This window comes from Pseudarthrobacter sp. C1 (genome assembly GCF_034720455.1).
Lineage (GTDB): Bacteria > Actinomycetota > Actinomycetes > Actinomycetales > Micrococcaceae > Arthrobacter.
In genome coordinates this window covers 113,501-169,585 of record NZ_JAYESK010000004.1, presented here as the reverse complement: position 1 = coordinate 169,585, position 56,085 = coordinate 113,501, and the positions used below count along the sequence as shown (strand labels likewise).

Annotated in this window: 55 protein-coding genes, 1 pseudogene and 1 riboswitch (2 of these 57 only partly in view); of the genes and pseudogenes, 31 read left to right on the top strand and 25 right to left on the bottom strand. The window is 66.5% G+C overall.

Features of this window, described 5'->3' with window-relative positions; genetic code table 11:
- Both U7114_RS08435 and U7114_RS08430 read right to left on the bottom strand, forming a co-directional pair.
- Positions 1-230, bottom strand: the 5' portion of a protein-coding gene (locus U7114_RS08435) for an NUDIX domain-containing protein (protein ID WP_157242038.1). 274 nt of this gene lie to the left of the window's left edge; 230 of the gene's 504 nt are visible here — the first part of the coding sequence; it begins with the start codon at positions 228-230; its stop codon lies beyond the left edge, outside the window.
- 55 nt (positions 231-285) lie between these two features.
- A complete protein-coding gene (locus tag U7114_RS08430) occupies positions 286-483 on the bottom strand; it encodes a DUF1918 domain-containing protein (RefSeq protein WP_104999751.1) in 198 nt (65 codons plus the stop codon).
- Between the two features lie 131 nt (positions 484-614).
- On the opposite strand from U7114_RS08430, the pseudogene U7114_RS08425 reads away from it, so the two are divergent.
- Positions 615-1,120: pseudogene (locus U7114_RS08425) on the top strand (metallophosphoesterase family protein).
- A 74-nt stretch (positions 1,121-1,194) separates the two neighbouring features.
- Here the strand turns inward: U7114_RS08425 and U7114_RS08420 are convergent.
- From U7114_RS08420 to U7114_RS08405, 4 genes are read right to left on the bottom strand one after another with little or no spacing between them, the layout of a single operon-like run.
- Positions 1,195-1,650 carry a DUF1810 domain-containing protein gene (locus U7114_RS08420; RefSeq protein ID WP_323057090.1) on the bottom strand — a complete coding sequence of 152 codons (456 nt, stop codon included), beginning with the start codon at positions 1,648-1,650 and terminating at the stop codon, positions 1,195-1,197.
- Positions 1,634-2,203: a DNA alkylation repair protein gene (locus U7114_RS08415; RefSeq protein ID WP_323057208.1), complete on the bottom strand. Its 570-nt coding sequence runs from the start codon at positions 2,201-2,203 to the stop codon at positions 1,634-1,636. The genes U7114_RS08420 and U7114_RS08415 overlap by 17 nt, the downstream gene beginning before the upstream one ends.
- Positions 2,200-2,559 (bottom strand): TraR/DksA family transcriptional regulator, encoded by a 360-nt coding sequence (locus U7114_RS08410; protein ID WP_323057089.1) that lies wholly within the window; start codon positions 2,557-2,559, stop codon positions 2,200-2,202. Before U7114_RS08410 ends, U7114_RS08415 begins: the two co-directional genes overlap by 4 nt.
- Positions 2,560-2,579: 20 nt before the next feature.
- Positions 2,580-3,920: a lytic transglycosylase domain-containing protein gene (locus U7114_RS08405; protein WP_323057088.1), complete on the bottom strand. Its 1,341-nt coding sequence runs from the start codon at positions 3,918-3,920 to the stop codon at positions 2,580-2,582.
- 239 nt (positions 3,921-4,159) lie between these two features.
- Positions 4,160-4,360, top strand: a riboswitch (cyclic di-AMP (ydaO/yuaA leader).
- Positions 4,361-4,363: 3 nt separating this feature from the next.
- Between U7114_RS08405 and U7114_RS08400 the strand changes: the two genes are divergently transcribed.
- Entirely contained in the window at positions 4,364-5,188 is an 825-nt protein-coding gene (locus U7114_RS08400; RefSeq protein WP_323057087.1) for a LysM peptidoglycan-binding domain-containing protein, read from the top strand.
- Positions 5,189-5,335: 147 nt separating this feature from the next.
- Here U7114_RS08400 and U7114_RS08395 read toward each other — a convergent pair whose 3' ends face one another.
- The 6 genes from U7114_RS08395 to U7114_RS08370 form a co-directional block, all read right to left on the bottom strand.
- Positions 5,336-6,811, bottom strand: a complete 1,476-nt coding sequence (locus U7114_RS08395) for a protein adenylyltransferase SelO (protein WP_321213653.1) — start codon at positions 6,809-6,811, stop codon at positions 5,336-5,338.
- Positions 6,808-7,839, bottom strand: coding sequence for a ribonuclease Z (locus tag U7114_RS08390; RefSeq protein ID WP_157243147.1), 1,032 nt, complete (start codon positions 7,837-7,839; stop codon positions 6,808-6,810). Before U7114_RS08390 ends, U7114_RS08395 begins: the two co-directional genes overlap by 4 nt.
- Before the next feature lie 67 nt (positions 7,840-7,906).
- A complete protein-coding gene (locus U7114_RS08385; protein ID WP_157242032.1) occupies positions 7,907-8,089 on the bottom strand; it encodes a hypothetical protein in 183 nt (60 codons plus the stop codon).
- A gap of 219 nt (positions 8,090-8,308) precedes the next feature.
- The gene (locus tag U7114_RS08380; protein WP_323057086.1) at positions 8,309-9,664 is read right to left on the bottom strand and encodes a phenylacetate--CoA ligase family protein; all 1,356 of its coding nucleotides are present in this window, start codon (positions 9,662-9,664) and stop codon (positions 8,309-8,311) included.
- 36 nt (positions 9,665-9,700) lie between these two features.
- Positions 9,701-9,958: an SHOCT domain-containing protein gene (locus U7114_RS08375; RefSeq protein ID WP_157242030.1), complete on the bottom strand. Its 258-nt coding sequence runs from the start codon at positions 9,956-9,958 to the stop codon at positions 9,701-9,703.
- Positions 9,959-10,082: 124 nt separating this feature from the next.
- Complete coding sequence (locus U7114_RS08370; RefSeq protein ID WP_321213655.1) at positions 10,083-10,514, bottom strand: hypothetical protein; 432 nt, start codon at positions 10,512-10,514, stop codon at positions 10,083-10,085.
- Between the two features lie 193 nt (positions 10,515-10,707).
- On the opposite strand from U7114_RS08370, the gene U7114_RS08365 reads away from it, so the two are divergent.
- The 6 genes from U7114_RS08365 (at position 10,708) to U7114_RS08340 (ending at position 18,122) form a co-directional block, all read left to right on the top strand.
- Positions 10,708-11,574, top strand: coding sequence for a universal stress protein (locus U7114_RS08365; RefSeq protein WP_321213656.1), 867 nt, complete (start codon positions 10,708-10,710; stop codon positions 11,572-11,574).
- Positions 11,575-11,641: 67 nt separating this feature from the next.
- A complete protein-coding gene (locus U7114_RS08360) occupies positions 11,642-13,246 on the top strand; it encodes a DUF4389 domain-containing protein (RefSeq protein ID WP_323057085.1) in 1,605 nt (534 codons plus the stop codon).
- Between the two features lie 118 nt (positions 13,247-13,364).
- On the top strand, positions 13,365-13,703 hold the full coding sequence (locus U7114_RS08355; RefSeq protein ID WP_157242026.1) for a hypothetical protein: 339 nt from the start codon (positions 13,365-13,367) through the stop codon (positions 13,701-13,703).
- A 117-nt stretch (positions 13,704-13,820) separates the two neighbouring features.
- On the top strand, positions 13,821-14,279 hold the full coding sequence (locus U7114_RS08350; protein WP_157242025.1) for a universal stress protein: 459 nt from the start codon (positions 13,821-13,823) through the stop codon (positions 14,277-14,279).
- 48 nt (positions 14,280-14,327) lie between these two features.
- Entirely contained in the window at positions 14,328-15,308 is a 981-nt protein-coding gene (locus U7114_RS08345) for a polysaccharide deacetylase family protein (protein WP_323057207.1), read from the top strand.
- An 18-nt stretch (positions 15,309-15,326) separates the two neighbouring features.
- Complete coding sequence (locus U7114_RS08340) at positions 15,327-18,122, top strand: HAD-IC family P-type ATPase (RefSeq protein WP_323057084.1); 2,796 nt, start codon at positions 15,327-15,329, stop codon at positions 18,120-18,122.
- Between the two features lie 41 nt (positions 18,123-18,163).
- On the opposite strand, the gene U7114_RS08335 is transcribed toward U7114_RS08340, so the two are convergent.
- On the bottom strand, positions 18,164-18,775 hold the full coding sequence (locus U7114_RS08335; protein ID WP_323057083.1) for a hypothetical protein: 612 nt from the start codon (positions 18,773-18,775) through the stop codon (positions 18,164-18,166).
- A 137-nt stretch (positions 18,776-18,912) separates the two neighbouring features.
- On the opposite strand from U7114_RS08335, the gene U7114_RS08330 reads away from it, so the two are divergent.
- Both U7114_RS08330 and U7114_RS08325 read left to right on the top strand, forming a co-directional pair.
- Positions 18,913-19,350 (top strand): VOC family protein, encoded by a 438-nt coding sequence (locus U7114_RS08330; RefSeq protein ID WP_323057082.1) that lies wholly within the window; start codon positions 18,913-18,915, stop codon positions 19,348-19,350.
- Positions 19,351-19,478: 128 nt separating this feature from the next.
- Positions 19,479-20,006, top strand: a complete 528-nt coding sequence (locus U7114_RS08325) for a hemerythrin domain-containing protein (protein WP_323057081.1) — start codon at positions 19,479-19,481, stop codon at positions 20,004-20,006.
- Between the two features lie 14 nt (positions 20,007-20,020).
- On the opposite strand, the gene U7114_RS08320 is transcribed toward U7114_RS08325, so the two are convergent.
- Complete coding sequence (locus U7114_RS08320; protein ID WP_157242022.1) at positions 20,021-20,488, bottom strand: universal stress protein; 468 nt, start codon at positions 20,486-20,488, stop codon at positions 20,021-20,023.
- A 275-nt stretch (positions 20,489-20,763) separates the two neighbouring features.
- Here U7114_RS08320 and U7114_RS08315 point away from each other — a divergent pair, with 275 nt between their 5' ends.
- Positions 20,764-21,438: a response regulator gene (locus U7114_RS08315; RefSeq protein ID WP_157242021.1), complete on the top strand. Its 675-nt coding sequence runs from the start codon at positions 20,764-20,766 to the stop codon at positions 21,436-21,438.
- Positions 21,439-21,483: 45 nt separating this feature from the next.
- On the opposite strand, the gene U7114_RS08310 is transcribed toward U7114_RS08315, so the two are convergent.
- Positions 21,484-23,139, bottom strand: coding sequence for a GAF domain-containing sensor histidine kinase (locus tag U7114_RS08310; RefSeq protein ID WP_323057206.1), 1,656 nt, complete (start codon positions 23,137-23,139; stop codon positions 21,484-21,486).
- Positions 23,140-23,417: 278 nt separating this feature from the next.
- Here U7114_RS08310 and U7114_RS08305 point away from each other — a divergent pair, with 278 nt between their 5' ends.
- The 5 genes from U7114_RS08305 (at position 23,418) to U7114_RS08285 (ending at position 28,902) form a co-directional block, all read left to right on the top strand.
- Complete coding sequence (locus tag U7114_RS08305; protein WP_157242020.1) at positions 23,418-23,879, top strand: pyridoxamine 5'-phosphate oxidase family protein; 462 nt, start codon at positions 23,418-23,420, stop codon at positions 23,877-23,879.
- A gap of 46 nt (positions 23,880-23,925) precedes the next feature.
- A complete protein-coding gene (locus U7114_RS08300) occupies positions 23,926-24,798 on the top strand; it encodes a universal stress protein (protein WP_157242019.1) in 873 nt (290 codons plus the stop codon).
- A 27-nt stretch (positions 24,799-24,825) separates the two neighbouring features.
- Positions 24,826-27,294, top strand: coding sequence for an HAD-IC family P-type ATPase (locus tag U7114_RS08295; RefSeq protein ID WP_323057205.1), 2,469 nt, complete (start codon positions 24,826-24,828; stop codon positions 27,292-27,294).
- A gap of 68 nt (positions 27,295-27,362) precedes the next feature.
- The gene (locus U7114_RS08290) at positions 27,363-28,418 is read left to right on the top strand and encodes a zinc-dependent alcohol dehydrogenase family protein (RefSeq protein ID WP_323057080.1); all 1,056 of its coding nucleotides are present in this window, start codon (positions 27,363-27,365) and stop codon (positions 28,416-28,418) included.
- A 61-nt stretch (positions 28,419-28,479) separates the two neighbouring features.
- On the top strand, positions 28,480-28,902 hold the full coding sequence (locus tag U7114_RS08285) for an Hsp20/alpha crystallin family protein (protein WP_157242018.1): 423 nt from the start codon (positions 28,480-28,482) through the stop codon (positions 28,900-28,902).
- A gap of 41 nt (positions 28,903-28,943) precedes the next feature.
- Here U7114_RS08285 and U7114_RS08280 read toward each other — a convergent pair whose 3' ends face one another.
- From U7114_RS08280 to U7114_RS08250, 7 genes are all read right to left on the bottom strand, one after another.
- A complete protein-coding gene (locus U7114_RS08280; protein WP_323057079.1) occupies positions 28,944-29,969 on the bottom strand; it encodes an ATP-dependent 6-phosphofructokinase in 1,026 nt (341 codons plus the stop codon).
- A complete protein-coding gene (locus U7114_RS08275) occupies positions 29,966-33,151 on the bottom strand; it encodes an HAD-IA family hydrolase (protein ID WP_323057078.1) in 3,186 nt (1,061 codons plus the stop codon). The genes U7114_RS08280 and U7114_RS08275 overlap by 4 nt, the downstream gene beginning before the upstream one ends.
- A gap of 42 nt (positions 33,152-33,193) precedes the next feature.
- On the bottom strand, positions 33,194-35,608 hold the full coding sequence (ppsA, locus tag U7114_RS08270; protein WP_323057077.1) for a phosphoenolpyruvate synthase: 2,415 nt from the start codon (positions 35,606-35,608) through the stop codon (positions 33,194-33,196).
- Between the two features lie 111 nt (positions 35,609-35,719).
- On the bottom strand, positions 35,720-38,275 hold the full coding sequence (locus U7114_RS08265; protein WP_323057076.1) for a cation-transporting P-type ATPase: 2,556 nt from the start codon (positions 38,273-38,275) through the stop codon (positions 35,720-35,722).
- Entirely contained in the window at positions 38,275-38,736 is a 462-nt protein-coding gene (locus U7114_RS08260; RefSeq protein WP_157242014.1) for a universal stress protein, read from the bottom strand. The genes U7114_RS08265 and U7114_RS08260 overlap by 1 nt, the downstream gene beginning before the upstream one ends.
- A gap of 67 nt (positions 38,737-38,803) precedes the next feature.
- A complete protein-coding gene (locus U7114_RS08255) occupies positions 38,804-40,783 on the bottom strand; it encodes a heavy metal translocating P-type ATPase (protein WP_323057075.1) in 1,980 nt (659 codons plus the stop codon).
- On the bottom strand, positions 40,755-41,237 hold the full coding sequence (locus tag U7114_RS08250; protein WP_157242012.1) for a pyridoxamine 5'-phosphate oxidase family protein: 483 nt from the start codon (positions 41,235-41,237) through the stop codon (positions 40,755-40,757). Before U7114_RS08250 ends, U7114_RS08255 begins: the two co-directional genes overlap by 29 nt.
- A 157-nt stretch (positions 41,238-41,394) precedes the next feature.
- On the opposite strand from U7114_RS08250, the gene U7114_RS08245 reads away from it, so the two are divergent.
- The 5 genes from U7114_RS08245 (at position 41,395) to U7114_RS08225 (ending at position 43,914) form a co-directional block, all read left to right on the top strand.
- Positions 41,395-41,859, top strand: a complete 465-nt coding sequence (locus U7114_RS08245; protein WP_323057074.1) for a flavodoxin family protein — start codon at positions 41,395-41,397, stop codon at positions 41,857-41,859.
- Between the two features lie 66 nt (positions 41,860-41,925).
- On the top strand, positions 41,926-42,396 hold the full coding sequence (locus tag U7114_RS08240; protein WP_157242010.1) for a pyridoxamine 5'-phosphate oxidase family protein: 471 nt from the start codon (positions 41,926-41,928) through the stop codon (positions 42,394-42,396).
- Between the two features lie 15 nt (positions 42,397-42,411).
- Positions 42,412-42,783 carry a DUF5655 domain-containing protein gene (locus tag U7114_RS08235; protein ID WP_323057073.1) on the top strand — a complete coding sequence of 124 codons (372 nt, stop codon included), beginning with the start codon at positions 42,412-42,414 and terminating at the stop codon, positions 42,781-42,783.
- Between the two features lie 74 nt (positions 42,784-42,857).
- A complete protein-coding gene (locus tag U7114_RS08230) occupies positions 42,858-43,328 on the top strand; it encodes a GyrI-like domain-containing protein (RefSeq protein ID WP_157242009.1) in 471 nt (156 codons plus the stop codon).
- 22 nt (positions 43,329-43,350) lie between these two features.
- On the top strand, positions 43,351-43,914 hold the full coding sequence (locus U7114_RS08225) for a flavodoxin domain-containing protein (RefSeq protein WP_157242008.1): 564 nt from the start codon (positions 43,351-43,353) through the stop codon (positions 43,912-43,914).
- A gap of 54 nt (positions 43,915-43,968) precedes the next feature.
- Here U7114_RS08225 and U7114_RS08220 read toward each other — a convergent pair whose 3' ends face one another.
- The 3 genes from U7114_RS08220 to U7114_RS08210 form a co-directional block, all read right to left on the bottom strand.
- Positions 43,969-44,478 (bottom strand): DUF1003 domain-containing protein, encoded by a 510-nt coding sequence (locus U7114_RS08220; RefSeq protein WP_157242007.1) that lies wholly within the window; start codon positions 44,476-44,478, stop codon positions 43,969-43,971.
- A gap of 113 nt (positions 44,479-44,591) precedes the next feature.
- Positions 44,592-46,037, bottom strand: coding sequence for a DUF5129 domain-containing protein (locus U7114_RS08215; protein WP_323057072.1), 1,446 nt, complete (start codon positions 46,035-46,037; stop codon positions 44,592-44,594).
- 57 nt (positions 46,038-46,094) lie between these two features.
- Positions 46,095-46,865: an SDR family NAD(P)-dependent oxidoreductase gene (locus U7114_RS08210; protein WP_157242006.1), complete on the bottom strand. Its 771-nt coding sequence runs from the start codon at positions 46,863-46,865 to the stop codon at positions 46,095-46,097.
- 151 nt (positions 46,866-47,016) lie between these two features.
- On the opposite strand from U7114_RS08210, the gene U7114_RS08205 reads away from it, so the two are divergent.
- From U7114_RS08205 to U7114_RS08160, 10 genes are all read left to right on the top strand, one after another.
- A complete protein-coding gene (locus U7114_RS08205) occupies positions 47,017-47,868 on the top strand; it encodes a universal stress protein (RefSeq protein WP_157242005.1) in 852 nt (283 codons plus the stop codon).
- 146 nt (positions 47,869-48,014) lie between these two features.
- On the top strand, positions 48,015-48,914 hold the full coding sequence (locus U7114_RS08200; RefSeq protein ID WP_323057071.1) for a CPBP family intramembrane glutamic endopeptidase: 900 nt from the start codon (positions 48,015-48,017) through the stop codon (positions 48,912-48,914).
- A 121-nt stretch (positions 48,915-49,035) separates the two neighbouring features.
- Entirely contained in the window at positions 49,036-49,566 is a 531-nt protein-coding gene (locus U7114_RS08195) for a hypothetical protein (RefSeq protein ID WP_321213678.1), read from the top strand.
- Positions 49,563-49,757, top strand: a complete 195-nt coding sequence (locus U7114_RS08190; RefSeq protein WP_157242003.1) for a hypothetical protein — start codon at positions 49,563-49,565, stop codon at positions 49,755-49,757. The genes U7114_RS08195 and U7114_RS08190 overlap by 4 nt, the downstream gene beginning before the upstream one ends.
- Positions 49,758-49,814: 57 nt before the next feature.
- Positions 49,815-50,687, top strand: coding sequence for an HNH endonuclease (locus tag U7114_RS08185; RefSeq protein ID WP_323057070.1), 873 nt, complete (start codon positions 49,815-49,817; stop codon positions 50,685-50,687).
- A 231-nt stretch (positions 50,688-50,918) separates the two neighbouring features.
- A complete protein-coding gene (locus U7114_RS08180) occupies positions 50,919-51,542 on the top strand; it encodes a hypothetical protein (RefSeq protein ID WP_323057069.1) in 624 nt (207 codons plus the stop codon).
- A 170-nt stretch (positions 51,543-51,712) separates the two neighbouring features.
- A complete protein-coding gene (locus U7114_RS08175; RefSeq protein WP_323057068.1) occupies positions 51,713-52,735 on the top strand; it encodes a LacI family DNA-binding transcriptional regulator in 1,023 nt (340 codons plus the stop codon).
- Between the two features lie 143 nt (positions 52,736-52,878).
- Positions 52,879-54,171: a sugar ABC transporter substrate-binding protein gene (locus U7114_RS08170; protein WP_323057067.1), complete on the top strand. Its 1,293-nt coding sequence runs from the start codon at positions 52,879-52,881 to the stop codon at positions 54,169-54,171.
- 129 nt (positions 54,172-54,300) lie between these two features.
- Positions 54,301-55,269 carry a sugar ABC transporter permease gene (locus tag U7114_RS08165; protein WP_321213684.1) on the top strand — a complete coding sequence of 323 codons (969 nt, stop codon included), beginning with the start codon at positions 54,301-54,303 and terminating at the stop codon, positions 55,267-55,269.
- Position 55,270: 1 nt separating this feature from the next.
- Positions 55,271-56,085: the 5' portion of a carbohydrate ABC transporter permease gene (locus U7114_RS08160; protein ID WP_104998153.1), read on the top strand. Its footprint extends 64 nt past the window's final position; the window shows 815 of its 879 coding nt (coding positions 1-815); it begins with the start codon at positions 55,271-55,273; its stop codon lies off the right edge, out of view.

Sequence of the window (56,085 nt, the reverse complement as noted above, 5' to 3'; positions counted from 1 at the left end):
CCATGATGGAGCGCCCCTCCGGGCAGGCCCCACGTCCCCCCGTTGTGGCTCCAGACAGCCCGGTGCTGCAGCAGCACGCCTTTGTCCGGATCGTACGCCAGCACTCCGGCTGCACCGAACCGCCCCCAGTAGCGGCCGCGGTCCCCTTCGACCCAGGCGTCGCCCGGGTCCCGGGGACCGGTGCGGACGGGCGGGGCTGAGGACGCAGTGGAAACCGAAAAGTGATCCATCGTTCCAGTCTGACAGGTGCCGTGGACGGGGTGCACCTGCCGTGCCGGATGTCAGTCAGGCCTGGTTCGCGTGGCCGCGTTCGACGGCGAAATCACCGCCGGGGTACATGATGGTTTCGTGTCCGTCATCAAAGCGGACGAGGTAGGGCGGCGTCCCGCCCTGGCCCCGCACCTCCAGGATCACCCCGTGCCGGTCTGTGGCCCCAACGGTCCTTCCATGGACGATGATGCGGTCGCCTTGCGTTGCCTCCATGGCAATCACCTCCCAGCCCAAGAGTACGACTGCCTACCCGGCGGGGAAAGGGCGAAGGAGAAAGTGCGGAGGGAAATGGAGTGCATGGCGGCGAGGTGGGGAAAGAGCCGTGCCATGGCAGGATTTTGACCATGCCGCTGCATCTTGTGCTGGTTGCCGATACCCATGTCCCGAAGCGCGCCCGGGCGCTCCCCGCACAGCTGTGGTCCGCCGTCGAAAGCGCCGACATGGTGTTGCACGCCGGGGACTGGGTTGACGCGTCCCTCTTGGCGGAGTTTGAACAGCGGAGCCGCTCGCTGCTGGGCGTCTACGGAAACAATGACGGGCCGCAGCTGCGCCGACGGTTGCCGGAAGTTGCCACGGCCACGCTCGAGGGAGTCAACTTTGCGATGGTCCACGAAACCGGCCAGGCAAAGGGACGTGAGGCCGCTGCGAAGCGCTGTACCCGGAGGCGGACGTCCTGGTCTTCGGGCATAGCCACATCCCGTGGGACACCACCACCCCGCGCGGCCTGCGCCTGCTGAACCCGGGTTCACCCACCGACCGCCGCCGGCAGCCGGCCTGCACTTACATGACCGCCGTCGTGGACGCCGGCCGGCTGGCCGACGTCCGCTTGGTGGAGGTTTCCCGCGGCTGACGGGAGGCGGGAAGGGACGGGGTCGACAGGGGCCGCGTACTGCTTGCGCCGGAACAGTAGACGTGCTTGGCTTTTCAGTCCTGGTCCTGCTCCGCGAGCAGGGCGTCGGTGGCCTCGTCCGGCTGGCCGTCAAAGAACTGGGCAAGGACGGTCTTGAACACTGTTTCGCCGGGCGCGGCGCGGAGGAACAGGGTCATGGACGAGTGCAGCTTCCTGGCATCGATGCCGCCCAGGATTTCCTCGGCAGTGCGCCCGGCGTGGTTGGTGAACGCCAGGGCGCACTCCAGGAGCCGCGGGCCCAGGACCTCGTGGTCCAGGTACGCCCGGGCTTCGGCCAGCGAAGTGATGGCGTATTTCCGCGAGGTAGGGCTTTGCCCAAGGCCGGCGAGCTGCGGAAAGATGAACCACATCCAGTGGCCGGCCTTGTTGCCGAGCTGAAGCTCAGCCAAGGCCTGCCCGAAGGTCCCGCCCTCGCCTGCGCCGCTGTCCTGGGCTGACACGAAGCGTTTCAGGTCATAGGGATCGTTCATAGCTGTCTCCTTTGTGGGGGGCCTCAGTGCCGGACTGCTGCCCAATGCAGGCCGCAGCCCTGCGCAGCCGCGCGTCCGGGTCCTGGCTCCACCTGGCAAGGACCACACCTGCGCGCTGCCGGTCGCGTCCTGCCAGTCCAGCCAATAGCGGCAACACTACGTCGGACAGCAGGGGGTCCACCAACTCGGGGCTTTCCGCGGAACGAAGGAAGCCCTCGATCCGGGTCAGGTCGGAGTGCAGCAGGAGGCCGGCCCTTGACTGCAGGAGCACCACGGCGGCCAGGCGGCGCTCAAAAACCGGCCTGCTGCCAGGTTTCGGCTGGCCCCACAGCCCGGACGCCAGCTGGAGCACGGCATCGTGGTCCAGCTCCTTGAACTTCCGCAGGGCGTCCCGGACCGTTCCCCGGACGGCGCCCACCGAAGAGCCGTAGGAGGACAGCACCCCGCCCAGCCGGGACTCGACGTCGTCCGCCCGGTACCAGGCGCCTTCATTCTGCAGGGTGCGGTCGATGAACGCCGCGGCGGCCGCCACACAGTCGGTCCCGCCGTTCATCGGCCACGTCCCGCGGCTGCGTGCCTGATGCAGAACGGTGTCCACGGCCTGGCCTCCAGCCTTCCCTCCGCGATAGGTTCTCCACAAACCGAACAGATGCCGTACGTGCCGGCAGCGATCCGGGCCAGGGCGGCCTCCACCTGGTCAAGGCCGGCGGTGCTTTGCTGCAGCAGGGCAGCTGCCTGGGACAGCTCGAAGGCAATGGTGGAACCCTCAGGATCGTGTTCGTCGTCGACGTTCGAATCCTGGCGCGCAGAGTTTGCCGAGGCAATGTCGGCGCGGAGCGCCGGGAGCAGTGCCACCTTCCGCTTCCGCTCCTCCTCGAGGAGGACGCGGAATCTTTCGAAATCAGGCATGGGAAAAGCCTAGCGCGGTGTCAGTACCAATTCCTGGCCACGGAGTGGTTCCACGCCGAGCAGGGGGAACCGTACCGTTCGCGGATATAGCCAAGGCCCCACTCGATCTGCGTCCGGTAGTTGGTCAGCCAATCGCTGCCGGCGCTGGAATACTTGCCCGGCGGCAGCGCCTGCGGGATGCCGTAGGCACCGGAGTACGGGTTGGTGGCCGTTGTCAGCCAGTTCGATTCCTTGGTCCAAAGCCGGGCAAGGCAGAGGAACTGGTCCGATCCCCAGCCATAGGCCCCCAGCCTGCCCGAGGCGTAGCTTTTGGCACCGGCAGGATCGTTGACCGCACCCGCAGGAGCAGAGGGAATTACGACGGCGGGCGGGCTGGGCGGCGCGGCAGGCGCCGGAGCGGGGACAGGCGGAGCAGGATCCGGCGGCGCAGGGTTGCCGGCCGGAGGATTTTCAGGTGCCGGATCGGCAGGAGCCGGACGCACGGGGGCGGGAGCAGCAGATGGCTGCGCCTTTGCCGCCGCGGCGGCTGCGGCAGCCCGTCGTCGTGCCTCTTCCCCGGCCGCGGCCCTTTTCGCCTCCTGCGCTGCTTCATAAGCGGCCAGAGCCGCCTGTCCACGCCGGAATTCACCCTCAACCGCCGCCGTCGTGCCCTTCAGGGACGCCAACTGCTCGGTCAGCTCCCGGCTGCGCTGCTGTTCTTCCGTAAGCTGGCGTGCCATGGCTTCCTGGGCCGATCGGGCCGCCGCAAGCTTTTCCGCCGCCTCGTCGGACAGCCGTTCACGCTCGGCCCGGGCGGCTTTCTCCTGATCGGCCAGCGAAGCCGTAACTTTCCCCGCGGCGGCTGCCTTGTCCACAAGGCCCGCCGTTTTGCCGCCCACCAGATGCACCACGTTGAGCCCGTGGACATTGTTGTTCCCGATCGCATCAAGGGCCACGAAGAACCCCATGTTCGTACCGCCCGTTTTGTAGGACTGGGCGGCCAGGGCTCCGATGCCCTTCCTGTGGCGGATGAGTTCGGCTTTGGCGGTCCCGGCCTGTTCCGCCAGCGACTCCACTCGGGCAGTGGATGCTGCCAACGCGGCATCAGCCGCTGCAGACTCAGCGGCTGACGCCACCGCCGCGTTGCCCAAGGCCTCCGACTGCGCCTGCAGCCCGTCCAACAGGCCTGCGATCATACCGATCTCTTTTTCCGTGCCGGCCTCGGTCAGCTTGGCCCGCTCCACGTCCTCCCACGAGGGGTAGCCACCAGGCGGAACGCCCTCGGCCGCGCCGGCCGGAGTCAGCCAGACGCTGCCGGCGAGGGCGGCGGCCAGCAGTGTCCCGGGCAGGCGGTGCCGGGCATTTAGAACGGAACGGGACATAGTTCGGAAGCTTACCGGCTTCAACCTTCACTTCAAGGATGAGGGGCCTGCATCGTTATACAGCAGAGACAAGCCATCGACTTTCCACGGTGAAAGCCTGAGCGTGCGCGCAGTGCCCGCGACCCAGAGTCGGTTCGTTTGCATAAACCGAGAGGAGAACCTCGCATGTTACCCAAACGTGACAATCGGCGCCGGGGCGGGTTATGGTCTTAAGGTGTCCCTCCCAGACGGGACATTCCCCTCAGCTTGCCGAGCCCTGCCGCTGAACCGGGAACCATCGCTATCCAGCTGGCAGGGACGGGGGAACCAAGTTTCCACGGCCTCTCAAGAGGCCTTGGGGTTAAGTCGCTGGCGCCTCCGTTCCTTTCGGAGTTGCTCCCGGCCGGGTATCTCCAGCCCGAACCCGACAGCTCACCCCGCAGGCATGGGAGAGGCGATCAACTGTGTCAAAAATTTCCACCACCGCCCGTCACCGCGCAACTCCGGCCCGCTCCATCGTCCTCGAAGGACTGGCTGTTTCGGCCAAGTCGCAGGCCAGGACCCTGGGCCGTCCGGCACTCGCCGTGGCAGCCGCATCCGGCATTGCTTTCGGCGTCGGCGCCCCGGCGCACGCCGGCGTGACCGGTCCGGACACCACCGAGACCACTAACGTCCAGGCCTCCGCCGCAGCAGTTGCAGCCCCCGCTGCGGCAGCCGGCACCGTCCACACGGTGGTAACCGGCGACACGCTGGGCGCCATCTCGTCCGCCTACGGCGTGGCCCTGGGCGATGTCCTGGCAGCCAACGGGCTTTCAATCTCCGCGGTTATCTACCCCGGCGACCAGATCCAGATCCCGGGTGCAGGCTACGCCCCGGCAGCTCCGGCCGCCGCACCCGCCCCGGCACCCGTCCAGACCGCCGCTGCCACGGCACCGGCGAACACGGGGATGAACTTGTCCTACGCCTCTGCCAGCACCGGCACGGGCACCGGAGCAGCAATTCTCGCCTCGGCTTACAGCCAGGTGGGCGTCGGCCAGGACTGCACCGCGATGGTGGAGAACGCCCTGCGTTCCGTTGGCCTGAGCGTCGGCGACCTGGCTCCCACCCAGTTCTTCCAGTACGGCACTGTTGTGGGTTCCCCCGCTCCCGGTGACCTCGTGATCACGGCCGGCCACGTGGGCGTTTACGCCGGCGACGGCCAGGTTGTCAGCGGCGGCGTGAACGGTTACAGCACCGAAGTCCACTCCATCAGCTGGCTGAGCGGCGCTTCCTTCGTCCGCGTAGCGTAACCAACGGCGACGGGGCAGTCCGCTCGCAGCGGGGCAGTCCCACCCTGTGGAAGGGGCTGGAAGGGGCGGCAGCCGGGTTTACCGGCTGCCGCCCCTTCCACGTTCTTAAGGGTCCTTGGGGCTCCCTTGGCTCCGCTGGAATTACGGCTAGGTGCCGCAGAAGGTCCGGTATTTGCCGAAGTCCTCCGGCGGTCCTTCCGTGTAGCGTTCCAGCCCCGGACGCTCCTGGAACGGGGACCGGACAACCTCAAGGAGGCGGTTAAACGGGTCAAGATCGCCCTCGGTGGCAGCGGCCAGTGCTTCCTCCACCAGGTGGTTCCTGGGGATGTACGCGGGGTTCACGCTGTCCATGAGTTCGGCGTCGGGCTTCAGCGCGGCCCAGCGTCCGGCCCAGGCATCGAAAGTCCCCAGGTCCGGCACCATGCCGCGGGCAGGCCTGGAGTTGCCCCGGGCGGCCTGTCCAAGGTTCCGGAAGAATTGCGTGTAGTCAACGGGTCCGTCCTTCAGCAGGCCGATCACGCCATCCACAAGGTCCGAGGCTTCGTCACGTTCCGGGCCTGCCGCAGGGCCGGCAGGCACGCCGAGCTTGGCCTTCATGCCCTCGAACCAGGCATCACTGTACCGGCCGCGGAACGTGCCTAGGGCCTCCACCGCGGGGCCGACAGCCTGTTCCTGGTCTTCGTTGAAGAGCGGCAGCATGGCCTCAGCGAGCCGGGCCAGGTTCCACTCGGCTACCACGGGCTGGTTCGCGTAGGCATAGCGGCCGCCTACATCGATGGAGCTATACACGGCGGCGGGATCAAACGCGTCCATGAATGCGCAGGGCCCGTAGTCGATGGTTTCCCCGGAGATGGTCATGTTGTCCGTGTTCATGACCCCGTGCACGAAGCCCACCAGCATCCACTTGGCCACGAGCTCCGCCTGGGCGGCGACCACTGCTTCAAACAGCGCCAGGTAGGGCTGTTCGGACCGGGCTGCAGCCGGATAGTGCCTGCTGATGGCGTGGTCCGCCAGCCGGCGCAGCAGGTCCATGTTCTCCGTGGCCCGGGCGTATTGGAAGCTGCCCACGCGGAGGTGGCTGCTGGCCACACGGGCCAGGACGGCGCCCGGCAGCATCGTGTCCCGGCGCACCGGCCGCCCGGTGGCTACGACGGCCAGGGCCCGCGTGGTGGGAATGTTCAGGGCGTGCATGGCCTCGCTCACAAGGTACTCCCGCAGCATCGGGCCGATGACGGCCCGGCCGTCGCCCGCGCGGGCGAAAGGTGTACGGCCGGAACCCTTCAGGTGCACATCCCGCAAGCGCCCGCCGTCGGCAACTATTTCGCCCAGCAGCAGCGCGCGGCCGTCGCCGAGCAGCGGTGAGTAGCCACCGAACTGGTGCCCGGCGTACGCCTGGGCTACGGGGGTCGCACCCGGGGGGAGGTAGTTGCCCAGCAGGAGGCGCACGCCTTCCGGCGTCCGCAGGTAGTCGGGTGCCAGCCCCAGCTCGGTCGCCAGCGCGTCGTTAAGGACCAAGAGTTCAGGCTCCGGCGCTTCCTCCGCCTGCCACGGAACGGCCAGCTCCGCCAGTTCACGGGCAAAGCGGCCCTCGAAGACGACAGTTGATTCTGCTGCAGCAGTCATGGGTTAACCCTATCGCCGTCGCTTGTCCGGCCGTTGATGAGCTCATCGGTGACCTCCCCGGCTCGAGGAATGGCATGGCCTGGCAGAGCGGTCCGTTCAGGTGCAGTGGACCGTTCCGGTGCCGTGACGCCATGCCCCGGCCAGCGGCGCCGCCGGGGCATGGGGACGCGTTGCAGGTCCTGCGCGGCGATGACGTCAGTATCCGCCGCACGGGCCCTGGCCTGGACCGCGAGCGGCGCGGCGTCCTCGCCGTACCGTGAGGAGAAGTGCGTCAGCACGAGGGTTCGGGCGGCTGCCCCCGCTGCCAGTTCCCCTGCCTGCCCGGCGGTGAGGTGACGGTACTGGCGCGCCAGCCCGCCGTCGTCATCGCTGAAGGTGGACTCCGCAACGAGGAGGTCGACGCCGTCGGCCAGCTCCTCGGCGCCCTCGCAGGGCGCCGTGTCCATTACGAAAGCGAAGCGCTGGCCGGGCCGCGGAATGCTGACATCATCGAGGCGGACGCCCGCAAGGCTGCCTTCATGCTGCAGGCGCCCGATCGCGGGGCCCGATATTCCTGCCGCGGCAAGGCGTTCAGGCAGCAGCGTGCGGCCGTCCGGTTCCACCAGCCGGTAGCCGTAGGTCTCAATGCGGTGCTTCAGCGGCCGGACGTCAAGGCCTTCGGCCACCGTCCCGCTTCCGCCGTGGGGGCGAAGCCTGAGGTCGATTCCCGGTGAACTGACAGACACGAGGGCGCGCACCACGTCTTCCCCGGATAACGGGTAGTGAAGATGGATAGGGTGCGCCACCCCGTCCAGGGCCATCCGCGACAACACCCCCGGCAGACCAAAACAATGGTCTCCGTGGACGTGGGTGAGGCAAATGCGGGTTATCTGGCTCGCCGGGATCCCCGCGTGGATCATTTGGCGCTGCGTGCCCTCGCCCGGGTCAAAGAGGAAACCTTCCCCGTCCCAGCGGAGCAGGTAGCCGTTGTGGTTCCTGGTCCGGGTGGGGACCTGGGAGGCCGTACCGAGGATGGTGAGGTCGCGCATGGCGGTGGGTGCCAAAAAGCAGGCTCCGGAGGAGTCCGGGACCTGCTTTTGTGGTTGCCGGGTCGGCTTAGCGCCGCCGGAGCATTCCCATGATTTTGCCGGTCACGCCACCGGTCCGGGCTCCTGCGGGGCCCGTCGTGCCAGGTGCCCGGCCCGTGGCATTCAGTCCGGTCCGGCGCGTTGTTCCGGCGGTCCCGGTCCTGCCGGAGAATCGTCCAGCGGCATTCCTGATCATGCTTCCCAAGTTCATGTGAAACTCCTTCAGTATTGATCCTGCCAACCGATATTCATCAGCCTGCTTATGATTTTAGCGTAGTTCGGCTGCAACTAGGGGAAGCAGCAGAAGTTCCCCCTGCATTTGGCCCGATAAGCGCAGGAGCCCCGATCCGTTCTGCTGGCTGGCCGACGTCCGGTAAGGGACACCATTGCCGAACATTTCACCGGAAGCGTCCAGGTCCGTTCCGACGGCTCACGGCCTGAGCCGGCGGACGAAGGGCGCCTTGCCCAACGGTGCCCGCTCCAGCTGGTCCACCACGGACACAGAGACCGGGGTTCGCGCGACGCCGGCTGCTGCGAGGGCTTCGGCCACCGAAGCCTGGATGCCTGCTGTTGTGCTTCCCGCCGTCAGTCCTGCAACGAGGACCCGCAGTCCCGTGGGTTCCTGGACCACCTGCCAGCCGGCGGCGGCTGCCTGGTCCAGGACGTGGTGGAACACGATGGGGTGGACGCTGACAAGGCCTGCCCTGCCTGGCAGCTCAAGCACGTCCTCCAACCTGCCTTCGATATCCTCCATGCGGATGAACGAGCGGCCACAGGGGCATCCGCGCTGCCCCAACGTCACGCTGTCCGACAGCTCATAGCGAATCAGCGGCAAAGTCCGCGAGAACAGGACGGTGACCAAAAGCTTCGCGCCCGTTGACCCGGGCGGTACCGGGACGCCCTCCTTGTCCACTGGTTCGACAATGAGCAGGTCCTCGTAGACATGCCGGTTCCGGTAGACGCACGGTGAAGCGATGCCGGCCGTCTCAGTGGCGGCGTAGACATCGAACGGTGCACTCCCCCAGGCCCTTTCCAATTCCCGGGCAGCGGGCGGGGTGAGCACCTCCGAGGCCGACATCACTGCCTGCGGCGAAATTTTCAGGCGCCCGGCCAGCTGTTCGGCCGCCAGGGGCAAAAGCGCGGAAGCGTAACCCACCAGGACCCGGGGCTGGAACCCGTTCAGCGCCGCCACTGTTTCATGCATGGGTGCGGTCACGTCCAGCCGGAGCGTGGGGACAAGCCCCGAACGCAGCGAAGCGCCAACCACGGCGGACTGGTGGGTGGGGACGCGCGAGCTTACCAGCGCCATTTTAAGCGGCCGGCCGAGGCCGGCCGCTATTCCAGCCCAGTCATTAGCGCGGGCATAGGAAGCCAGCACATGTGCCCATTCCGGCCGGCTCCACACGAAGGTTCCGCGTGGACCGGCGGTCCCGGCTGTCGCCGCAGCCCACCAGCGCCCCCTCCACGGCAAGCCGGGATCACCGTCCTCGGCGGCGAGGGTCCGGAGACGTTGTTCCAGGTCGGCCAGGCTCAGGTCGCGCGTAGTAAGGACCTCGTCGAAGTGGCCCATGAGGTCGGCCTTGGTCACGGGCGGCAACTGGGCAAGGGGAGCCCCGTAGAGCCCTGCATGGCGGCGCCGGTAGAACTCAGACCCGGCATAGGCGGCCGTCCGCAGTCTCTGCAGGGCACGTTCCTGGTGGGCAGCAATCCGGACAGGGCTCCAGCGGTCCCGCCGCTTCAAGGCAGCCCGAAGAACGAGCACCCGGGCTATGAGCCGCACATCCATGCGATCCGGCCTTGGAAGAGCCGGCGCGGCGGCGCGTCAGGCCCCGCGGGCGCGGCGGAGGGCGGAGAGGCGGGCCGAGTATTCCGTCTCGTCTATTTCACCGCGGGCAAACCGCTCGGCCAGCAGTTGCTCCGCACTGCCGAGACTGTGGCCTCCGCCGTCCCTGCGGTTGCCGCCTGACATCGAGCGGGCAAAAACCACGATGGCGACGATGATTGCACCCCAAAAGAGGATGAAGCTCACCACCATCAGGATGTAGCCCCAGGCGCCCATGTTCCCGTCCCACCACATCATCCCTGCATCCTCACCTCGCGGAGCCCCGCCACTGCTCCCTGTTCGATGATCCATCCGGCCCGTGTGCGGTGCCAGAGTCTTTCGTCCCCAGGATGAATGGCCAGGTCAGGACAGCCGCGGCCCCTCAGCGCTCCAGATCGTCGGGTTCGAACTCACTTAGAGGGGAGCCGCCAAAGCTTTCCGTGTCGTCACTGCCCTCAGCCCCTGGTCCGTTCGGATTCCCGCCGAAATCCACATCGGCAACGGCCTCCTCCAAGGTGGGCGTTACGGGACCGTCCTGGGCTTCATCCGCTGCGTAACCTGCCTGGGCTGATCCTTCACGGAATGCCTGGTCGCTGATGAAGTCCTCTTCTTCCCCGGAGACCGCCTCGTCCTGGAGCAGCGGATCGTCCTGCCAGCGGTCCGGATTGTTTTCGGCCGCTCCCGGATAGCCGTCCGGTTCGCCCTTCACCGGGTCAAGTTCAAATGATGCAGCCGCGCCGGGGGTCTCATCAAGGAGCACGTCGTCATCCCGGACAACCTCAAGGCCGTCGTCAGGGAGGTTCTGTTCCGTCATGGTGATGCCTTTCTCTTGAACAGCCAATGTCTCTTGGACAGGCAAAGCGAACAATAGTAAGCATACTGATGAAATAGGGACGGCGCTAACTTCCCCCCGGCACGACTTGCCGTGACCTTTGGCCCTATATCTCCCGGGGGCACAGCGCCAGTCTTGAACTGGACCCGCCCGAGAAGAAACAGGAAGCCCGGCCATGACAACTCGCAAACCAATCGCAGTCGCCACCAACGACTCCCCCCAGAGCCAGGCTGCCGTGCTCTGGGCTGCCCGCCGGGCCGAACGTTCCGGCCTGCCACTGGTGATCCTCCACGTCGTGGACGACCGGTGGGCGGCTGATCCGTATCCGTGGATCGGCGTTCTCGAGGAGGCGGGCGACAAGCTCCTGCAGACTGCCGCCGGCCGTATCCGGGGGGCCTTCCCCATCAGCGTTACCACCCGGCTTCTTACCGGAAGCGTGGGAGGCTCGCTGGCGAAGTATTCCGGCAGGGCATCCATGGTGGTTGTGGGCTCAGGCACGGGCCACCTCGGCGGAACCCTTGCAGACCGGGCGCTGCAGGTTGCGGCTTCTTCAAAGGTTCCCGTTGCGGTGGTAGGTACACAGGAGCTTGAAGGCCGGTCCGGCGTGGTGGTGGGAGTCGACGGCTCCAGGGAGGCAACCCAGGCTGTGGCCTTCGCCGCAGCCGAGGCTGACCGTGAGGGGGACGACCTCACTGTGGTCTATGCCATCAACGCGCCCGACCGAGTTACGGATGCGGGCCTGCTGACCACCAGCCTGGCCGACCTTGTTACCGAGGAAGAACGCATCGTCCTGTCCGAAACAGTGGCCGGTCTCAACGAGGACTATCCGAGCCTGACGGTGCATCGCGTGCTGGAGACCGAAAGGGGACCGGTGGAATCGTTGGTTGATGCTGCCTCCGGGGCCAGGATGCTCGTGGTGGGCAGCCGCGGAAGAGGCGGAATCAAACGGCTTCTGCTCGGTTCCACAGCCTACGGCGTCCTCAAGCACCTGCCGTGCCCTACCGTGATCACCCGGATCCAGGCAATCAAGAACACACCCTAGGAAGCCCTGGCAGCTGCCCACTCCCCCGCACACACCTGTCCCATTCCCTACGTTCCGGGCCGGCACCATGAAAAAGACTGCTGCAGTAATCATGCTTATCCTCGGGATCCTGATCTCAATCGTCGGGGCCACCATCCTGGCCGGAGGTGCCGTGGCGTCCGTAGTGGGGACCGCCCACGGCGACGGATACCTCACCACCCGCACGGAACGCCTCTCCGTTGGATCCCACGCCCTGACCTCGCCCAGGCTCGACGCGATAGGCGGGGGCGTACCGCCCCGCCTTCCCTTCGACGTCGGTACGCTCAGGCTGCGCGCCTCTTCCCTGGACCCCGGCAAGGAGATCTTCGTGGGCGTCGCCCCGCAGGCCGACGTCGAGCGATATCTTTCGGGCGTGCATCACTCGGAGCTGATTAAAGTCGACAGCCGGCCCTTCCGGGCCGAATACCGCGACATCCCGGGCACCGGCACCCCCGCACCCCCGGGAGAGCAAACGTTCTGGAGCACCTCTGCCTCCGGGGCCGGCCAGCAGGATCTCACGTGGGACCTTGCCGCAGGCAATTGGGCGATAGTCATCATGAATGCCGATGCCAGCCCCGGGGTCAATGCCGAAGTGCAGGCCGGTTTCCGCTCCGACCTGATCCGGCCCGCGGCAACGGGGCTGCTGGTGGGAGGCGCCGTTGCGCTGGCAATCGGGATTCCGTTGCTGATCCTGGGAGCCGTCGGACTCGGCCGGCACACGGGGCCGCACTCCGGCGGGCCGGCCGCGCCACCACCCGGCTACGGACCGCCCCCCGGATACGCACCACCCCCCGGCTATGGACCGGTCCCCGGATATGCACCACCACCCGGATACGCAGGCGGAGCACCGGGAGCGGAAGGCACCCCAGGAGGTCCCGGTTATCCGGGCTCACCGGGAACTCCGCCCCTGCAACAGCCCGGCCAAGGCGACCGGGCCGACCGCGCACCCTACCCGGCCCGGCTCTTCGGCGACCTTGACCCGGCCTTGTCGCGAGCAATGTGGCTGGTGAAGTGGTTCCTTGCCATCCCGCATTTCATCGTGCTGTTCTTCCTCTGGTTTGCGTTCGTCGTAACCACCATCGCGGCGTGGTTCGCCATCCTGTTCACCGGGCGCTATCCCCGGCCCCTGTTTGACTTCAACGTCGGCGTCCTGCGCTGGAACTGGCGAGTGGCTTTCTACGCCTACGCCGCTGCAGGAACGGACCTCTACCCGCCGTTCACCCTGGCACGCACCAACTATCCTGCCGATTTCGAGGTGGACTACCCGGAACGCCTCTCCCGGGGGCTGGTCCTGGTCAAGTCGTGGCTGCTTGCGATCCCGCACCTGCTCATCGTCGCAGCCTTCTCCGGCACCCCCTGGACCTGGCAGGCGGAGACCGATGATTTGGGAACCACCTACCAACGGAGCACAGGCCTGTCGCTGCTGGGCCTGCTGGTCCTGGTTGCAGTAGTGGCCCTGCTCTTCACCGGCCGCTACCAGCGCCCGCTGTTCGACCTGATACTCGGCATCAACCGATGGATCTACCGCGTCCTGGCCTATGCGGCCCTGATGCGGGACGAGTACCCTCCGTTCCGGCTGGACCAGGGCGCCCGTGAGGTACCGCCGCCCCCTGGCGGGACCGCCGTACCAGGAGCCACCCCGCCCCTTGAGTGAGGGCCCGCCTTGATGCTGCCGGAGCGTCCTGCCGACTGCCGGTCAGCCTCTATTACTGGCTGCAAGCCCGCCCTAAACTGGTTCTGCAATCAGCGGCTGCGGACAAGAGGAGAAGGCCATGGCGGTCATCGAGCAGGTGCGCGAAGGAATGCACGTCGTAGCGTCGGACGGGAAGAAAATCGGCAAGGTCGACGACCTGAAAATGGGTGATCCGGAGGCTGTGACCTCTGACGGCCAAACAGACCCTGAAACGGGAGGCCTCGTCAATACGGCGGTCGATGGGTTTGCCGCGACGTCCAGGTTGCCCCACCACACCGCAGAGAGGCTGCTGCGGATCGGCTATGTCAAAGTCGACAGGTCCGGCTTGTTGGCTGGTCATGCCTACTTCGCATCGGATGAGTTGGACCGGGTCGAGGGCGATACGCTGTGGCTGAAGGAGGGCCGGCACACCGACTAGCCTGGCCCTTCCCACCCCTCGGCACTGCCGCCTGCAGTGACTTTCGGCCCTACCTTTGCGGGAGCCCGCCGGGACACTATTGCCAGTGTGGCCGCACGCGCCGCATGAGGAGCTGAGATGAATACTTCCGGAGCGCCGTTCGCACGGATACTGGTGGGGGTCGACGGATCGGAGGCTTCCATTGAAGCCCTGCGGCAGGCCCAGCGGCTGGCGGTGCCCCTCGGGGCGAAGGTCCTGGCCAACGCCTACTGGGATTATCCGCAGGTCTACACAGGCTACGTGATGATGGGCATTGAGGGCTTCGAGGAACGCGCCGGGGAAATCCTGGCTGAGGCGGTCAAGACCGCCTTCGGTGACGAAACGCCGTCGAACGTCATTTCCACGCTGGTCCGCGGCCATCCCCGGGAATCACTGATCGAAGCCAGCCGCGACGCGGACATGGTCGTGGTGGGGAGGCGCGGCCACGGCGGCTTTGGCGGGCTGTTGCTTGGCTCAGTCAGTTCCGCCCTGGTGGCCCACGCCCATTGTCCCGTGCTGGTGGTCCACACACCGGAAACCCACACGGCCTCGTCCTAGGCAGGGCAGCTTGGGCCGGCGCACAGCAGGTACAGACCGTTGACAACAATGCGGCAGGGCGGACGACGGCGGGTGGCGGCCGTGGCGGCCGCCCTCGCCCTGCTGGCCCTCGCCATAGTCCTGGCCCTCTTGCTAAGGGCGCCGGGAAGCCCGCCGGCGGCAGGGCCGTCAGGCTCTGCGAGCCCCTCCGCAACCCCGGTGGCGTCAAGCCCCAGCCCCGATGCATCCAGCGCCGTTCCCTCGGCGTCGCAGCCTGCGGAAGCCTCGACAGAACCACCCGAGGCCGGCCAAAATCCCGTCCAGCCGCCGGTTACCGTACCTCCCGTCCCTGTTCCCCCGCCGTCGGAGCCCGTTGCCACCCCTGGCCCGGTTCCGCCCGCAGCTCCCTTTCCGGCCTCGCTCCGTGACCAGGACCTCACGGTCATCCCTCGCGCCGGGCAGGTCGTGGCGCTGACTTTCGACGCGGGAGCCAACGCTGCGGGGCTGCCGAAAATCCTCTCCACCCTGTCCGCAAAAGGGGTTGCCGCCACGTTCTTCCTGACCGGGAACTGGGCAGACACCAATCCCGGAGGGGTGGGGCAGATTGTTTCCGCGGGGCACCGGGTGGCCAACCACTCCATGACCCATCCTGGTTTCACCGGCCTCGACGGTACCGGGATTGCGCAGCAGGTGCGCGGAGCGGAACAGGCCATCCTGGCCGCCGGCGCCGACCCCACGCCGCTGTTCCGCTTTCCCTTCGGGGAACGCGATGCCCGGACCATTGCCGCTGTCAACGACCTGGGCTATGTTGCAGTCCGCTGGACTGTGGACACCCTGGGCTGGAAAGGCACCAGCGGCGGGATCAACACGCAGATCGTTGCCGACCGCACACTGGCGGGCCTGCAGCCGGGCGAAATTGTCCTGATGCACATCGGCTCCAATCCCAACGACGGCACTACCCTGGACGCCGATGCCCTGCCGCAGATCATCGACCGGATCAGCGCCGCGGGGTATGGCTTCGTCACCCTCGACGCGCTGCTGGCCCCGTAGGCAAGGAGGGGCAGACCCATGGCTAAGCCCCGGCAGGCAGGACCCGGAGGCAGAAAATCCGGTCCGGCCGCGAACGATATGCCTGATCCGGCCCACCACGGCCTTCCCCTGCACGAGGTGGTCCTCCTGCTTGGGACAGACCACGTGCGGGGCCTCGCTTCCGCGGAGGTGGCCCGCCGGCAGGAACAGTTCGGTGCCAATGTCCTGCCGCGCTCACGGGGTGCGGGAATTCTCCGGAAACTGGCGCGGCAGTTCAACAACCCGCTGGTTTACGTCCTGTTGGCCGCGGCCGCCGTCACTCTCGCCCTGGGCGAGTACCTGGACTCGGGCGTCATCCTCGCCGTCGTCCTGGTGAACACGGCGATCGGCTTCGTCCAGGAAGTCAGGGCAGAGGCCGCCCTGGATGCGCTGCATTCCCTCGTCCGCACCCGTGCCGTGGTCACAAGGGACGGGCAGAGGCGCGAGGTTCCCTCCGAGGAGCTGGTACCGGGGGACCTCGTGCTGCTCGAAGCCGGCGACAAAGTGCCGGCGGACCTCCGGCTGGTCAGGTTGTCCGGCCTGCGCGCGGATGAGTCAGCGCTGACGGGAGAATCCGACGCAGTCGCCAAGGACGAGGTGGTACTGCCCCCGACCACCCCCGTCGCGGACCGCCGGAACATGGTCTACAGCGGCACCCTGGTGACCGCGGGCAGCGGGGCAGGCGTCGTCGTCGCAATCGGCGGCGAGACGGAACTCGGCGAGATCCATCGGCTTATGGGTGCGGTGCAGCCGGTGGCTACACCGCTGACCCAGAAACTGTCACGCTTCAGCATGACGCTGACGGTGGCCATCCTTGCCCTGGCCGCCGTGGCTTTCCTTGCCGGCGTGGCACGCGGCCAGGAGCCCGCGCAGATGTTCACCGCCGCCGTCGCACTGGCTGTGGGGGCGATCCCTGAAGGCCTGCCGGCAGCGGTCACTGTAACCCTCGCCATCGGTGTCCGCCGCATGGCCCGGCGCCGCGCCGTGGTCCGGCGGTTGCCGGTGGTTGAGACGTTGGGCAGCACCACCGTTATCTGTTCGGACAAGACCGGCACCTTTACGGAAAACCAGATGACGGTGCGTGCGCTCTGGACACCGTCCGCAAGGTACGAGGTGACAGGTTCCGGTTACGGCCCGGAGGGGCAGGTCCTCCGTGCCGGGGCCGGCGTCCGGGCGGCCGGAACCGCCACGGACCGGACGACGGCGGCGGCGCAGGACGAGGGACTGTACTGGTCCCTTCTGGCGGGAGGCGCCTGCAATGACGCCAGGATCATCAGGGAGGGACAGCACTGGCAGGCCCGGGGGGACCCCACGGAGGCGGCCATGGTGGTGGCGGCAGGGAAGGGCGGCGTGGAGGCCGGGGAGTTCCTTTCCTCCCATCCGCGGACCGGCACGCTGCCGTTCGCCTCGGAGCACCAATACATGGCAACCCTCCACACCTCCGCCTTCCAGGACGGCAGGGGCACGGGGTCCGGCATTGTGCTGGTCAAGGGCGCGGTGGAACGCGTGCTGGAGCTGTGCGCGGGGCAGATGGATCACCAGGGCCGCACCATGCCGCTGGCCAGGCAGTCAGTACTCGATGAGGCCCACCGGTTCGCCGGCACCGGGCTGAGGGTGCTTGCCACGGCGATGATGCGCCTTCCTGCCGGCGGCACCCTGGCCGAGTCAAGCCTGCACGGGCAGCTGACGCTGACGGGACTGCAGGCCATGTTCGATCCGCCGCGGGAGGCAGCGGCGGCATCGGTGCAGGCCTGCCACCAGGCGGGCGTGGCAGTGAAAATGATCACCGGAGACCACGTGGGAACAGCCGCCACCATTGCCAGGGCGGTGGGCCTGACCGCGGACCGGGCGGACGGGACGGCACTGACCGGAACTGAACTTGACGCGATACCCGCGGACGGACTGCCCGACGCCGTCGAGCGGGCAACGGTCTTCGCACGGGTGTCCCCCGAACAGAAGCTTCGCCTGATCGGCGCCCTGCAGTCCCGGGGAAACGTCGTCGCCATGACAGGCGATGGCGTCAACGACGCACCGGCCCTGAGGCAGGCGAACGTCGGCATAGCCATGGGGCGCTCTGGAACGGAAGTGGCCAAGGAGGCCTCGGACATCGTCCTCACCGACGACGACTTTGCCACCATTGAGGCTGCCGTTGAGGAAGGCCGGAACGTCTTCGACAACCTGACCAAGTTCATCGTCTGGACCTTGCCCACGAACATGGGGGAAGGCCTGGTGATCCTGGTGGCAATCCTGATCGGGGCAACGCTCCCCGTCCTGCCCACCCAGATTCTGTGGATCAACATGACCACCGCTGTGGCCCTGGGCCTGATGCTTGCCTTCGAGCCGAAGGAACCGGGCCTTATGTCCCGCCCGCCACGGGCCCCCGGCCGACCGCTGCTGACCTGGACACTTACCCTTCGGATCCTGCTGGTCTCCACCCTCCTCGTGGCAGGCACCTGGTGGATCTTCGAACTTGAGCTCGCTGGCGGCGCGTCCCTCGCGGAAGCCCGGACGGCGGCCGTCAACCTTTTTGTTGCGGTGGAACTGTTCTACCTGTTCAGCTGCCGTTCCCTCACCAGGTCGGTCTGGCGAATCGGCTTCTTCAGCAACCGCTGGGTCATCCTTGGCGTCCTGGTCCAGGCAGCCGGCCAACTGGCCATCACGTACCTGCCGCTGATGAACGAGCTTTTCCATACGGCCCCGATCACGGCGGAAGCCTGGCTGCGGATCCTGGGCATCGCACTGCTCGCGTCCCTGGTTGTGGCAGTGGAAAAGCGCTTCCGGCGCCGTGAGTTCTAGGGGCCGTTCAACGATGCGGCCAACGCCCGGCCCGCCGTGCCTTACGTCTTCGGCAGGAGCCGGACCATCACCAACCCGGTGACCGCGGCCATGGCCACCGCCATCAGAACGGCGGCCCCGGCTCCAATGGCGGCAACCAGCCACACATCCTGGCCGGGCTGCCACAGCGGCGTGGCCACCGCCATGAAGACGCCCAGTCCTGCCGTCCACGCGGCGGCGCTTCCTGCCACCCACCGCCAGGCCCGCGGAACGTGGTGCCGCAGCTCAAACCACTGCGCAAGGCCGATCGAAACCAGGATGACCACGGCCGCCACGGCTCCCGTAGCGGCCTGGGCGGGTGCGGGCCAGCCCTGCCAGCCTTCGTTGCTGAAGGTCAGCAGTGCCACGGTCCAGGCAACCACCGCCGCGGCGGCCGTCAGCAGGACCCACCGCAGAACCGATACGCCGGGCAGCGTTGTCCTGAGCACCCGCACCTGGAACCACCCCAGGACCGCTCCTTCAACGAGGCCGGCCAGCACCAGCAGCGGAACCGCCGCCGCGGGCCCCGGGGCAACAGGGACGGACTGGGCGAGTACGGGGGCAAGGAATCCCAGGCTCTCGCCGAGGCTCACCCAGCCCACCCAGCGGGCGAAGAATGTGTTTCTGCGCGTCACAACGGGCCCCTTAGCCACCGGTCACAGTCCTCCTTCCGGTGTCTTCCCCAGAGTGGGACGGGCAGCCGCGGAACACCAGTGCCAAAGGCCCTGCGGTGGCACTGGAGCCGGCCTGTCCGCCTTGGTAGCTTCAATGCATGGCCATCAAACTTGAGAACGTCGGTATCGCGGTTCGCGACCTCGAAGCGGCCATCGCCTTTTTCACCGACCTCGGGCTGATACTCGTCGGCCGTGACACTGTCAGCGGCGAGTGGGCCGACACTGCCGTGGGGCTTGATGGCAACCATGCCAGGATTGCGCTGCTCCAGACCCCGGACGGCCGGGGTCAACTTGAGCTCTTCGAATACATCCACCCCGAAGCGATCGAGTTGAATCCGACCCGTCCAAACGACATCGGCATGCACCGTGTGGCCTTCTCGGTCGACGACATCGACAAAGCCCTCGAAACAGCTGCGAGGCACGGATGCCATCCGCTCCGCGGCGTGGCGACCTACGGCGATGCCTACAAACTCACGTACCTCCGCGGTCCCAGCGGAATCCTCCTGATGCTCGCCGAGAAACTGAAAAACGACTGACACCCTGACCGGGACCAATGGCTCTGCCTGCGGCCTGCGCCTGCTGCCCATAGTTAATGGCAGGCAAGCGTCGATCCGTTACCAGCAGTCCGCAGCCAACAGCCGGCATATAAGTTAGGGAGAGAACCATGAACCACCCCAAGGACGCCGCCGCCGAGACCCAGGCGCTCCAGGCCGTCGAACAGCATCACGCGAACATGCTCGGGCAGCTCAAGGGGCTGGTGGCCCAGCTGATGGAAGCGGTTGAGGCAGGCGACACGGAAGCCGAACGAACAGCACATGCAACGCTGTTGGACTGGTGCGACAACGAGCTTATTCCCCACGCCCTGGCAGAAGAGGGGCCCCTGTACAGTGGACCCCGCGACACCCCGGAGGGGCGGCTCCTGGTGGAGGGAATGCTGGCCGAGCACCGCGTCATCGTGGACCTGGTGGAGGAACTTCGCACGTCCAAGGGACTGTCCGCGGCAGTTGCCGGCGCTGCCATCCAGCGGATGTTTGCCATGCACCTGGATAAGGAAAACCGCCTCCTGATGCCCTTCGTTGCCGGCTCCCCTGAGCTTTCCCTTGCCGCAGCGGTCAAGGGACTCCACGAATTGACCGGGGAAGGCAGCGGGCACCACGCGGAAACGCACGACGGCGGCGCGCACCAGCGGTGACCTGCCCGGCGTCCCTATTTTCCGCCGTCGGCTCCTCTCGCGCGGGCGCGTTCTTCGTCCGGGGCATGGACTACCAGGACAGGGCAATGGGCGTGGCTGACGCACGCAGAACTGACCGAGCCCGGCACAAAGCCGCTGTGCCCCCGCCGCCCAACGATGAGGAGTGAGGCGCTGCGGCTCCCCTCAACCAGGAGCTCGCCGGGTTTTCCACGCATCAGCCGGGTATGGACATATGACGGCCGCTCCGGGCCGAACGCAGCTGTGAGCGCCTGCTCCAGCGACTGCTCCGCAGCGTACTGAAAACCTTCAACACCCACTACCAGGTAGAGCCCGAAGCCGGCCGGAACATCCCAGCATGCCCAAGCCTCCACCGTTGCTTCGAGCGGCCCGGCCAGGGTTGCGGCCGTCCGGAGGGCGGAAACAGAGGCGTCGGAACCGTCCACGCCCACAATTATTTTGGGGTGCCGTTCGGGGGCATCCATGATGCGGGCTCCATTCTCTTTGGCCTGTTCCAAGACTGGAGAAGGTGCGGGCCTGCGGGATAGGGCCTAAAGTCACAGGGGGATGCCGGCCGGCAGCAGGACCGGCCGGCCCGGCACAGTCGCGGCCACAGGGTGCGTTGTATGACCACGACTCCAGACTTTGGTCCCTTCCTGCCGATCTGTGGGCAAGGAAGAATAGTCCTAAGCCCTTGGCAGGGCTGCCTCACACAGCAGTGAGTTTTGGTCCTTATGAAAATGGGAGCGGTTGGGTGCAAATGCATGAGTCAGGCCCGGAAGGGACAGCAGGTCTCCGCGGGCCCCTGCGCGTTTTTATCCTCGACGACCATGAACTCGTCAGGCAGGGACTGAAGGACCTGTTGGAGGGTGAGGGGTTTGTGGTGGTCGGCGAAAGCGGATCGGCGGCGGAAGCCACCCGGCGCATCCCGGCATTGCAGCCGGATATTGCGATCCTGGACGGTCGGCTTCCCGACGGCACCGGCATCGAGGTCTGCAGGGACGTGCGCTCGTTCGACCCCCGCCTGCACTGCCTGATCCTGACCAGCTACGACGACGAGCAAGCCATCCGCGGGGCTGTCCTGGCAGGCGCGTCCGGGTACATCCTCAAGCAGATCAGGAGTGACGACCTGCTTCAGGGCATCCGCAAGGCCGCCATGGGCGAATCGCTGTTCGAGCCCGGAGTCAAGGAGCGGATTATCGCCGGCCTTTCCAAAGCCCCCACAGACCCGCGGTTGGACGCGCTCAGTGCGCAGGAGAAGAAGGTACTGGCGCTGATCGGGCAAGGACTGACGAACCGCCAGATCGGTGAGGAACTTTTCCTGGCGGAGAAAACCGTGAAGAACTACGTTTCTTCCATCCTGGCGAAATTGGGGTTCGAAAGGCGGACCCAGGCAGCCGTCTACGTCACCCGGAATGCACAGGACGCCCAGTAACCCTGTGCACGGCGGTGTACAACATTCAGTCGTTTTCGGCGCAGATCATTGGCGGTGGACGGACCAGGTTATCCGGGTGCCTTCCCCCGGGGCGCTTTTAATAAGGCAGGTGCCGCCCAGCAGCTCTGCGCGGTGCCGCATGTTCGCGAGGCCGCTGGCCTTGTCAGGCTCGCCAAAACCGCAGCCGTCGTCCGTGAGCACCAGTTCAACCTGTTTTTGGGTGACGGAAACGGTGACGCGGATTTCCTCGGCGCCCGAGTGCCTGGCCGCATTGCTCAGTCCTTCCGAGAGGACGGACAGCAGGTGGCCGGCGATATTCTCCCTGACAGCATCGTCCACGGGCCCGGCGAAGGCGACTTTCGGTGCCACGGCATAGCTCCGGGATGTCTCCTGCACCACCTTCAGGATGCGGCCCGTGAGCGGTTCACGCTCTTGCTCGCCCGTGCGGAGGGAGTAGATCGTGTCCCTCAACTTCCTGATGGTGTCGTCGAGCTCGGACGTGACGACCGCGATCCGCTCATGGGCGACAGGATCCAGGGTGTAGCGGCGGAGGCTCTGGATGCTCAACCCGGAAGCAAACAGCCTCTGGATAACGAGATCGTGCAGGTCACGGGCAATCCGCTCCCGGTCGGTGAAGAGCAGGTTCTGTTCGCGCAAGGCATGGACGCGGGCCAGGTCAAGTGCCAGCCCGATCCTGCTGCCGAAAAGCGAACTGGACTCAATTTCGGCCTGGTTATAGGCAGCCGCGCCCACCGGACGCGCAAGCAGCAGCACGCCATTTTCACTGTTGCTGTGGCCCAGGGGGCACACCAGGACCGAACCCAGCTTTTCAACGACCTCGTCATCAAATACCAGGCGGGGGTCCCGCGCCACAAGCGACTCCCCTGTTTCAATGACCCGGGAAACCTCGTCCGACCCGGTAATTTCCTGCCCCGCCTGCAGGCCCTGCACCCCCAGGGATGCCCTGCATCTTAGGGCGCCGTCACCAGCGGGAACGGCAATCACGGCCAGCGCTGAATCCGACACCCTCAATGCGGTTTCGGCAACGAGATCGAGGTTGTCCTCAGTTTCGGGGTGCGGGGTCATGATCAGCCGGCTGCTCAGCTCCATGCCCGCCTCCAGCCATTTCTGGCGCCGCTTGCTGTCTTCGAAAAGGCGGGCATTCTGGATGGCCACACCGGCAGCAGCAGCCAAAGCGACGGCGAGGTCCTCATCCTCCGGCGTGAAGTCCTGGCCGCCGTCCTTTTCCGTCAAGTAAAGATTCCCGAACACTTCGTCCCTCACGCGCACGGGTACGCCAAGGAAAGTCTTCATTGGCGGGTGGTTCCTGGGAAAACCGGACGCTATGGGGTGCTGGCCGAGGTCGTGCAGCCGCAGGGGCCGCGGCTCGCGGATCAACAGTCCCAGGACGCCATGCCCTGTCGGCAGGTCCCCGATGGACCCGATCGCGTCGTCGTTAATTCCCACAGTGATGAAATGGCTAAGGCTGCGGTCCTCGGCAATGACCCCCAGCGCACCGTACCTGGCGCCGACAAGTTCGCAGGCCGACCGCACCAGTCGGTCCAGCACGGCTTCCAGGCTCAGATCCTCGGCCAGGGCCACCACGGAAGCCAGGAGGCCGTTCATCCGTTCCTGGGTCTGCAGCAATTCGTCCGCACGGGCAACAAAATCCCGCAGGAGGTCTTCTGCCCTTTCCTTCATAGGAGAGCGCCACGGCTCAGTACTCACGTCCGACCTCCTGTGACAGTTACCCGCGACGCTGCGGGCCCAGCAGCACTTCAATCGTCCGGGCCGGTTTGCTCCCCCGGAAAGGTCACCTTTGCCTGAGCACGAAGGCATACCTTGGGGCCAGTTTAGAAGAAAAAGTCAAGGCCTGAAATGCCCTAATTGAAACGCTTAGCAATGCCCGCAGACTGCCACGAAATGCTGCGGGACCTTCTTCCCTAGCCGGGTGGGATTCCCCGCCTTAGGCTACGGCCATGGATACAGCTGCGACAGAACCGGAAGCCGAAAGCCTGGGCGTACATGATTGCTGGAGATACCTTCGGTCCACCTCCCTTTGCCGAATGGCCTTCACCCGTGGCAACACGGTGGAAATCTTCCCGGTGAACTACGTGCCCAGCAACGGAACACTGCTGATCCGGACGGGAGAAGGCACGAAATTGGATGCAGTGGCGGAACGCAGGGTGGTGGCGCTGGAGGCCGACGGCCTGAACCAGTACGGCACCATCGCCTGGAGCGTCGTGGTGAAGGGCCACGCTGTGGTCGTTACCGACGCCGAGGAATTCCAGGACGCCGCCGACGCGGGGCTCTCGCCGTGGCAGGCGGGACCAAAGAACAGCCTTATCCGCGTTACACCCGAGGAGATCACCGGGCGGCGATTCGTGATCGCCCCGCCTACCCGGTGGTGGGCCCCGCAGGAGCCGGGCGACAGGGCCTGAGGCACATCTTCACCGCCGCACTGAGAGAACCAAGGAAGGTAAACCCATGGACGCAAGCAAGCCCATCGCCGTCGGCATCATCGACTCCTCCCCCTCGAACGCCGCCCTGCTGTGGGCGGCCGCCCGTGCCCGCCGGCTCAGGCTGCCGCTGGCCATCCTTCATGTCCTGGATGACCGCTGGATGGCAGGCGAGGCGCTCGATGCGCTCCCCTATATCGACGCCCTGCGGAACTCCGCGCTCGGCATGCTGAAGGAGGCCGGGGAACGCGTCCGCGCAGCAGAACCTGACCTTCAGGTAACAACCGAACTGCTGGAAGGAAGCGTCGGGGGATCCCTTGGCGACTATTCAACGAAAGCATCCATGCTGGTCCTGGGCAGCAGCGGCCACTCTCGCGCTGCACTGACGGACCGGGCGCTCCAGGCGGCTGCCCACGCAGAATGTCCGGTGGCGGTCATCGGCGCAGGCCACGGCGGCGGGCAAGGCGTCGTGGTGGGCGTGGACGGATCAAGGGAGTCCACCCAAGCCGTGGCCTTCGCGGCATCCGAGGCTGACGCACTGGGTGAAGAACTTACCGTCATCTACGCCTTCACCGGCCCCAACCGCTGGATCAAGGCAGGGCTGCCGTCCAGCAGTTTCGCGGAGCACGTGATGCAAGAGGAACAGATCGTCCTGTCAGAGACCGTGGCGGGGCTCCGCCAGGACTACCCCGGCCTCGTGGTGCACGGAGTCCTCGAAACCGTCCTGGAACCTGCCGACGCCCTGGTCCAGGCAGCTGCCAACGCACGGATGCTGGTTCTGGGCAGCCGGGGCAGGGGCGGCTTTGGAAGGCTGCTCCTCGGATCGACGGCGCACGGCGTCCTCACCCAGCCACCCTGCCCCACTGTGATCACACGGCTGAAGAAGACCCGGCATGAGTAATGACGGACGGAACCTGCTGACGGCGTGATGTATGAAGCCGGGGAAAGCCTCGAACACCACCCGTCCTCAAGCATGCCCGGGGGCCGGCGGTGGCACGATGGCCTCACCTCGGCTGATGTCCTGGAACGCACCGGTGCCGGACGCATCAACCGCGTCCCGGGAACAACAAGCCGCAGCCTCTGGGAAATCGTCCGGGCGAATGTCCTGACCCTTTTCAACGGCATCGTGGCGGGGTGCTTCATCCTGCTGTTGGTGCTGGACCAGTGGCGGGACGCGCTCTTTGGCTTTTCGGCCCTTGGTAACTCACTGATCGGAATCGTCCAGGAATACCGCGCGAAGAAATCCCTTGACCGGTTAGCCATTCTCCACGCGGCGGAGAGCAAGGTTGTGCGGGACGGCAGGCCCCAACGGATCCCTGCGGACGCCCTGGTTCCGGACGACATCGTCCTGCTCAGCGCCGGGGAACAGGTAAGCGCGGACCTGCGCCTCCTGGACGGAGGGTACGTGGAGGTGGACGAGTCCTTCCTGACCGGAGAATCCGAACCCGTGTCCAAGGCTCCCGGAGCGGTGCTCCTGTCCGGGTCGCTGATCATGGCCGGCAGTGGCCGGGCAGCGGTGTTCCGGGCAGGACCGGACACGTTCGCCTACAAACTTACGGCTGAGGCCAAGCGGTTCTCCCTGGTCACGTCCGAGATCCGCTCGGGCCTGGACAAAGTCCTCCGCGTCATTACGTGGCTGCTCCTGCCCACCGCAGCACTCGTGGCCAACGCCCAGATCCAGAATGCCGGCGGCTGGGAGGACGCCCTCAGTTCCGGGCGCTGGATACCCGGGACCTTGGGCCTGGTGGCCAGCATCATCTCCATGATTCCGCTCGGCCTGGTCCTGCTCACCAGCGTTGCGTTTGCCGTGGGCGGGGTCCGGCTTGCCGGCCACATGGTCCTGGTGCAGGAGCTGGCGGCCGTTGAGGTTTTGGCGAGGGTCGACGTCCTGTGCCTGGACAAGACGGGCACCCTGTCCTCCGGTTCCATCAAATTCGACGCCGTGCACGACGCCGGCACACCGCCGGCGGAGGGGTGGCGGAGGGCCCTGGAGTGGTTCGGCGCAAACGAGGAAGCCAGCACGACGGCCAAGTCCATCGGCGCCGCTTTTCCGGCGGGCGACCTCCTGCCGGCGGCCGCGTCCGTGCCGTTCACTTCCGCCCGGAAATGGAGCGCAGTGACGTTCCCGCCCGGGTCCGGGGCTCCCGGAACCTGGGTGTTGGGAGCTCCTGACGCTGTCCTTGCGGGATCCTCCCGGCGTGCCGGGGCCCACCGGCTCGCCGCGGCACTGGCCTCCACCGGGCTGCGGACCCTGGCACTCGCCCACATGCCGGGCTCCCTGCCCGGTTCCGTGCCCGAATGGGGCGAAAGCGGCCGGCTGCCCCCCGAACTTGTTCCGGTGGTGCTGTTGACCTTCCGTGAGGACATCCGGAAGGACGCACACAAGACCCTCGCATACTTCCGGCAGCAGGGGGTCGCCGTGAAGATCATCTCCGGGGACGATCCGCGCACCGTTGCCGTCCTGGCGCGCGAAGTGGGGTTTGGACAGGGTGCGGCCTATGACGCGCGAAACCTGCCCGCCGACCCCGTCCTGCTGGAAAAGACCATGGAGGACCACCACGTGTTCGGCAGCGTCACCCCTGCCCAGAAGCGGGACATGGTCCAGGCCCTGAAGCGGCGCGGGCACACGGTGGCAATGACCGGAGACGGCGTCAATGATGTGCTTGCGCTGAAGGATGCGGACCTGGGCATCGCCATGGACACGGCATCACCGGCCACCAAGGCCGTGGCACGGCTTGTCCTTTTGGACGGGCGCTTCGACAGGTTGCCCGCGGTCGTGGCGGAGGGCCGCCGCGCCATCAGCAACATCGAGCGGGTCTCCATGGTGTTCCTCAGCAAGACCGTGTACATAACGCTGACCTCGTTGGCTTTCGCCCTGCTGCTGCTGCCCTTCCCGTTCCTTCCGCGCCAGCTGTCCGTACTGGACGGACTGACCATCGGCCTGCCCGCATTCTTCCTGGCCCTCCAGCCCAGTGCACAGCGCTATGCACCTGGTTTCCTGAAACGCTCCCTGGCCTTCTCGGTACCGGCCGGTATGTGCGCCGCGCTGTGCGTGCTGGCGGTCGCCGCCTACGCGCGGCTGGGCGGCCAGCACGGCACCGGGGCGGTCCAGTCTGCCACCATCATCAGCCTCGCCCTGATCGCGGCATGGATCCTGGTGATGGCATCCCGGCCGTTGAACTGGATCAAAACCCTCATTTTGGCCGGCATGTACGGCGGCCTGGTCCTCTTGTTCACCGTCCCTCCGGTCAAGGATTTCTTCAGGCTCGACTGGCCGCCCCCGGACCTGCTGGCGGCCTCCGTCATAGTGGCCCTGGCAGGAAGCCTGGCTATCGAAGGAATCGGCCGTTTTCAACGGCGCCTGACCGGCGGCCAAGGAATGGCTGGCGGAAAATGACTTTCGGCTCTGGCCGGGCTGCGCCGGCCGTGCCACAGTGATAAGCCGGATGGCACGAGGAGGAATCGGTGCTCGCTTGGTGGGTGGGCCGCCCCGGCCCCGTCTCTACCCGTCCCCTGACCATGGGGATCCGCGAAAACCCCAGGCCCGGGGCCAACGAACTCCTGGTTGACGTGAGCGTGTGCGGTGTCTGCCGCACGGACCTGCATCTCGCCGAAGGGGACCTCCCGCCCCGCCGTCCCCGTGTTGTGCCAGGGCACGAGGCAGTGGGCGTGGTAGCCGGGACCGGGCCGGGCAATTCCCCGTTCGCACCGGGTGACAGGGTAGGCATCGCCTGGCTTGGCGGGGTCTGCGGTACCTGCGCCTACTGCCGCCGCGGGGACGAAAACCTGTGCACGGCACCCGTCTTCACCGGGTGGGACAAGGACGGCGGCTACGCCCAGCAGCTCACTGTCGCCCAGGACTTTGCCTACCCTATCCCTGAGGTGTTCACCGATGAAGAGGCGGCACCCCTGCTGTGCTCGGGCATCATCGGCTACCGCGCGCTGAAGCGGGCCCGTGTGCCGGCCGGGGGCCGCCTTGGCATCTACGGTTTCGGCAGTTCCGCCCACCTGACCGCGCAGCTGGCGATGCACCAGGGGGCGTCCGTCTACGTCATGACCCGCTCGGCGAAGGCCCGTGCCCTTGCCCGGGATCTCGGCGCAGAGTACGTCGGCGGCGCCTACGACGATCCACCGGTGCCGCTTGATTCCGCCATCCTCTTTGCTCCTGTGGGGGACCTCGTGCCGGTGGCGCTCCGGGCCCTCGATCGTGGCGGAACGCTGGCGATTGCGGGCATCTACCTCAGCGACATACCGGCCCTGAACTACCATGACCATCTGTTCTACGAGCGTCAAGTGTGCAGCGTTACCGCCAACACGCGGGCGGACGGACTGGAGTTCCTGGCGCTCGCAGCCGAAATTCCGCTGGCACCGGCCACCACCGTCTACCCGTTTGATGCAGCCGCTACCGCGCTGGACGATCTTGCCGGGGACAGGATCACCGGTTCCGCCGTGCTCCGGGTTAGCCCGGAAACACCTGCAGGCCAGGGTGGGACCTTGGACTCTGGAACCTTCACCGCGTAAAGCGGATGGTGGTAGTGCCGGGCAACCAGCTGTCCCGGACCAGTATGAGCAGGAGGCAATAATGACTGAGCTGATGAAGTGGTTTGAGTCGCGCCGCTCCCCCATGGACCTGATCGAAAGGCTGTTCGAAGGCGAGACGGGGACGGCCGCCATCCGGGTAGAGGAGATGGTGGACGGCAACACCTTGGTGGTGCGGGCGGAGCTGCCCGGCATCGACCCGGACAAGGACGTTGACGTGACAGTGACCGACGGCGTGCTGTCCATCAAGGCCGAGCGGCAGGAAAAGAAGGAACACAAGGACAAGGACAGTTACCGGTCCGAATTCCGTTACGGTTCCTTTGTCCGACGGCTCCCGCTGCCCAGCGGCGTCCAGCAGGGCGACGTCACCGCGTCCTACAAGGACGGCGTCCTGGAAGTCCGTGCTCCCCTGCCGGACCAGGGCCAGGGACCGGCGGCCTCGAAAATCCCGATTAGCAGGGGTTGACGGCTGGTGCCTGGTACTGCCGGGGCCAGGCACCACTCCGGTCAGCCGAACAGGACTGCTGCCTCCCGGTACCGCTCCTCGGGTACCACCTTCAAAGTTCCAAGGGCGAGCTCCAGGCCCACGGTGACAACGTCGGTTCCCCGCAGGGACACCATGGTCCCCCAACTCCCGCTCGCTGCCGCTTCCACGGCGGCCATCCCGAGCCTCGTGGCAAGCACGCGGTCGTAGGCCGTCGGTTCACCGCCCCGCTGGATATGGCCCAGGACGGTGGCCCGCGTTTCAATGCCGGTCAGCTCCTGCAACTGCTGTTCCAGCAGGCGGCCGATGCCGCCAAGCCGGGGCCGCCCGAAAGTATCAAGGCCCCGGGGCGCATAGGGTGCTTCCTGTCCCTCCAGCGCAAACGCCTCCGCCACCACCACCAGGGGTGCCCTTCCGCGGTCCCGTGCCGACATGACCCAGGCCGAGACCTGCTCCAAGGACACGGGATGCTCGGGAAGCAGGATGGCGTGGGCGCCTGATGCCATTCCCGCGTGGAGCGCAATCCAGCCGGCGTTGCGGCCCATGACCTCCGCGATCATGCACCGGTGGTGGGATTCCCCGGTGGTCCGCAGCCTGTCGATGGCTTCCGTTGCCGTTTGCACTGCTGAATCGAAACCGAAGGTGTAGTCGGTTGCACCGAGATCGTTATCGATCGTTTTGGGTACACCCACCACGTTGATGCCCTGGTCGGACAGGGCTTTTGCCGCCGCCAGCGTTCCTTCACCGCCAATGGCGATAAGGCCGTCCAGGCCGTTGCGCCGGAGGCTTTCCCTTACCGCGTCAGTGCCGCCGTCCTTGAGCGGATTGGTGCGGGAGGTTCCCAGGATGGTTCCGCCAAGCCGGGAAAGTCCCCGGACACTGGACCGGGGCAAGGGAACAACGTCCTGCTCCAGGACTCCCCGCCAGCCATCGCGGAAGCCCAGGAATCCGAATCCGTGGGCTACATCGCCCCCCAGCACGGCTCCCCGGATCACGGCGTTCACCCCCGGGCAGTCACCGCCGCTGGTCAGGATTCCGAGTTGCTTCATGATGCGGCCGATCCCTGCGCCTTCGCCGGCAGGCGGAAACTCCTGGCCAGCCCGGCCGGGAGGGCTGTGTCCCTCCCGTTCACATGCAGCGTGATGGGGGCCGCGTCTCCTGGTGCGGAGGCAATGTGCAGGCGCCCGTCCTTGAGTTCAATCTTGAGGTGATGTCCCCGGTAGCGGACTTCAAAGGCCACAGCCCGCAGCCCGGTGGGCAGGTTGGGCGCGAACACAATGGTGTCGCCGCTGAGCCGCAGCCCGGCGAAACTGCGTTGGATGACGTCGATGGTCCCGGCCATGGCGCCCAAATGGATTCCGGCCCTGGTTGTGCCATGCTGCGTGTCGTCGAGGTCGGCGTCGAGGGCTTCCCGGAAACTGTCCCATGCGCGGTCCGCGTCCACCGCGGCCAGCACGGATGCATGCGCCACCCGGCTCAGCGTGGATCCATGGGCAGTCCGGGCGAGGTAATACTCAATGGTCCGGTTCAGCTGGTCCGCGGTGAAGGCGTATCCGAGTTCGGAAAGAAGGCTGATGAGCCCTTCCTGGCCCAGCAGGTAGGGCAGCATCAGGACATCGGCCTGCTTGGCGAGTTTGTAGCGGTTGGTACCGTCCCCCTCGGCCTCCAGGATCAGGTCCAGCCGCTCGATGCTGTCATAGGCCTCCCGGTAGCGTTCCCAGTCGAGTTCCTCCAGCTCTTCGTAACCGGCGAACTGGCTGATGATGCCGTCGGAGTGGAAGGGAACGAAAAATGCCTTGCCCACCTGCTCCCAGCCGGCAACTTCCTCATCCGTAATGCCGAGGCGGTCCATCAGCCCGCCCAATTCGTTGCCCTGCACAATGGAGACAAGCTCAGCGGCCCGGAGGCATGCCCAGGCAGCCATCACGTTGGTGTAGGCGTTGTCATCAAGTCCCGGATCGGCGCTGCCCGGATATCCCGTGTGGTACTCATCCGGCCCCACGACGCCGCGGAGGTGGTAACGGCCGGTGTCCTGGCTGCGCTCCGCCCGGGACGAGAAGAACCGGGCAACGTCGATGACCAGTTCAGCGCCCCGCCGGAGGAGCCAGGCTTTGTCATTGGTGGCCTGGTAGTACTGCCAGGCGTTGAAGGCCACGGCCAGGCCAGCGTGCAACTGCATATGCGAATTGTCTTTGACCCACCGCCCGGACCTGTCGTTATAGAGCCATTTGGGCGTCTCCTCCGTCCCGTCACTGCCGCTCTGCCACGGAAACTTCGCACCGGAGAACCCCAGGACGGAGGCCGCGTGGCGGGCCGCGGGAAGCCTCCGCCAGCGGTAGTCGATGAGGGACCGGGCAAGATCGGGCGTCCTCGACGTCAGGAGGGGCAGCACAAACAGCTCGTCCCAGAAGACGTGGCCCCGGTAACCCTCGCCATGGAGACCGCGGGCAGTGACTCCCGCATCCAGCTCGGCCGTATGGCGGGTCAGGGTCTGCAGCACGTGGAAGATGTGCAGGTTGAGGACCAGGCGCACCTGGACCGGCGCGTCGATATCCACCCGGAACGGGTCCAGTTCACGCCGCCAGGCCTCCTGGTGGGCAGACAGGAGGGCTTCGAAATCGTCACCGCACCGCTCCAGTACGGCCCGCGCAGCCGACGCCGGGGAGGAAATCGCACGGTCACGGGAGGTCACTACGGCCACGGCCTTGCTGATCCTGGACGGTGCCCCGTCGACGAGCGGAACCTCGAACGTCCGGAAGTGAAAGGCACCCTTCCTGCCGGGATGTCCGCCGCCCGCCGCCCCGGATACCAGCGTACGGAACGCGGCAGCAATCCGGACCAGGCTTTGCGTCGTTTCAGCTTCGACGACCGAAATGTCTTCCGGATTGGATTGCTCGACGCCGCTTCCGGCCTTGGTCCGGTCCACCAGGTGGCTCCCGGGAACCGACCCCTTGCCGGGAGTGTTCATATTCCTGACACCGGCGTTGACGCCGCTGCGGACTTCCACAACACCGTTCCAGCCCAGCGGGGTGACTTTCATGTCCAGGGCAAGGAGGTGGGGCTCGGCCATGGACGCGAAACGCGTCTGGACAACTTCCAGGCGCCGCTTGTCAGCGGCTTCCAGCAGCAGCCGCCGCTCCAGGACGGCGCGCTGGAGATCCAGGGTGCGGCGCTCGCGGAGGACTGTCATTCCACCCGTCGACCACCACTGTCCGGGCGACAGCCGAAGGTCGACCGGAAGGCAGTCAGGGGCATTGACCATGTGCTCTTCCACGAGCACTTCACCGGCCGCCTCGGAGGCCACCCGGTTGTAGACGCCCGCGAGGTACATGCCCGGGTACCGGAAGCTTCCGCCCTCCGGCGCCGCTCCCCGCACGCCAAAGTAGCCATTGCCAAGGGTGGTAAGCGCTTCGCGGTGCCCCTCGTGGCCGGCGTCGAAGCCCTCATAGATCAGTTGCCAGGGATCACCCACAACGAGGCCCAGGTCCAGTTCGCCAACGTCGTTGAGGACAGAGCGCGCCCCGGCGGCTTCGAGTTCCCGCCGGCTGCCGTTGCGGTCGATTCCCACCACCAACCCGAATCCGCCCCGGTGCGCCGCCAGTACCCCCGCGACCGAGTCTTCAATGACCACGGCGTGGGACGGCGATACCCCCAGGCGGAACGCGGCGGCCAGGAAGACGTCAGGGGCGGGCTTCCCGCGGAGGCCCAGGTTTGCTGCGGCGGTCCCGTCCAGGATGACGTTGAAATAGCCCGGAATGCCGGCCGCGTCCAGGACGGAGGAGGCATTGCGGCTGGACGTGACCACACCGGTGGGAACACCGGCGTCGGAAAGTCTTTGCAGCAGCTGCATTGTCCCCGGATAGCTTTGGACGCCGTCCTCCCTCAGGTGCTCGAGGAACAGGCGGTTCTTAAGGGCGCCCAGCCCAAAAGCCGTCCAGGTGCCCGGCTCATCCCGGTCAGATCCCCGGTCGACTTTCACTCCCCTGGAGGCAAGGAACTTCAGCACGCCTTCCTCCCGGGGAAGGCCGTCAATGTAGTTGCGGTAGTCGGCTTTGGTGAGGGGGGATCGGTCCGCGGTGGCGGGTATCCGGGGGTCCTGCAGGATCTGTTCGAAGGCCTCTTTCCAGGCGGCCTGATGCACCAGCGCCGTGTTGGTGACCACCCCGTCCAGGTCGAAGATAACGGCGTCAAAGGGCGGCTTGGCGGCAGCAGCAGTGGGCGACGCGGTCATATGACAGGGATACCAGCAGGCCGTCCGCCCGTGACAGTGCCGTTAGGCCTGTCTGCCCAGCCGCTGCTCGGCTGCGGCGATGACGGGCAGGGCCTTCAGGAACGTGTCCGGGTTCAGCGAGATGGAATCAATGCCCTTGCTGATCAGGAACTCGGCAAGGTCCGGGTGGTTGCTCGGGCCCTGCCCGCAGATGCCGATCTTGATGCCGGCCGCGTGTGCTTTGTCGATGGCCTGGGCAATCATCGAACTGACGGCGGGGTCCCTTTCGTCGAACAGCCCGGCCAGCTGCTCAGAGTCGCGGTCCACGCCCAGGACCAGCTGGGTGAGGTCGTTGGAGCCAATGGAAAAGCCGTCGAAGCGCTGGGCGAACTGTTCCGCCAGCACCACGTTGGAGGGTATCTCGCACATCATGTAGAGCTGCAGCCCGGCGCTGCCCCGTACCAGGCCGTGCCCGGCCATGGCCTCTATGACCAGGTCAGCTTCGCGCAAGGTCCGGCAGAAGGGAACCATGACAATGACGTTGGCGAAACCCACTTCCTCGCGGACGCGCTTAAGGGCCCTGCATTCCAGGGCAAAGCCCTCGCGGTAGTGCTCGCTGTAATAGCGCGAGGCACCCCGGAAACCCAGCATGGGGTTTTCTTCCGCGTGTTCAAAATAGCCGCCGCCGATCAGGTGGCTGTACTCGTTGGTCTTGAAGTCGCTGAGCCGGACGATCACGGGCTTGGGATGGAACGGCGCCGCGATCTTGGCGATCCCGGTGGCCAGCACGTCGACGAAGTACTCCTGGGGGTCCCGGTAGCCGCTGGTGAGTTTGCGGATGAGCGCTGCTTCCCCAGGGTCTGCCACCCGCTCGGGGTGCACCAGGGCCATCGGATGGATGCGGATGAGGTTGTTGATGATGAATTCCATCCGGGCCAGCCCCACTCCAGCCGCCGGCAGGCGCCACCATTTGAAGGCTGCGGCAGGACTGCCGATGTTGACCATGATGTCGGTGCCGGTGGCGGGAAGAGCCTCCATGTCCACTTCCTCCACGGTGTAGTCCAGGAGTCCTTCGTACACCCGGCCTTCTTCGCCTTCCGCGCAGGACAGGGTGATGGGGTCACCGTCAGGCAGGGCTTCGGTTGCGTTGCGTGTTCCGACGACGGCGGGTACGCCCAGTTCCCGGCTCACGATCGCCGCGTGGCTGGTAGGCCCGCCGTGGTCCGTGACGATGCCCGCTGCACGCTGCATCACCGGCACCCAGTCCGGATCTGTCATCCGGGTCACCAGCACCGAGCCGTCCACGAACGATTCGATGTCCTTCGCATCCCGGATGACGCAGGCCGGCCCGTTGGCTATGGCATCACCGATCGCCGCCCCTGATGCCAGCACGCGCCCCGGCTCACGCAGGTGGTAGGTGCGGAACGTGGAGCTGCTGCGCCGGGCCTGGACCGTCTCCGGCCTGGCCTGCACCATGAACAGTTCGCCCGTTACGCCGTCCTTGGCCCATTCCATGTCCATGGGCCTGCCGTAGTGTGCCTCCACGGCAGCGGCCCAACGCGCCAGCAGGACAACTTCCTGGTCGTTCAGCACCAGGGTCTCCTGCTCCCGTTGGCTCGTTTCCACCATCCGGGTCCTCGCGTTTCCCCCGAGGCTGTAGACCATCTTGCGTTCCTTTGCGCCGCGTTCCCTGTCAATCACGGGGCTGAAGCGGTCATCGGCGAGCAGCGGTTTGAACACCTGGTATTTGTCCGGGTTGATGGTGCCCTGCACTACCGTCTCGCCGAGCCCCCAGGCCGCGCTGATAAGCACGGCCTGCGGAAACCCGGACTCCGTGTCGATGGAGAACATGACCCCCGAAGCGCCGACGTCCGAGCGGACCATGCGCTGGACACCTACGGACAATGCCACCTCCAGGTGGTCGTAGCCCTTCATTTCCCGGTAGCTGATGGCGCGGTCGGTGAACAGCGAGGCATAGCAGTTCCGGCAGGCTTCGAGGACGGCGCGTTCCCCCGCCACATTGAGGAACGTCTCCTGCTGGCCCGCGAAACTGGCGTCCGGCAGGTCCTCCGCTGTGGCACTGCTGCGGACCGCAACCGCAACCTCGGGCTGGCCGGCGCGGCGGCAAAGGAGGCGGTAGTGTTCCTCGATTGCCTGCCCGGTGCTTTCCGGAAAAGTGGCCGACAGAAACAGTTCCCTGATGGCCGCCCCGGCCTGGCGCAGGGTGGCCCGCCCCGCGCGGTACTCCCCGATGTAGGCCCGGATGCGCGGCTCCAGGGCGTTGGCTTCCAGGAAAGCGCGGTAGGCAGCAGCGGTGGTGGCGAACCCTTCCGGGACCCTCACGCCGGCCGAACGCAGGGACCGGCTCAACTCGCCCAGGGAGGCGTTCTTTCCCCCCACGGACGCGATGTCCCCTATCCCGGTGTCAGCGATCCACATGACATGGACATCGGCACGGGGGGTTGCGGGTGCAGTCATGCCTTGATTCTGGGCCGTGGCGGAAGACGCCGGGCAGAGTCTTTGGTCCCGAGCACGGCCCGCCCCCGGAGCGCGCCCCTTGCCGGGCCCCGCACCAGGGGAGGCTGCCGGTCATGCGTGGTTGGAGCGGCCCCTGATGCGCTTGTAGGCCCAGTCCGCAGCCAGGACGGCCGGCACTGCCGACAATGCCACGAGGAGTCCTGCAGGCGCCGGGGGTGCCTGCCCCAGGACGGCGGCGAGCTGGGGAATAAACAGGCAAGCCGCGAGCACACCCAGCTCAGCCAGGATCGCCCATGCCAGGAGCCTGTTCGTGCCCCAGCCCAGCCGCCAGGGCGGAACGGTTGCACTCCGGCAGGCGAAGGCGTTGGCCAGCTGACCCAGCACCACCGCTGTGAAAGCGGCACCTGAGGCGGCCATCAGCAGCCCGGGCTCCGGCGTCTCGCCGCGGTCCCAGCCACCGCCGAAGAGCACCGCGGAAAATGCGGCCATTTCGATGACGGCCTCCACGGGGCCAAGCACGCAGAAGACGCGCACCATCAGCTTCCGGTCCATCAGGTGCCGCCGTTCCGGGGGCCGCGCAAGCACGCGTTTGCCCGGCTGCTCAGCGCCCAGGGCCAGGGCCGGCAGCAGGTCGGTTCCGATGTCCAGGGCAAGGATCTGCAGGACGCCGAGGGCCAGTGGAAACTGCCCGCCGGAGAGCGCCCAGATAACAAACGGGGTCAGCTCCGCCACGTTGTCCGTGAGGTGGTAGGTAAGGAACCTGTGGATGTTGGCGTAGGTGGCCCTGCCCTGTTCGATGGCGGCCACGATGGTTCCGAAGTGGTCATCGAGGAGGACCAGGTCGGCCGCTTCGCGTGCGACATCGGTGCCGCTTAAGCCCATGGCCACACCGATGTCCGCTTCGCGCAGGGCCGGGCCGTCGTTCACACCGTCTCCGGTCATGGCCACCACGTGTCCCCGGGATTGCAGCGCCCTGGCAACCCGCAGCTTCTGCTCCGGGGAAACCCGGCTCACCACCACCCCGTCGCGGTCCAGGAGCGCGCCGAGCAACTGCTCGTCGTCCGGGAGCTCCGTGCCTTCCAGCACCCGTTCGGGAACCCCCATCAACCCGATCTCACGCGCGATGGCCGCACCAGTGCCCGGATGGTCACCGGTGATCATGGCGAGTTTGAGACCGGCATTACGGGCGGTCCGGATGACCTCGCCCACGTCCGGCCGGGGCGGATCATGAAGCCCGATCAGGCCCAGCAGCTCGAGGCCGCGTTCGATGTCCTCGGCGGGGCGGGACTCCCAGAGGTCCGGCGCGCCCTCCAGCTTCCGCCGCGCCACGGCGATGACACGCAGCCCACGGGAGGCCATCAGATGGACCTGTTCCCCGACCGGTTCGGGCACGGCGCCGCAGAGCGGAAGAACCGCCTCCGGGGCGCCCTTGCAGAACAGGTCCTGTCCAACGATCGCCGATTCCCGCCGTCGTCCGGGATCGAAGGGGAGCCTGCGCGAAGGCACCCTTCCGTCGCCTGCTGCCCCTGTCAGCCGCCGTGCCAGCACGTCGATGGCCGCTTCCATTGGGTCGCCGGAGGCCCGCCACTGTCCTTCGTGCAGTTCGGCGCGGCCTTGTGAGGCGGCAAGGGCCGCGAGCGCAGTTTCGGCGGCTTTGTCCTTTCCCTCCCCCAGGACTGTCCCTTCCGGGTTGTACCCGTCGCCGGCAATGTGTACCTCTCCTTGGGAGGTGAAGACCTCGACGGCGTTCATCCTGTTCTGGGTCAGTGTGCCCGTCTTGTCCGTACAGATGAACGTGGTGGACCCAAGGGTCTCCACCGCCTCAAGGTTGCGGACCAGCGCATTGCGGGCAGCCATGCGCTGGGCGCCCATCGCGAGCGACAGCGTCACCGTGGGCAGCAGGCCCTCGGGAACAAGGGCAACGGCGACGCCGATGGCGAAGAGGAAGGAATCCCGCCACTGGATGCCCACCAGCAGGGACACCAGGAAAAAGACGGCGGCAATTGCCAGGGCAACGGATGCCACCACGCGGACGATCCGGCGCAGTTCCAAGGACAGCGGGGTGGGTGGGGAAACGGCTCCGCTGGTCAGGAGCGCGATCCCGGCCAGCCGGGTCCTGGCGCCCGTGGCCGAAACGGCGGCCTCCGCGTTGCCGTTGACCAGGAACGTCCCGCCCCAGGCAGGATCGCCGCCGGCTTTCGGCACCGGTTCGCTCTCCCCGGTCAGCATGGATTCGTCCACGGTGCAGGACGCAGCGGTGACCAGCACGACGTCGGCGGGGATGCGGTCTCCGGCGGCCAGCAGCACGAGGTCGTTGATCACCAGTTCACTGGCATGGACTTTCCGGACGCGCCCGTCCCGCCGCACCAGTACGTCAGCGGGCAGCAGTCCCCGCAGTTTCGCCGCCGCGTGCTGGGCACGTTCCTGCTGGATGTGGGCAAAGACGCCGTTGACAAGGACGACGACGATAATCGCCACGCCCAGTTGCGGCATGTCCGCGAGGAAGGCAAGGCCCGCCGCGCACCACAGCATGAGGGCGAAGAAGTGCGTCAGCTCCCCCCAGAGTTTCCGCCACTGGGGCACCGGTTTCTCGGCCGGAAGGAGGTTGGGGCCTGCCTGCTTCAGGAGATCCGCGGCCTGGACCGAGGTCAGGCCAGCCGCGGTCATCACACGACGTCCGCCTCCTGGCCCACCAGGAGCACCGGGCACACGGACCGTGCGGCGCACGCCTTGCTGACGGAGCCCATGCTGGTTCCGAGGAACCCTCCCTCACCGTGCCGCCCGACTACCAGAAGCTGTGCCCGCCGGCTTTCCTCCACGAGGACCTTGCCCGGCGGCCCGAACTTCACCGTTACGCCGACATCTTCGGGCCGGTCGCCGGAGAATGCCCTCCCCAGGGCTTCGTCCACCAACCGGCGGGCCGCGTCCTCAAGCCTCGCGGTAAATTGGCGGTCGGCGCCTTCAAGGTGGGGCAGCACCAGGTAGTCCGGCATGCCGATGCAGGTGATGACCTCCAGCCGGGCGCCAAGGCGGGCCGCGAGGGTGCCCGCGTACCTCAGGGCTGCCGATGAGAATTCTGACCCGTCGACACCCACAATGACGGGCTTGGACACTGTTTCTGCTTTCATATCCACCACATTCCCTACTGGCGGCGGCCGTGGGAAGGGCCGAAGGTCATGCCGGCACCCTGCCGTTTCAGCCTCGGCCCACGGGCTTTTTCGGCCTGGGTCCGTGCAGCGCCCTCAACCCGTTCAAGATTGTGGCCAGGTCCACGAGTTCCTGGAGGAGTGCCCCCGTGACGGCCGGGATGTACCCGGTCATGGCAACAGCCATGAGCCCGATGCTGAGGCCTATTCCTGTCCAGATGCTCACCAGGGCCACAGCGACGGTGCGTTTCCCGATTTCGACGGCAACGGCGACTTTGGACAGGTCGTCGAGCATGATCACCACGTCTGCCGACTCACTCGCGGCTGTAGCGCCCTTGGCCCCCATGGCTATCCCCACGTCCGCCGCCGCGAGCACAGGGGCGTCATTGACGCCGTCGCCCACCATCAGCACCGGTCGCTCCCGCACGCCGGCCACCGCGTTGACCTTGTCCTCGGGAAGGCAGTCCGCCTGCACGTGCCGGATGCCTGCCTCTTCGGCGATGTGCGCCGCGGTCCCCCGGGCATCACCGGTCAGCAGCATGGTGTGGCGGATTCCCAGGCGGTGCAGCCGGGCAAGCGTCTGCCCTGCGTCGGCGCGCAGCGGGTCCTTCATGATGAGGGCGCCTGCGTAGGTGCCGTTCACGGCCACGTAGACCGCCAGCTGCCCGCTGCGCAGGGCGGCTTCACGGAAGCCCCGTGCTGAGCTGCGGACCAGGCCCGCCTTGCCCACCACCACCGTGTCCCCGCCGCATACCGCCTCCACCCCCTGGGTGGCATGTTCCGTAGCCCGGGTAACCGGCAGGAGTTCAAGGTCGCGCAGGGCGGCAGCTTCAATGACGGAGGCTGCCAGGACGTGCGAGGAGTATTGCTCTGCGGAGGCGGCAAGCTGCAGGATCCGCGCAGGGTTCATCGATCCGCTTCCCGCCCCTCCCGGTGCTGCCTGCACGGTATCCAGGACCGGCCGCCCGGAGGTCAGCGTTCCTGTCTTGTCGAACACCGCGGTCCTGGCCTTGGCCAGCTGCTCGAGGGTTCCGCTGTTCTTGATGATGATGCCCTTGTGGGCGGCCTGGCTGGTACCGGCCAGGAAGGCCACCGGCGCAGCGATCAGGAGCGGGCACGGAGTTGCCACGACCAGGACCTGGGCGATCCGCACGGGATCCCCTGAAAAAAGCCACGCGGTTGCAGCCATGAGGACCGCAAGCGCGGTAAACGGAACGGCGTAGCGGTCCGCCAGGCGGACCACCGGGGCGCGGCTGGACGCCGCCTCCTCCACCAGGGCGATGATGCGGCTGTATTGTGAATCGTCCGCGGTCGCGGCGGCCCGCATTCTGATGGCCGTCTCGCCGTTGACGGAGCCGCTGAGCAGGAGGTCGCCCCGGACCCGCTCAACCGGGAGGCTTTCGCCCGTCAGCGAGGATTCATCCATGCTGGCAGCGTCCGAGAGGAGCTCCCCGTCCACTGGTACGAGCTCGGAGGGACGCACTACCAGCACGTCCCCCGGCAGCACCTCGCCAACCGGGGTGTCCTCCAGGACTGATCCGGGGGCTTCCCGGTGCGCGAACCGCGGAGCCCTGTCCAGGAGCGCCCTCAGCTCCCGTGCTGCGCGTCCCTGGGCAAAGGTTTCCAGTGCTTCCCCGCCGGAAAGCATGAGGATGACCACCAAGGCAGCAAGGTACTCACCCACCCACACCGTGCTGCCAATTGCCATGAGTGCCAGGACGTCGATCCCCCAACGGCCCTGGCGCAGGGAACGGAACATTGACACGGCACGGGTCACGCCGACGACGGCGGCATAGGCAGACGCGCCGAGCCGGGCCGGCTGCCCCAGGCCGGACTGCAGCAATAGTCCCGTCACCGCGAGCATCAGGCATGTCAATGCCACCAGCGGGTACAGCCGGACAAACGCGATGCCCCTGCCCGCCAGGGACGTGCGGGGCTGCTCGGGGTTCGCCGCCTGCAGCGGCCCCAGGGACGTGCCGGGCGGACCGGCCGGCCGACCCTCAGGCAAAACCTGCCCGCGCCGGGTCATCCAGGTGGCTCCACCAGGTCAGCGGCGAAGTGATCTTGAAGCGCCGGCCGGTCACCGCCGTCGGAGTTATCCGCACAAAGTAGTCCTTGTGCCCCGCCTGCCACGGAAAAAGGGTGAGCCCGACGCCGGTCATCAGGTCCGGGGAAGGTTCAAGGACAACCGCATGGCCCTTCACCTCGACGCTCCACGCGGTTCGCGTTCCCTGGTCGGTGCCGTCGGCTTCCAGGGCGACGGCGGCGGGCCCGGCGGCCGCGTGAAGTTTCGTTCCTTCTCCGGTGCGGAAGACCACCGACTCATGGTCCACCTTGTAGTTCACGGGGAAGATTTCCGGATGGCCGTCAACCAGGACGGCGAGGTGTCCAACCGATACTGTCCGCAGGAGATCCCAGCAGGCACTGGCGCCAAGGACCTCCACTGCCGCTGAGGCGTCCCGTTCCGGTGAGTTGTTGAGCATACAGCTGAACGTACTGCCACCCCTCGGCCGCCGCTAGGGCATTTAGGCCCGGAGCCCGCCTCCCGTATGACCTTCGCCCCTGCCGCCCAGGCCCGGCGGCGCGCATTCTTGAAAGGGGAACCCCGGCTTCCGCCCGTCCATGAAAGGGACCAGGACCATGAAGGCATTCGTCGTCTATGACTCCGCCTACGGCAACACCAGGACCATCGCCGAAGCCCTGGCGGCGGGCCTGGGCAGCATGGCCGCTGCTGTCCCCGTGGACCGTTTCGATCCCGGTTCAGTCCAGTCCGGCGATCTCCTTGTGGTCGGCAGTCCCATCAATGGCTGGCGCCCGACGCCCAAAATCACCCAGGCGCTCGCCGATCTTGCGGCCCGTGGACTGTCAGGGGTCCGGGCCGCCGCGTTCGACACCAGGCTCAAGCTCTTCATCCACGGGGATGCGGCCGGGAAAATCAGCCGGGCACTCAAGGACGCCGGCGCAAGCATTGTCGCCGGCCCCATGGCCTTCTATGTCAAGGGCAGCGAAGGCCCTCTTCGCAAAGGGGAGGTTGACCGCGCAGCTGCGTGGGCTGAAACGCTTCTCTCGCGCCTGCAGGACCAGGGCAGCCACAGGGAAGCCTGAACTCGCGGACAGGTCAAAGGTCTTTGGGCCCTTTCAGGGCTGTGGCCGGCGCCGTAGGATCTGGACATGACCGACAAGAACATGGTGCCAGAAGCTGAGATCCTTGACTCCGACGAGTGCTGGAAACTACTGGAACACACCAGCGTGGGACGTCTTGGCGTCGTCGTGGACGGCCAGCCTGATGTGTTCCCGGTGGGCTTCAAGGTTGACGGCCAGGGCCTTGTTTTCCGGACAGGGAGTGGAACCAAGCTGCAGGCCATTGAAGCCAACCCGCTGGTTGCCTTGGAAGCGGACAGCGTCAGCGCCGAGTTTGGCCTGGCCTGGAGCGTTGTGGTCAAGGGCAGGGCGGTCCAGGACGATGCCGCGGGGCCGGCACTGAACGAGACGCGGCGGGGGCTCTTTCCCTGGCAGGGTGTAGGCAAGGACCACCTCATCCGGATTGTTCCCCAGTCGGTGACGGGCAGGAGGTTCACCCTGTCCGCCTCCGGTACCTGGCGCACCCCGCTGGACGAGGCCACCCGCGCAGGATTCGAATAGACCCCGCCCGTTCCCGTGGAGGGCGGCGAACCCTGGACGCTTGACCGTTTTTTTGAAGGTTCCGCCACGGCCTACGGCATCTACCGGGCGGCGGAACGCATGGCATCCGCTCTCGGACCGATGGAGGTCCGGGTTTCCAAAAGCCAGGTTTCGTTCCGCCGCCGGCACGGCTTCGCGTTTCTTTGGCGCCCTGGGACCTATGTGAAATCTTCGGTTCCCGTTGTCCTGTCCCTTCCGCTCCCCTACGAGTTGCCATCGCCGCGGTTCAAGCAAATCGTGCACCCGTCCCCCGGAATCTGGATGCACCACCTTGAGCTGCTGGAGAGTAGCCAACTGGACGCCGAAGTGGAGCATTGGATGCGCGAAGCCTATGGTGCTGCCGGCTGAGGCCGGGCGGCCCGGACACCATTTAGAGTCCTAAGGCCCTGTGACGCCTGCAGCCTGCGGCGCACGCTAATGCCATGAACAACTCTGCCCAGCACCCAAGGAAAGTCCACCTTACAGAGCAGCCCGTCGCCGTCGTCCGCGAACGCGTCCCCATGGCTTCCCTGACTGACTTCTTCAGCCGGGCCTTCGGCACGGTGATGGCTGCAGCCCGGAAACAGGGTGCCAGCCCCGCGGGACCGCCTTTTGCGCTCTACCGGGGAATGCCCAGCGAGACAGTTGACGTGGAAGCCGGCTTCCCCATCGACGGCAACTTCACGGAGGCTGACGGGGTGGCGAGCGGGACCCTGCCTGAGACAGATGCCCTGGAAGCGCTCCACGTCGGGCCGTACGACACCCTGGAGAACACCTACCACGCGATCCTGGGGCAGATGGAAGCCGAAGGACTCACCCCGTCGGACACCATGTGGGAGTACTACCTGAGCGACCCGGAAACTGAACCCGACCCCGCGAAGTGGCAGACCCGGGTTGTCTGGCCCGTCGCCTAAGTGCCAATCAGGGAGGTCCCCGATGAAGGTTCTCGTTGCGTACGCCAGCCGGCACGGCTCCACCGCCGGCATTGCCGAACGCATCGCTGCCCGGATCACTGAAGACGGGATCGAGGCCGAGGCCCGGCCCGTGGCAGAAGTGGATGACGTGGGCCAGTATGAAGCCGTGGTACTGGGCAGCGCCGCCTACATGGTCCACTGGCTTAGGGAAGCGACGGCCTTCGCCAAGCGGCACCGGCGGGAGCTGCAGGCCAGGAGGGTCTGGCTCTTCAGCAGCGGCCCGCTCGGAAACGACACTGTCGATAAGGACGGTGAAGATGTCTTGAAGAGTGCCAGGCCCAAGGAGTTCGCCGAACTGCAGGAACTGCTCCGGCCCAGCGGAGAACAGGTCTTCTTCGGCGCGTGGAACCCGGATTCCCCTCCCATCGGCATCGGTGAGCGCCTCATCCGGCTCGCGCCGGCAGCGAAGGAAGCCCTGCCGGCAGGCGATTTCCGGGATTGGGCGGCCATCGACGCCTGGGCTGACGAGATCGCTGCCGGCTTGGAGGCCGCTGGCCGTCCGGACTCCGGCACCCCGGCAGACTAGCGGCCGCCTGATCTTCAGTCTGCGGTTCCGCCGCGCCCGCCCGGCAACCCCTGCCTATCCGCCGGCCGGGCGGCCGGCCGTACTGCCGCCGTCGTCCGTGCCTGCATCTTCCCCCTGTAGCGGCGCGCCCGGCGGCAGGGGGCCGGGTTGAAGCGCGCCTGGCCGGGAGATCATGGCCCGGAGCTCCTCCAGCAGCTCAACCTGCTGGCTGTTGATTGCCATCAGCCGGTCGATTTCCGACTTTGACTGCACGTCCGTCTCGTAGTCGTGGCGGGCCATCGCCGCCGCGATGGCGTCCTGGCGCTTTGCGGCAATCAACAGGATGGCGCCCTGGAGCCCGGCCAGCATGGAGAGGAAGAGGTTGAGGAGGATGTAGGGGTAGGGGTCCCAGGCGTCCGATGCGAGCACGTAGGTGTTAAATGCGGCCCATGCCGCCATGAAGGCGACGAAGAGCCCCACGAATGTCCAGCTGCCCATCCCGTTGCGGAGGACGTCCGCCGCCCGCTCACCCCGGCTTAGGCCCTCCTTGTGCCGCGCGTGCCACGTAGTTCTTCGCTCGCTCATGTGCCTAGGGTAAGTGCCGGCCCCGGGGTGGCCGCTCGGCCCGCCGCGGAACGCGCCGGTAGCCCCTGGAATTACCCAATGAACAGGGCGCCCGGAAGGCGCGGGTCCCGGCGCTAGAAGCTGGATGAACTGCCCGAGCCGGAAAAGCTCCCGCCGCTGCTTCCATAGCCGGTGGTGCTGCCGCCTCCGCCGCGGGCGGAGCTGACGCTGCTGACCCCGGTGTTGAGCCCGGAATTGAAGGTGGCCACGGAGAAGAAGTGGTAGGACGGGTAGACGGTGCCCAGGATGCTTGGCTCATAGGTACGGCGCCGGTGGTCCAGGCCTTCCTGCGCTTCCTGCATTTCCTTCCGCATGAGTTCGGCTTCACGTGCATTCTTCGCGAAGCCCCCGATGACCGTTTCCGCGTGGCTTTCCAGGAGCGAGGCGAGCCGGGTCCGGGCGTCGTAGAGGCGGTCCAGCGCCTCTTCCGGGCCGATCCTTCCCTCCGCCAGCTCGGCGGTCCAGCGCTCGATCTCCCGCAGGCTCTGGTCGCGGAAAGACCGCAGCGCCGCCGCGGTGGCCGAATCCCCCTGCCCGTGGCGCTTGGTGAGGAGCTGTTCAAGTCCGGCCAGGTCGCTGCGGAAGGGTGCCAGCTGCCGGTCCCAGGCAGTCTGCCAGGCGCTGGCGCGGTTCAAGAGGGCGTTGCTGTCCGCGATGACGTCGTCCAGCGCGTCGAGCTCCGAGGCCGCGTCCGCGTACTGTCGCGCGAGCTTGAGATTCTTCCGCCGGCTCAAAGCGCGCCCGGAGAACGCGTGCACTTTGTTGGACAGCTCGCTGGTTGCGTTATAGCGGTTCAGGAACGTGCGGTGTTTCTCAAGCACCTGGCTTCCGTACCTGGATGCCTCGGGAATGGTGCCGGCGTTCAGCTCGGTCACCTCCAGATCCATGCTGACGTTCGCGTAGCTCCGGTCCCCGCGCTCAATCTCTTTCCGGCTGGAGGACCTGGTCACGGCCCGCACGATGATCCAGGCTCCCGCGCCGAGGGCTGCCAGCCCAGCGGTGACCCAGGCAGTGACCAGGAAGGCAGCCGAGAGGTACCAGGGCTGGTTGATGAGTTCGGCGGCACGCCGGACGCCGGCGATGGTTCCGTCGGTCCACTGGGCGTCCCGCAGAAGTTCTTTGGCCGAGTCCTGGATGTCCGCCCGCTGCTCCAGGGACACCCTGCGGTCCTCGCCCATGTATGTGCCTACATGGCGGCCCACCGGGTCGAGGGCAAAAATGAACAGCCCGTCCGCCCACTTTTGGCCGTCCGCGCTGATCCATTCAGGGTGCTCGGCCCGGGCGAACCTCAGGACCTCCTCGTTGAGGTTATCCTCCGCACTGCCGTTGTAGGTGTACACCACAACCTTGGTTGGATTGTGGAACTCAATGCGTTCAAGGGCCGGTACCAGCGTGTTCCGGTCCAGCACCCCAGCCGTATCCTGGACCTCGACGGACGCCGGCCGAACAGCGAAGGCAACGCCTGCACTGCCGGGCAGAAGCACCAGCAAAGCCAGCAGCAGACCAACGATCCTGCGCACAGTCCAGTCCTGTCCTGTCCTGTCCTGTCCTGTCCTGTCCCGCGGCCTGCGGCCCGCTCAAATGGCGTTCCATCCGTTATCCGAGGCCAGCACCACGCCGTTGATGTTCGTGCCGTCCCTGCTCAGCAGGAAGGCGATCCCCGCTGCGACCTCCTCTGCCTCGGCGATGGGCGGAACGTTCGCCTGCATAAACGGCCCCAGCACCTCGGCAGCCAGCCGGGACTTGAACTCGGCGTGGATATTGGTCCTGGTCCCGCCCGGGGCCACAGCGTTGACGCGGATTCCCCGGCGCCCGTACATGACGGCTGAGCTGCGGGTGAGGCCATTCACCGCATGCTTGGACACGGTGTAGGCGGCCCCTGCCGCGGAACCGCGGAGGCCTGCCTCGGAGGAGACATTCACAATCGAGCCGTACCCCGCGGCCAGCATCAGCGGCACCACTGCCCTGGTAAGCCGCATGACGGCGGTCAGGTTGACGTTCAGCACGCGCTCCCACGTTTCGTCGTCGAGCTCGTGCACCGGCTGGAAGCTGTCCATGATCCCGGCGACATTGGCCAGCGCGTCAACCCGCCCCCCGGCAGCAGCCACGACGCTCTGCACCACAGCCTCGTTGCTGATGTCCCCGGCCACGGGCACGAAACCCAGTTCGGCGTACTCCGCCGCGAGGCTGTCCAGGCCCTCAGCGCTGAGGTCGCTGGCAATCACCCGGCCGCCTTCCCGGGCAACACGAAGGGCGGTGGCACGCCCAATGCCGGAGGCGGCGCCGGTGACGATGACGGTCTGGCCCTCGAACCGGTGCGGAGTGATGTTTTCCTGCCAGGCGGCCATGTGGTGCTCCTCGTCTCGGACAACAGTTCTTGCTTCCGGCAACTGCGGGTGCTCTGCTGGAAGGGCGGGTACACAGCAAGCCCACCCATTCAGCATGGAGTCCCACAGCGAGCCGCCACAGGGCCGAAGGTCCCTGCGAAGGAGAGGAGCAATGGAGGAACCTGGAACCATCGTCGCCGGATACGACGGTTCGGCCGAAGCTGCCGCCGCCATCACGTGGGCAGCGCAACAGGCTGACCTGCGAGGCTGTCCCCTTCACGTCGTCCACGTTTCAATCTGGCCGCTGCTGACCCACAAACTGGGCCCCGTTCCAGGAGTAGCGGACAGCGGCCTGGAACGGTCAGCACAGGCGATCCTCGAGGAGGGCGTCGGCCGCGCCCAAGCCGCGGCACCCGGGCTGGACGTCCAGGGCACCCTGCTGCATGGGCTGCCCGCCTCGTACCTTGCCGAGATCTCTGCCGGCCAGGAGATGGTTGTTGTGGGCAGCCGGGGGCTGGGCGGATTCCTGGGGCTGCTGGTGGGTTCGGTGAGCCTGGAACTCGCCGCCACTGCTTCCTGCCCCGTAGCTGTGATCCGGCCGGACCTCCACCCTGGCGGGCCGGTCGTCGTCGCGGTTGACGCATCCGGTTCTCCCGCGGCCCTGGAGGACGCTTGCGCCTTGGCCTCGGCATGGCAGGCAAAGCTCAATATCGTCCACGTCCACCATGTGCCTGCCGGGTACGCACAGCGGAACGGGCCCGACGCCGAGGCTGCCGCCGGCGAAGTGCTCCACGCCGCCCTCCACCGTGCCCGGGCGCTCGCACCCTACGTTGCCGTGGAGGGCAGGGTACTCACCGACGCGTCGGTCCCGCATGCCATCCTCAAAGCCTCGGACGACGCACGGATGCTCGTCGTGGGAACCAAAGGCCACGGCTTTTTGCGGGAGACCATCGGTTCCACCGCCCATGCGGTCCTTCACCACGCGCGAGGCCCGGTCCTGATCTCCCGGCGGGGAACTGTCTGACCCGCTGCTCCGTTCCTGCGCCTGGCCCGAGCCAGGCCCTGGAGCCCCTGCCCTATGTTCCAGGCGAATCGGGCCGGACGGCCCTATGCCGTGCGTTCCGTGGAAGGGAAGCTGAAGGTACATCAGGCGTAAACCGGGAGGATCTCATGCTTGCCCTTCGGACATCAGTCCGGAAGCATCCGCTGTGGTGGTATTACGGCATTACTTTCCTCTTGTCATGGGGCAGCATTGTGCTGGCCGTATGGGCCTCCACCGGCGGCCTGTCGCCCACCCCGGAAGAGTTCCAGCTGACGGTCCCGGTCACCGTGCCTGCGATGCTGCTCGGGCCGGCTGTTGCCGGCCTGCTGCTGACGGGAGTCGTGTCCGGACGGGCAGGGTACCGCGAATTATGGTCGCGCCTGCAGAAGTGGCGCGTGGGCGGCCGCTGGTACGCCGTCGCCCTGCTGGTCGCGCCAGTGACGATGGCCGCCGTCGTGCTGGGCCTTTGGTTGTCCTCCGCGGATTACGCACCACGGATCGCCACGGCAGAAGACAAGGCCGGCACCATCGTCATGGCGCTTGTGCTCGGGCTGGTGGTCGGGCTCCTCGAAGAAATCGGCTGGACCGGGTTCGCCATCCCGAAGGCGCGCCGGCGCCTCAGCGTGCTCTGGACCGGAATCATGGTGGGAGTGCTGTGGGGTGCATGGCATTTCTTTGTGAGCTACTGGGGCGGCGGCGGGACAAACGGCGGCATACCGCTGGAGATCTTCCTGTCCCTATGGTTCGTCGCCGTGCTCGTGGGGCAGCTCACCGCCTACCGCGTGCTCATGGTGTGGGTCTACGACCACACCGGCAGCCTGCTCCTGGCAATGCTGATGCACGCCAGCCTCGCGACGTTCCAGTTCATCCTGAACCCCCTGACGCCCGGGATCCCCCAGCAGGTCTACCCGTGGGGCCATGCGGCAACAGCCTGGCTGGTCGTCGCCGTCGTCATGCTGGTCCGCCGCGGAGACCTGACACGGGGACCTGGGACCCTTTCGGCCCGGAAACCCATCCACCATTCTTGAGGGGACGTGGTCCGACGACGTTGCGGCCGTCCAGGAGGAAAGGATCCTGGGCCGCGAAGGCGTGTGGCAGTAGCGGGGTGTCAGGCGGGCCGGCCGCTCTTCCCCGGCCTATGCTGGCCAGGTGACCCCTGCACCGACCCCCAGCACGCTTGATGTCGTGGTGCATTCCGGACCGGCTGACTGGTGGGTGATCCTTGCCGGCCTCGGGCCGTTGGCCGTCCTCATCGCCGCCCTGCTCGCCTTCTACATCAACTGGCGCACGCTCAAGCAGCGCACCACAGCGGACAAGACGGCCCTGGACCAGAAGCGGGAAGCGGACGCCCGGGCCCTGATGCAGAAGACTGAAGCGGACAGCCGGGCCGAATGGTGGCGGCGGACCCAGTGGGCGCTGGACCGGGCGCTGGACCAGGACGAGGGAACGAAGGCCCTGGGACTGGCCACCCTGGAAGTGCTGGCCCGCAGCGAACTCGCGCGCACCGAGGAACTCGAGTTGTTCGACATCGCGTGGAAGAGCGTCTCCGGGGATGAGAACGGGGACGACCTCGGGGAGGAAGGAAACACCGGCGCGGAGATGCCGTTCATGGACGCCGGCCGCAACATGGGCGAGAATGGAACGACGGATGAAGACACAACCAAGGAGGCTGGACCATGAGCGCAGCGTCGCCTGAACACCGGTTTGTCCATCCTCCGCGGAACACTTCCGCCAGTCCCGCCCCGAAGAAGGCCACCCCGGCTGAGCACCGGGTCCAGGTTGCGGCCGCCAGGCTGCGCGTCACGCTCGATCAGCGTCTGGGCCGCGAAACACCCGCAAAGACCAAGGCGCTGGCCAAGGAACCTATCTAGGTTCCGCTCGGATGGCTGTGGTGCCCGACGCACAGCACGTGCTGGATTAGGTGAGTAGTGGCTGCAGTCCTCCTTGGATGGAATCCCAACGCATGGGACCGCTGGGACTACCGTGCCGCCGTCGAGCAGGTGGAACAGTCCGGGCGGTTCCTGCAGCGCTGGAGCATTGGCCACGCACTGCATGTCCGGCCGGGGGCTGAGGCCTGGCTCCTGGTAGAGGGCAGCACTGACGCAGGTTCCGGGCTCATCGGACATGGGGTGGTGGTGTCCGAACCCTACGCAACCATGCCACGAGGGGAACGCGAAGACGCCGGCTGGCACGTCAGCGTCGCTTTCGATGCCCTGCTCCCCCTCGGCCAGCAGATACCGCCGGAGGCCATCAGCCATGCCGTCCCCGGGATGGCCTGGCGCGACATCACCTTTCGTTCAGGCATGGACCTTCCACCAGGGGCGGAGCCTGGCCTTCGCCGGCTGTGGCGGGAGCAGGGGCCGTCCGCCGTTGTCCCTGCCCAAGTGGTTTCCGGGACCTATCCCCAGGCCGCGGTCAGCAGTATGGAGGTGAACCGCTACGAGCGGGACCCCGAAGCGCGCCGGATGTGCCTTGCTTTCCATGGAACGTCCTGCGCTGCCTGCGGGTTCTCTTTCGAGGCCTCGTACGGCGACACCGGCACAGGCTACATCGACGTCCACCACGTAGTGCCGCCGGAAATGCTCGGGGCCGGGTACCAGTTGGACCCCATTGTCGACCTTGTTCCGCTGTGCCCCAACTGCCACGCCCTGGCGCACCACGGGGTGACAGAACCACGCACAGTTTCGGAACTCCGGAACATCATCGCTGCTGCCGGCCACCTGAGGGGCGAGGCGGTAAGCCCCCGTGCCCTCCAGGCGCAGGATGACGCCCGGCGGATTCTCGAGGGCCGCCAGGACTGACCAGGTGGCCGTCCCTGAGCCTGCCCGGGGACCTTATGCCCTGTTTCCTCCGGCGGCTAAGCCGCATCCTAGTCGCGGGACCTGTAGGCGCTAGGAGCGGAAACAGCCATGCCAACAAGACGGAAAAGCAGTCGAACTGCCGGTGCACCCGCACGCGGCGGGCCGGGCGCCTTGAGCCCGGCCGGGGCCGCCTGCCGGTTCGGGTTCCGGGTGGCAGTGGCCACTGTCGGCGTGACAGTCCTGACATTTGCGCTTGCCCTGACGGCACTGCCGGACAAGGTCCCCTACCCGTTCACTGGCGACGGAATCCCTCAGCAATGGCCCGGAGACTATTACTGGCTGTTTCCGGCGATGGTCCTGATGCTGCTTTTCGTGGCGTTGGTTGCCGCGCTTCATCAGTACGCACCGGATAAAAGCAAGACCTACAGTTCGCTGGCGCTGTGCCTCGCGGTGATCGCGGCGACTGTCCTCCTGATCAACTACTACATCCAGGCAGTGGTCATGCCCACCAGCCTTGAAAAAGGGCAGCTTGACGGTTGGTCCATTTTCACGCAGTACAACCCCCACGGGATCTTCATTGCCTTGGAGGAACTGGGGTACCTGCTCATGACCCTGGTCTTCCTCTCCCTGGTGCCTGTGTTGTCCACCCGGACCAGGCTTGAGCGGAGTATCCGGTGGCTGTTCCTGGCCAGCTTCGCCGCGGCAGTGGCCTCCCTCGCTGTCGTGGTGGCGTTGCGCGGCATGAACCGGGAGGACGTCTTCGAAATCATCATCATCAGCATCGCCTGGCTGACGCTGATCGCCGGAGGGGTCCTCCTGGCTGTGCTTTTCAGGCGCGGACCGCAGGTGGCGTAAGCCTTCGACGGCGGCTCTGCTTGCCATCAGCGGTGCCCGCACGGCTCTTGCACACATTGTCCGCGGCCCCAGGAAACCCAGGTTTTCCAAACTCGCCCCTTGACGGCTGCAAAACGTTTTGCATATAGTGATCCAAGCAACATACAAAACGTTTTGCAAAGGAACGGTCGATGGCGACGAAGGTAAACATCCGGGACGTAGCGAAAGCTGCAGGCGTGTCCGTGACCACTGTGTCCCACGCCCTGAGCGAAGCGCACAGCTCCCGGGTGAATGCCAGGACTGTCGAGCACATCAAAGCCGTCGCCGGCGACCTCGGCTACGCGCCGAACCGTTTGGCGAGCGGACTGCGGAACCAGCGCTCCCAGATCCTGGGCCTTGTCAGCGACGAGATCACCACCACCCCCTTCGCCGGCGCCATGATCCAGGGCGCACAGGACGCCGCCTCAGAGCACGGACACCTGCTGATGGTGGTCAACTCCGGCCTCGACAATGAACTGGAGCGCCAGGAGATCCGGGCACTGCAGCAGCACCAGGTTGACGGAATCATCTTCGCCCGGATGTTCAACCAGCTGGTGTCCGTACCCGATGAACTCAGCGCGGTTCCCACCATCGTGCTGGACGCCACCACGGACAACCCCGGGCTGTCCTCGGTAGTGCCGGACGAATTCGGCGCCGGCGAGTCCGCTGCCGAACTCCTGGTGGCGGCAGGCCACCGCAGGATCGCCATGATCAACAACGAGGACGACATTCCTGCCGCCCACGAACGGCTCGCGGGTTTTCGTTCAGCCCTGGACCGCCATGGACTGGAGCTGCCGGCGGACCGCCTGGTGGCTGGGCATCCGAGCACTGCCGGCGGGCGTGCGGCTGCACTGGATCTGCTGTCCGGAACGGAACGGCCCACCGCGTTGTTCTGTTTCAACGACCAGATGGCCATGGGCGCCTACCAGGCAGCCGGCTATCTTGGCCTGGACATCCCGGCGGACCTCTCGATTGTGGGGGTGGACAACCTGGAACTGATTGCCGACGCCCTCTGGCCGGGGCTGTCCACCATGGCCCTCCCCCACTATGAAATGGGCCGGTGGGTGGTCCATAAGCTGCTCAACGAACTTGAGAACCCCGGCGCACCCCGGGTGCATGAAAAGATCGCCTGCCCGCTGGTCGAGCGGGACTCCGTGGCCCCGCCCAGGAACTGACCTGCAGAGCCCCCGGGTCAGGTGTTGTTATCCGCTTTCCCTAATTCCCCCAAAAAAGATCGGGAACGCAGCCGTTGCAGCGGCCGCGTTCCCAGCAGGACCCCGTCACACCCCTCCACCCTGTCTAAGCAGAAAGACTGATCATGAACAAGAAGCTCACCAAGGTCCTGGCGACCAGCATAGCCGCCGTCGCCCTCACCGCCACCCTCGCCGGCTGCGGGAAGGGCAGCGCGTCCTCCTCCAGCGAAGGTTCCGGGGAGATTGCCCTTTGGACCCACAACGCCGGTAACCCGGACGAGCTGGCTGCGGTCCAGAAGATCGTGGACTCCTACAACGGCAGCCAGGACAAAGTGAAGATCAAGGTCCAGGCCTTCCCGCAGGACTCCTACAACGACTCTGTCGTTTCCGCCGCCGCCGCGGGGAACCTCCCCTGCATCGTGGACATCGATGGCCCCAACGTACCGAACTGGGCATGGGCCGGATACCTGAAGCCCCTGGAACTGGATGCCGACCTTTCCAAGCAGCTCCCCAGCACAGTGGCTGAATGGGACGGAAAGCCCTACGCGGTGGGCTACTACGACGTCGCGCTGGCCATGATGGCACGCACCTCAGACCTGGAGGCCGCCGGGGTGCGGGCTGCCACCATCGAGCAGCCCTGGACCAAAGAGGAGTTCCAGGACGCCCTGACAAAGCTCAAGGCCCTCGGCAAGTGGGAGCACCCGCTGGACCTGGGCACCGCCGGTACCGGCGAATGGCTTCCGTACGCCTACTCCCCCTTCCTGCAGTCCTTCGGCGGAGACCTGGTCAACCGCGACGGCTTCCAGAGCGCCGAGGGCGAGCTCAACGGGGACAAGGCTGTGGCGTGGGCCGAGTGGTTCCGCGGCCTGGCCGACCAGGGATTCATCGCCAAGAAGAGTGGCAAGGATTCCACCCAGGACTTCCTGAACAACAAGAGCGCCATCGTCTACACCGGTTCATGGGCTGCGGACAAGGCCAAGGCCGCGCTCGGTGACGACCTGGTGGTTATCCCCCCTGTTGACCTGGGTGAAGGCCCCAAGATCGGCGGCGCCTCCTGGCAGTGGGGCGTCACCAGCGGCTGCAGCAATTCCGAGGCCGCCATGGACTACCTCTCCTACTCCCTGAAGCCGGAGAACATCGCCGCCGTCGCCAAAGCCACCGGAGCCATCCCCGCCAGCAATGAGGCGGCAGCCCTGATCCCGGCCTTCGCCGAGGGCGGCGCCAACCGGATCTTCATGGACTTCTCGCGTGAATACGCCGTCATGCGTCCCGAGACACCCGCCTACCCGTTCATCGCCACTGAATACGGCAAGGCCGTCCAGGACATCCTGAACGGTGCAGACCCGAAGTCCACCCTGGACAGCGCCGTGAAGGCGATCGACGCCAACATCAAGTCCAACGGCGGCTACAAGAAATAGCCGGAGCACGCCGGAGGGATGCGCCGCAGCGCGCCGCATCCCTCCGGCCGCCCGACCTACGGAGACCCCTCATGGCAACTTCCCCCCCTCCCCCCCCCCCCCCGCCCGCCCGACCTACGGAGACCCCTCATGGCAACTTCCCACCTTCCCACCCGCCCACGTCCGGCCACCCCCGCAACTGCCGTGCCGCCGTCGAACGCTAAACCCGCCGCGCACCGCCGGCCCGGCTTCCGCCGGGACCAGCTCAGCGGCTGGGGCATGATCGCCCCCGCGGCGGTGCTCCTGCTGGCCTTCATCTTCATTCCGGCCATCCTGGGCTTCGGCCTGGCCTTCACCAACGCCCGGCTCATCTCGCCGCGGCCGGTGGAATTCGTGGGCGTGGACAACTTCGCCCGGCTCTTCACCGACCCCACGTTCTACCGCGCCCTGCTCAACGTCGCCTACTTCACCGTGGTCATCGTTCCGGTGCAGTCCGGCCTTGCCCTGGTGATGGCGCTGCTGATCAACAAGAAATTCCGCGGAGTGAACTTCTTCCGCACCGTGTACTTCCTGCCTGTGGTCACCTCCATGGTGGTGGTCTCGCTGCTGTGGCTGTTTATGTACCGCAAGGACGGCCTGATCAACGAGATCCTCGCCGCCGTCAGCTTCGGCCTGATCGACGGGCCGGACTGGCTGGGCGATCCCAACACTGCGATGCCGGCCATCATCATCCTGTCCATCTGGCAGGCCGCCGGCTTCCACATGATCATCTGGCTGGCCGGACTGCAGGGCATCTCCGGCGAGCTCTACGAGGCGGCGCAGCTGGACGGCACCAGCCGGTGGCAGCAGTTCCGCTACGTCACCTGGCCCGGCCTCTTCCACACCCGGAGCCTGGTGCTCGTGACCATCACCATCCAGGCCCTTGGCCTCTTCGACCAGATCAGCGTAATGACCCAGGGCGGGCCCATGGATTCCACCACAACCATCATTTACGAGGCTGTCCAGTCCGGCTACCGGCAGCAGGAAACCTCCTACGCCTCCGCCATCTCACTGGTGTTCTTCGTCCTCGTCCTGATCGTCTCCGTGGTGCAGCGCCACCTCACGCGGGAGAAAGACTGACATGAAAAACCAACTGCTCCTCAGAAGCGCCGGCACCATGCTGGTGCGCATCCTCTTCGCGGTCGTCGCTGCGTTCCCCATCGTCTTCATGCTGGTGTCCTCGCTGAAGCCGGACCAGCAGATCTTCGGCGACATGTCCTCGCTGGCCGCGTTCCTGCCCATCGGCAACATCTCCTTCGACAACTACGCAGCCGTGTTCGACCGCGTCCCGGCAGCCCGCTTCCTGCTCAACTCGGTGGGCGTCTCCGCCGTCACCGTTGTCCTGGGCATCTTCGTCAACAGCCTCTGCGCCTTTGCCCTGTCCCGGATGCAGGTCCGCGGCAAGAAGATCGTGTTCACCGCCATCCTGGCCACGCTGATCGTGCCCTTCCAGACCCTCGCCCTGCCGCTGGTGTGGTGGGTCAACCAGCTCCCCTACTTTGAACTGAACGGCTTCAGCCTTGAATTCTCCAAGGGCTGGCTGGACACCTACCAGGTGCAGATCATCCCGTTCATCGCCAACGCCTTTTCCATCTACCTGTTCCACCAGTACTTCGAGTCCATCCCCAAGGAACTCGACGAGGCCGCCCGCATTGACGGGGCCGGCTGGTTCAAGATCTACCGACAGGTGGTCATGCCGCTCTCCGGACCGGCGACGGCCACGGTGGCGATCCTGACCTTCCTGCCGGCCTGGAACTCCTACCTCTGGCCGCTGATGGTGGTCCAGTCCGAGGAACTGCGCCCGGTGATGATCGGCATCCAGTACTTCTTTCAGCTGAACGTTTCGTGGGGCGAGGTGATGGCATACGCTTCCCTGATCACCGTTCCGGTGGTGGT

Excerpts from the sequence above, each read along its gene's own strand:
- U7114_RS08300 (WP_157242019.1), top strand. The coding sequence starts at position 23,926 with ATGGACGCAAGCAAGCCCATCGCCGTCGGCATCATCGACTCCTCCCCC.
- U7114_RS08225 (WP_157242008.1), top strand. The coding sequence starts at position 43,351 with ATGAAGGTTCTCGTTGCGTACGCCAGCCGGCACGGCTCCACCGCCGGC.
- U7114_RS08285 (WP_157242018.1), top strand. The coding sequence starts at position 28,480 with ATGACTGAGCTGATGAAGTGGTTTGAGTCGCGCCGCTCCCCCATGGAC.
- U7114_RS08200 (WP_323057071.1), top strand. The coding sequence starts at position 48,015 with ATGCTTGCCCTTCGGACATCAGTCCGGAAGCATCCGCTGTGGTGGTAT.
- U7114_RS08415 (WP_323057208.1), bottom strand. The coding sequence starts at position 2,203 with ATGAACGGCGGGACCGACTGTGTGGCGGCCGCCGCGGCGTTCATCGAC.
- U7114_RS08245 (WP_323057074.1), top strand. The coding sequence starts at position 41,395 with ATGAAGGCATTCGTCGTCTATGACTCCGCCTACGGCAACACCAGGACC.
- U7114_RS08230 (WP_157242009.1), top strand. The coding sequence starts at position 42,858 with ATGAACAACTCTGCCCAGCACCCAAGGAAAGTCCACCTTACAGAGCAG.
- U7114_RS08205 (WP_157242005.1), top strand. The coding sequence starts at position 47,017 with ATGGAGGAACCTGGAACCATCGTCGCCGGATACGACGGTTCGGCCGAA.
- U7114_RS08310 (WP_323057206.1), bottom strand. The coding sequence starts at position 23,139 with ATGAAGGAAAGGGCAGAAGACCTCCTGCGGGATTTTGTTGCCCGTGCG.
- U7114_RS08170 (WP_323057067.1), top strand. The coding sequence starts at position 52,879 with ATGAACAAGAAGCTCACCAAGGTCCTGGCGACCAGCATAGCCGCCGTC.
- U7114_RS08340 (WP_323057084.1), top strand. The coding sequence starts at position 15,327 with ATGGCTAAGCCCCGGCAGGCAGGACCCGGAGGCAGAAAATCCGGTCCG.
- U7114_RS08275 (WP_323057078.1), bottom strand. The coding sequence starts at position 33,151 with ATGACCGCGTCGCCCACTGCTGCTGCCGCCAAGCCGCCCTTTGACGCC.
- U7114_RS08375 (WP_157242030.1), bottom strand. The coding sequence starts at position 9,958 with ATGATGTGGTGGGACGGGAACATGGGCGCCTGGGGCTACATCCTGATG.
- U7114_RS08320 (WP_157242022.1), bottom strand. The coding sequence starts at position 20,488 with ATGGATGCCCCCGAACGGCACCCCAAAATAATTGTGGGCGTGGACGGT.
- U7114_RS08295 (WP_323057205.1), top strand. The coding sequence starts at position 24,826 with ATGTATGAAGCCGGGGAAAGCCTCGAACACCACCCGTCCTCAAGCATG.
- U7114_RS08420 (WP_323057090.1), bottom strand. The coding sequence starts at position 1,650 with ATGAACGATCCCTATGACCTGAAACGCTTCGTGTCAGCCCAGGACAGC.
- U7114_RS08315 (WP_157242021.1), top strand. The coding sequence starts at position 20,764 with ATGCATGAGTCAGGCCCGGAAGGGACAGCAGGTCTCCGCGGGCCCCTG.
- U7114_RS08265 (WP_323057076.1), bottom strand. The coding sequence starts at position 38,275 with ATGACCGCGGCTGGCCTGACCTCGGTCCAGGCCGCGGATCTCCTGAAG.
- U7114_RS08345 (WP_323057207.1), top strand. The coding sequence starts at position 14,328 with ATGCGGCAGGGCGGACGACGGCGGGTGGCGGCCGTGGCGGCCGCCCTC.
- U7114_RS08395 (WP_321213653.1), bottom strand. The coding sequence starts at position 6,811 with ATGACTGCTGCAGCAGAATCAACTGTCGTCTTCGAGGGCCGCTTTGCC.
- U7114_RS08350 (WP_157242025.1), top strand. The coding sequence starts at position 13,821 with ATGAATACTTCCGGAGCGCCGTTCGCACGGATACTGGTGGGGGTCGAC.
- U7114_RS08405 (WP_323057088.1), bottom strand. The coding sequence starts at position 3,920 with ATGTCCCGTTCCGTTCTAAATGCCCGGCACCGCCTGCCCGGGACACTG.
- U7114_RS08355 (WP_157242026.1), top strand. The coding sequence starts at position 13,365 with ATGGCGGTCATCGAGCAGGTGCGCGAAGGAATGCACGTCGTAGCGTCG.
- U7114_RS08190 (WP_157242003.1), top strand. The coding sequence starts at position 49,563 with ATGAGCGCAGCGTCGCCTGAACACCGGTTTGTCCATCCTCCGCGGAAC.
- U7114_RS08240 (WP_157242010.1), top strand. The coding sequence starts at position 41,926 with ATGACCGACAAGAACATGGTGCCAGAAGCTGAGATCCTTGACTCCGAC.
- U7114_RS08370 (WP_321213655.1), bottom strand. The coding sequence starts at position 10,514 with ATGACGGAACAGAACCTCCCTGACGACGGCCTTGAGGTTGTCCGGGAT.
- U7114_RS08220 (WP_157242007.1), bottom strand. The coding sequence starts at position 44,478 with ATGAGCGAGCGAAGAACTACGTGGCACGCGCGGCACAAGGAGGGCCTA.
- U7114_RS08325 (WP_323057081.1), top strand. The coding sequence starts at position 19,479 with ATGAACCACCCCAAGGACGCCGCCGCCGAGACCCAGGCGCTCCAGGCC.
- ppsA (WP_323057077.1), bottom strand. The coding sequence starts at position 35,608 with ATGACTGCACCCGCAACCCCCCGTGCCGATGTCCATGTCATGTGGATC.
- U7114_RS08410 (WP_323057089.1), bottom strand. The coding sequence starts at position 2,559 with ATGCCTGATTTCGAAAGATTCCGCGTCCTCCTCGAGGAGGAGCGGAAG.
- U7114_RS08380 (WP_323057086.1), bottom strand. The coding sequence starts at position 9,664 with ATGGATGTGCGGCTCATAGCCCGGGTGCTCGTTCTTCGGGCTGCCTTG.
- U7114_RS08390 (WP_157243147.1), bottom strand. The coding sequence starts at position 7,839 with ATGCGCGACCTCACCATCCTCGGTACGGCCTCCCAGGTCCCCACCCGG.
- U7114_RS08280 (WP_323057079.1), bottom strand. The coding sequence starts at position 29,969 with ATGAAGCAACTCGGAATCCTGACCAGCGGCGGTGACTGCCCGGGGGTG.
- U7114_RS08250 (WP_157242012.1), bottom strand. The coding sequence starts at position 41,237 with ATGCTCAACAACTCACCGGAACGGGACGCCTCAGCGGCAGTGGAGGTC.
- U7114_RS08360 (WP_323057085.1), top strand. The coding sequence starts at position 11,642 with ATGAAAAAGACTGCTGCAGTAATCATGCTTATCCTCGGGATCCTGATC.
- U7114_RS08365 (WP_321213656.1), top strand. The coding sequence starts at position 10,708 with ATGACAACTCGCAAACCAATCGCAGTCGCCACCAACGACTCCCCCCAG.
- U7114_RS08430 (WP_104999751.1), bottom strand. The coding sequence starts at position 483 with ATGGAGGCAACGCAAGGCGACCGCATCATCGTCCATGGAAGGACCGTT.
- U7114_RS08305 (WP_157242020.1), top strand. The coding sequence starts at position 23,418 with ATGGATACAGCTGCGACAGAACCGGAAGCCGAAAGCCTGGGCGTACAT.
- U7114_RS08330 (WP_323057082.1), top strand. The coding sequence starts at position 18,913 with ATGGCCATCAAACTTGAGAACGTCGGTATCGCGGTTCGCGACCTCGAA.
- U7114_RS08210 (WP_157242006.1), bottom strand. The coding sequence starts at position 46,865 with ATGGCCGCCTGGCAGGAAAACATCACTCCGCACCGGTTCGAGGGCCAG.
- U7114_RS08385 (WP_157242032.1), bottom strand. The coding sequence starts at position 8,089 with ATGAACTTGGGAAGCATGATCAGGAATGCCGCTGGACGATTCTCCGGC.
- U7114_RS08165 (WP_321213684.1), top strand. The coding sequence starts at position 54,301 with ATGGCAACTTCCCACCTTCCCACCCGCCCACGTCCGGCCACCCCCGCA.
- U7114_RS08260 (WP_157242014.1), bottom strand. The coding sequence starts at position 38,736 with ATGAAAGCAGAAACAGTGTCCAAGCCCGTCATTGTGGGTGTCGACGGG.
- U7114_RS08255 (WP_323057075.1), bottom strand. The coding sequence starts at position 40,783 with ATGACCCGGCGCGGGCAGGTTTTGCCTGAGGGTCGGCCGGCCGGTCCG.
- U7114_RS08175 (WP_323057068.1), top strand. The coding sequence starts at position 51,713 with ATGGCGACGAAGGTAAACATCCGGGACGTAGCGAAAGCTGCAGGCGTG.